The 54803-nt window shown below is 69.9% G+C and carries 51 protein-coding genes and 1 other RNA gene (2 of these 52 cut by a window edge); 40 read left to right on the top strand and 12 right to left on the bottom strand.

Features of this window, described 5'->3' with window-relative positions; translation table 11 throughout:
* The 4 genes in view from IAI58_RS08330 to IAI58_RS08315 are tightly spaced (at most 30 nt apart) and all read left to right on the top strand, a layout consistent with a single transcriptional unit that may run on beyond the window.
* Positions 1–641, top strand: the 3' portion of a protein-coding gene (locus tag IAI58_RS08330) for a class I SAM-dependent methyltransferase (protein WP_207446552.1). 253 nt of this gene lie to the left of the window's left edge; the window shows 641 of its 894 coding nt (coding positions 254–894); its start codon lies beyond the left edge, outside the window; the stop codon is at positions 639–641.
* Positions 642–659: 18 nt separating this feature from the next.
* A complete protein-coding gene (gene otnK / locus IAI58_RS08325) occupies positions 660–1925 on the top strand; it encodes a 3-oxo-tetronate kinase (RefSeq protein WP_207446554.1) in 1266 nt (421 codons plus the stop codon).
* Between the two features lie 30 nt (positions 1926–1955).
* Positions 1956–2336, top strand: coding sequence for a methylglyoxal synthase (locus IAI58_RS08320; RefSeq protein WP_207446556.1), 381 nt, complete (start codon positions 1956–1958; stop codon positions 2334–2336).
* The gene (locus tag IAI58_RS08315) at positions 2336–2827 is read left to right on the top strand and encodes a GNAT family N-acetyltransferase (protein WP_207446558.1); all 492 of its coding nucleotides are present in this window, start codon (positions 2336–2338) and stop codon (positions 2825–2827) included. Before IAI58_RS08320 ends, IAI58_RS08315 begins: the two co-directional genes overlap by 1 nt.
* On the opposite strand, the gene IAI58_RS08310 is transcribed toward IAI58_RS08315, so the two are convergent.
* The 3 genes from IAI58_RS08310 to IAI58_RS08300 form a co-directional block, all read right to left on the bottom strand.
* Entirely contained in the window at positions 2793–3254 is a 462-nt protein-coding gene (locus tag IAI58_RS08310; protein WP_207446560.1) for a GNAT family N-acetyltransferase, read from the bottom strand. The two genes, IAI58_RS08315 and IAI58_RS08310, sit on opposite strands and share 35 nt — an antisense overlap.
* Positions 3251–4240, bottom strand: coding sequence for a 2-hydroxyacid dehydrogenase (locus tag IAI58_RS08305; RefSeq protein WP_207446562.1), 990 nt, complete (start codon positions 4238–4240; stop codon positions 3251–3253). The genes IAI58_RS08310 and IAI58_RS08305 overlap by 4 nt, the downstream gene beginning before the upstream one ends.
* A gap of 133 nt (positions 4241–4373) precedes the next feature.
* Complete coding sequence (locus tag IAI58_RS08300; RefSeq protein ID WP_208776063.1) at positions 4374–4562, bottom strand: hypothetical protein; 189 nt, start codon at positions 4560–4562, stop codon at positions 4374–4376.
* On the opposite strand from IAI58_RS08300, the gene IAI58_RS08295 reads away from it, so the two are divergent.
* Positions 4540–5706 carry a hypothetical protein gene (locus tag IAI58_RS08295; protein WP_208776056.1) on the top strand — a complete coding sequence of 389 codons (1167 nt, stop codon included), beginning with the start codon at positions 4540–4542 and terminating at the stop codon, positions 5704–5706. The genes IAI58_RS08300 and IAI58_RS08295 overlap by 23 nt on opposite strands.
* Before the next feature lie 366 nt (positions 5707–6072).
* Here IAI58_RS08295 and IAI58_RS08290 read toward each other — a convergent pair whose 3' ends face one another.
* Positions 6073–7596, bottom strand: coding sequence for an MmgE/PrpD family protein (locus IAI58_RS08290; RefSeq protein WP_207446568.1), 1524 nt, complete (start codon positions 7594–7596; stop codon positions 6073–6075).
* A 309-nt stretch (positions 7597–7905) separates the two neighbouring features.
* Here IAI58_RS08290 and IAI58_RS08285 point away from each other — a divergent pair, with 309 nt between their 5' ends.
* From IAI58_RS08285 to IAI58_RS08260, 6 genes are all read left to right on the top strand, one after another.
* On the top strand, positions 7906–9141 hold the full coding sequence (locus IAI58_RS08285) for a D-alanyl-D-alanine carboxypeptidase family protein (RefSeq protein WP_207446570.1): 1236 nt from the start codon (positions 7906–7908) through the stop codon (positions 9139–9141).
* A gap of 164 nt (positions 9142–9305) precedes the next feature.
* Positions 9306–10691, top strand: coding sequence for a dihydroorotase (locus IAI58_RS08280; RefSeq protein ID WP_237182936.1), 1386 nt, complete (start codon positions 9306–9308; stop codon positions 10689–10691).
* 7 nt (positions 10692–10698) lie between these two features.
* A complete protein-coding gene (locus IAI58_RS08275) occupies positions 10699–10938 on the top strand; it encodes a hypothetical protein (protein ID WP_207446577.1) in 240 nt (79 codons plus the stop codon).
* A gap of 18 nt (positions 10939–10956) precedes the next feature.
* Positions 10957–11172: a hypothetical protein gene (locus tag IAI58_RS08270; protein WP_207446578.1), complete on the top strand. Its 216-nt coding sequence runs from the start codon at positions 10957–10959 to the stop codon at positions 11170–11172.
* 13 nt (positions 11173–11185) lie between these two features.
* Positions 11186–12187, top strand: a complete 1002-nt coding sequence (locus tag IAI58_RS08265) for an N-carbamoyl-D-amino-acid hydrolase (RefSeq protein ID WP_207446579.1) — start codon at positions 11186–11188, stop codon at positions 12185–12187.
* Positions 12188–12325: 138 nt separating this feature from the next.
* Positions 12326–13528, top strand: coding sequence for a M20 aminoacylase family protein (locus IAI58_RS08260; RefSeq protein ID WP_207446580.1), 1203 nt, complete (start codon positions 12326–12328; stop codon positions 13526–13528).
* A gap of 57 nt (positions 13529–13585) precedes the next feature.
* Here IAI58_RS08260 and IAI58_RS08255 read toward each other — a convergent pair whose 3' ends face one another.
* On the bottom strand, positions 13586–14230 hold the full coding sequence (locus IAI58_RS08255; protein ID WP_207446581.1) for an aspartate/glutamate racemase family protein: 645 nt from the start codon (positions 14228–14230) through the stop codon (positions 13586–13588).
* 128 nt (positions 14231–14358) lie between these two features.
* Here IAI58_RS08255 and IAI58_RS08250 point away from each other — a divergent pair, with 128 nt between their 5' ends.
* From IAI58_RS08250 to ligA, 25 genes are all read left to right on the top strand, one after another.
* On the top strand, positions 14359–14829 hold the full coding sequence (locus IAI58_RS08250) for a DUF983 domain-containing protein (RefSeq protein WP_207446583.1): 471 nt from the start codon (positions 14359–14361) through the stop codon (positions 14827–14829).
* A complete protein-coding gene (locus IAI58_RS08245; protein WP_207446585.1) occupies positions 14822–15319 on the top strand; it encodes a UPF0262 family protein in 498 nt (165 codons plus the stop codon). The genes IAI58_RS08250 and IAI58_RS08245 overlap by 8 nt, the downstream gene beginning before the upstream one ends.
* 118 nt (positions 15320–15437) lie before the next feature.
* Positions 15438–16550: an S-methyl-5-thioribose-1-phosphate isomerase gene (gene mtnA / locus IAI58_RS08240; RefSeq protein ID WP_207446586.1), complete on the top strand. Its 1113-nt coding sequence runs from the start codon at positions 15438–15440 to the stop codon at positions 16548–16550.
* Between the two features lie 119 nt (positions 16551–16669).
* Positions 16670–17518: a transporter substrate-binding domain-containing protein gene (locus IAI58_RS08235; RefSeq protein ID WP_207446587.1), complete on the top strand. Its 849-nt coding sequence runs from the start codon at positions 16670–16672 to the stop codon at positions 17516–17518.
* Between the two features lie 133 nt (positions 17519–17651).
* An RNA gene (gene rnpB, locus IAI58_RS08230) (RNase P RNA component class A) lies at positions 17652–18068 on the top strand.
* A 285-nt stretch (positions 18069–18353) separates the two neighbouring features.
* The gene (mraZ, locus tag IAI58_RS08225; RefSeq protein WP_207446588.1) at positions 18354–18833 is read left to right on the top strand and encodes a division/cell wall cluster transcriptional repressor MraZ; all 480 of its coding nucleotides are present in this window, start codon (positions 18354–18356) and stop codon (positions 18831–18833) included.
* Positions 18830–19777 (top strand): 16S rRNA (cytosine(1402)-N(4))-methyltransferase RsmH, encoded by a 948-nt coding sequence (gene rsmH / locus IAI58_RS08220; RefSeq protein WP_207446589.1) that lies wholly within the window; start codon positions 18830–18832, stop codon positions 19775–19777. The genes mraZ and rsmH overlap by 4 nt, the downstream gene beginning before the upstream one ends.
* The gene (gene ftsL / locus IAI58_RS08215) at positions 19762–20604 is read left to right on the top strand and encodes a cell division protein FtsL (protein WP_207446590.1); all 843 of its coding nucleotides are present in this window, start codon (positions 19762–19764) and stop codon (positions 20602–20604) included. The genes rsmH and ftsL overlap by 16 nt, the downstream gene beginning before the upstream one ends.
* A gap of 38 nt (positions 20605–20642) precedes the next feature.
* Positions 20643–22700 carry a peptidoglycan D,D-transpeptidase FtsI family protein gene (locus tag IAI58_RS08210; RefSeq protein ID WP_208776054.1) on the top strand — a complete coding sequence of 686 codons (2058 nt, stop codon included), beginning with the start codon at positions 20643–20645 and terminating at the stop codon, positions 22698–22700.
* A 4-nt stretch (positions 22701–22704) separates the two neighbouring features.
* Positions 22705–24156 (top strand): UDP-N-acetylmuramoyl-L-alanyl-D-glutamate--2,6-diaminopimelate ligase, encoded by a 1452-nt coding sequence (locus IAI58_RS08205; protein ID WP_207446593.1) that lies wholly within the window; start codon positions 22705–22707, stop codon positions 24154–24156.
* Positions 24153–25523: a UDP-N-acetylmuramoyl-tripeptide--D-alanyl-D-alanine ligase gene (locus IAI58_RS08200; protein WP_207446595.1), complete on the top strand. Its 1371-nt coding sequence runs from the start codon at positions 24153–24155 to the stop codon at positions 25521–25523. Before IAI58_RS08205 ends, IAI58_RS08200 begins: the two co-directional genes overlap by 4 nt.
* Positions 25520–26608, top strand: coding sequence for a phospho-N-acetylmuramoyl-pentapeptide-transferase (mraY, locus tag IAI58_RS08195; RefSeq protein ID WP_207446597.1), 1089 nt, complete (start codon positions 25520–25522; stop codon positions 26606–26608). The genes IAI58_RS08200 and mraY overlap by 4 nt, the downstream gene beginning before the upstream one ends.
* Positions 26608–27981 carry a UDP-N-acetylmuramoyl-L-alanine--D-glutamate ligase gene (murD, locus tag IAI58_RS08190; protein ID WP_207446598.1) on the top strand — a complete coding sequence of 458 codons (1374 nt, stop codon included), beginning with the start codon at positions 26608–26610 and terminating at the stop codon, positions 27979–27981. Before mraY ends, murD begins: the two co-directional genes overlap by 1 nt.
* Positions 27978–29108 (top strand): FtsW/RodA/SpoVE family cell cycle protein, encoded by a 1131-nt coding sequence (locus IAI58_RS08185; RefSeq protein ID WP_456315962.1) that lies wholly within the window; start codon positions 27978–27980, stop codon positions 29106–29108. The genes murD and IAI58_RS08185 overlap by 4 nt, the downstream gene beginning before the upstream one ends.
* The gene (gene murG, locus IAI58_RS08180) at positions 29105–30217 is read left to right on the top strand and encodes an undecaprenyldiphospho-muramoylpentapeptide beta-N-acetylglucosaminyltransferase (RefSeq protein WP_207446600.1); all 1113 of its coding nucleotides are present in this window, start codon (positions 29105–29107) and stop codon (positions 30215–30217) included. Before IAI58_RS08185 ends, murG begins: the two co-directional genes overlap by 4 nt.
* 6 nt (positions 30218–30223) lie before the next feature.
* The gene (gene murC / locus IAI58_RS08175; RefSeq protein ID WP_207446601.1) at positions 30224–31657 is read left to right on the top strand and encodes a UDP-N-acetylmuramate--L-alanine ligase; all 1434 of its coding nucleotides are present in this window, start codon (positions 30224–30226) and stop codon (positions 31655–31657) included.
* 8 nt (positions 31658–31665) lie between these two features.
* Complete coding sequence (gene murB, locus IAI58_RS08170) at positions 31666–32562, top strand: UDP-N-acetylmuramate dehydrogenase (RefSeq protein WP_207446602.1); 897 nt, start codon at positions 31666–31668, stop codon at positions 32560–32562.
* Positions 32559–33473, top strand: a complete 915-nt coding sequence (locus IAI58_RS08165) for a D-alanine--D-alanine ligase (RefSeq protein WP_207446603.1) — start codon at positions 32559–32561, stop codon at positions 33471–33473. Before murB ends, IAI58_RS08165 begins: the two co-directional genes overlap by 4 nt.
* On the top strand, positions 33463–34371 hold the full coding sequence (locus IAI58_RS08160; protein ID WP_237182352.1) for a cell division protein FtsQ/DivIB: 909 nt from the start codon (positions 33463–33465) through the stop codon (positions 34369–34371). Before IAI58_RS08165 ends, IAI58_RS08160 begins: the two co-directional genes overlap by 11 nt.
* Positions 34368–35654 carry a cell division protein FtsA gene (gene ftsA / locus IAI58_RS08155; RefSeq protein ID WP_207446604.1) on the top strand — a complete coding sequence of 429 codons (1287 nt, stop codon included), beginning with the start codon at positions 34368–34370 and terminating at the stop codon, positions 35652–35654. The genes IAI58_RS08160 and ftsA overlap by 4 nt, the downstream gene beginning before the upstream one ends.
* Before the next feature lie 70 nt (positions 35655–35724).
* The gene (gene ftsZ, locus IAI58_RS08150) at positions 35725–37320 is read left to right on the top strand and encodes a cell division protein FtsZ (protein WP_207446606.1); all 1596 of its coding nucleotides are present in this window, start codon (positions 35725–35727) and stop codon (positions 37318–37320) included.
* A 209-nt stretch (positions 37321–37529) separates the two neighbouring features.
* Positions 37530–38483: a UDP-3-O-acyl-N-acetylglucosamine deacetylase gene (gene lpxC / locus IAI58_RS08145; RefSeq protein WP_207446608.1), complete on the top strand. Its 954-nt coding sequence runs from the start codon at positions 37530–37532 to the stop codon at positions 38481–38483.
* Between the two features lie 47 nt (positions 38484–38530).
* A complete protein-coding gene (locus IAI58_RS08140) occupies positions 38531–39376 on the top strand; it encodes an outer membrane protein assembly factor BamD (RefSeq protein WP_207446610.1) in 846 nt (281 codons plus the stop codon).
* A 10-nt stretch (positions 39377–39386) separates the two neighbouring features.
* Positions 39387–41066 (top strand): DNA repair protein RecN, encoded by a 1680-nt coding sequence (gene recN, locus IAI58_RS08135; RefSeq protein WP_207446612.1) that lies wholly within the window; start codon positions 39387–39389, stop codon positions 41064–41066.
* An 18-nt stretch (positions 41067–41084) separates the two neighbouring features.
* Complete coding sequence (ligA, locus tag IAI58_RS08130; protein WP_207446614.1) at positions 41085–43232, top strand: NAD-dependent DNA ligase LigA; 2148 nt, start codon at positions 41085–41087, stop codon at positions 43230–43232.
* Here ligA and IAI58_RS08125 read toward each other — a convergent pair.
* On the bottom strand, positions 43183–44025 hold the full coding sequence (locus tag IAI58_RS08125; RefSeq protein ID WP_207446616.1) for a lipase family protein: 843 nt from the start codon (positions 44023–44025) through the stop codon (positions 43183–43185). The two genes, ligA and IAI58_RS08125, sit on opposite strands and share 50 nt — an antisense overlap.
* Entirely contained in the window at positions 43995–45776 is a 1782-nt protein-coding gene (locus IAI58_RS08120; RefSeq protein ID WP_207446617.1) for an aminopeptidase P family protein, read from the bottom strand. The genes IAI58_RS08125 and IAI58_RS08120 overlap by 31 nt, the downstream gene beginning before the upstream one ends.
* A gap of 192 nt (positions 45777–45968) precedes the next feature.
* Between IAI58_RS08120 and IAI58_RS08115 the strand changes: the two genes are divergently transcribed.
* Positions 45969–46283: a DUF1127 domain-containing protein gene (locus IAI58_RS08115; protein ID WP_207446619.1), complete on the top strand. Its 315-nt coding sequence runs from the start codon at positions 45969–45971 to the stop codon at positions 46281–46283.
* A 169-nt stretch (positions 46284–46452) separates the two neighbouring features.
* On the opposite strand, the gene IAI58_RS08110 is transcribed toward IAI58_RS08115, so the two are convergent.
* From IAI58_RS08110 to metF, 4 genes are all read right to left on the bottom strand, one after another.
* The gene (locus IAI58_RS08110; RefSeq protein ID WP_207446621.1) at positions 46453–47358 is read right to left on the bottom strand and encodes a 50S ribosomal protein L11 methyltransferase; all 906 of its coding nucleotides are present in this window, start codon (positions 47356–47358) and stop codon (positions 46453–46455) included.
* Positions 47358–49562 carry an ATP-dependent helicase gene (locus IAI58_RS08105; protein ID WP_207446623.1) on the bottom strand — a complete coding sequence of 735 codons (2205 nt, stop codon included), beginning with the start codon at positions 49560–49562 and terminating at the stop codon, positions 47358–47360. Before IAI58_RS08105 ends, IAI58_RS08110 begins: the two co-directional genes overlap by 1 nt.
* A complete protein-coding gene (locus IAI58_RS08100) occupies positions 49559–49942 on the bottom strand; it encodes a pentapeptide repeat-containing protein (protein WP_408906197.1) in 384 nt (127 codons plus the stop codon). Before IAI58_RS08100 ends, IAI58_RS08105 begins: the two co-directional genes overlap by 4 nt.
* 185 nt (positions 49943–50127) lie before the next feature.
* A complete protein-coding gene (gene metF, locus IAI58_RS08095; RefSeq protein WP_237182353.1) occupies positions 50128–51111 on the bottom strand; it encodes a methylenetetrahydrofolate reductase in 984 nt (327 codons plus the stop codon).
* A 213-nt stretch (positions 51112–51324) separates the two neighbouring features.
* Here metF and IAI58_RS08090 point away from each other — a divergent pair, with 213 nt between their 5' ends.
* Both IAI58_RS08090 and IAI58_RS08085 read left to right on the top strand, forming a co-directional pair.
* Positions 51325–52152 (top strand): MlaA family lipoprotein, encoded by an 828-nt coding sequence (locus tag IAI58_RS08090; protein WP_207446628.1) that lies wholly within the window; start codon positions 51325–51327, stop codon positions 52150–52152.
* Positions 52153–52194: 42 nt separating this feature from the next.
* Positions 52195–52836 (top strand): MlaC/ttg2D family ABC transporter substrate-binding protein, encoded by a 642-nt coding sequence (locus IAI58_RS08085; protein ID WP_207446630.1) that lies wholly within the window; start codon positions 52195–52197, stop codon positions 52834–52836.
* A gap of 32 nt (positions 52837–52868) precedes the next feature.
* On the opposite strand, the gene IAI58_RS08080 is transcribed toward IAI58_RS08085, so the two are convergent.
* Positions 52869–53813, bottom strand: coding sequence for a hypothetical protein (locus IAI58_RS08080; protein ID WP_207446631.1), 945 nt, complete (start codon positions 53811–53813; stop codon positions 52869–52871).
* 238 nt (positions 53814–54051) lie between these two features.
* On the opposite strand from IAI58_RS08080, the gene IAI58_RS08075 reads away from it, so the two are divergent.
* A protein-coding gene (locus IAI58_RS08075; RefSeq protein ID WP_207446632.1) for an ABC transporter ATP-binding protein crosses the window boundary here: on the top strand, positions 54052–54803 show its 5' portion. The gene runs 226 nt beyond the window's last position; 752 of the gene's 978 nt are visible here — the first part of the coding sequence; the start codon lies at positions 54052–54054; the stop codon falls past the right edge of the window.

Here is a 54803-nt window from a genome sequence, read left to right as displayed (position 1 = left end):
AACGGGTCGGCTGGACCGTCATGCTGCCGAAACCGCGCATCATGCTCGTGCATACGCCCGTCGGCGTCTGGCGGGTGGAAGCGCAGCTGGCCGACCTTGCGGAGGCGCCCGGGAATCTGAAGCTGGACCAGACGGATGGCGTGGTCAGCACCGCGCTCTGCGACCTCGTCTCCCGCCCCTGGGTGGCGCGGATGGCGGCGGCGCTGCGCGTGCCCTTCTATGCCGCGCTGAACGTCGACGGGCGCGAGGGCTTCTTTCCCCCGCATCCGGAGGACCGGCTGGTCGCCCGCGGCTTCCGCCAGGACCAGCAGCGGGACAAGGGCTTCGGCGGCCTCGCCCTGGGGCCGGATGCGCCGGGCGTGATGGCCCGCCTCTTCCGCGCCCAGGGCTTCTCCGTCACCGCCGCGCCCAGCCCCTGGCGCATTTCCGCCTCCATGCCGGCCATGGGGGAAGCCCTGGCCGACGGGCACGCGCAAGCCGCCCTCCGCGCCCTGCCCCGCGTCCTGGCGCCGCGTATCGAGGCCTGGAACCGCGCGCGGCAGTTGCAGGCGGCGCGCGGGGCCCTGGCGGCGCGGGTCGGGCATACCGATCTGCTGGCTTTGCCACCTGCGCTGAAGAAGACCGCGCGGGTCATCAACTAAGGACGCGAGGGAACGATCATGTCCCACCAGGGGCTCATCCTCGGCTGTATCGCCGATGACTTCACGGGCGCGACCGACCTCGCCGCCATGCTGGTGGCCCATGGCATGGCCACGGTGCAGGTGATCGGGGTGCCGCAGGGCCCGCTGCCGCAGGCGGATGCGGTGGTGGTGGCGCTGAAGTCGCGCACCGCTCCGGTGCAGCAGGCGGTGGCCGAGAGCCTGACCGCCTGCGAGGCGCTGCTGGGCGCGGGGGCGCGGCAGATCTTCTTCAAATACTGCTCCACCTTCGACAGCACGGATGAAGGCAATATCGGCCCGGTGGCCGATGCGCTGATGCGGCGGCTGCAATCCGGCTTCGCCATCGCCTGCCCCGCCTTCCCCGCCAATGGGCGCAGCATCTTCCAGGGGCATCTCTTCGTCGGCGACCGGCTTCTGAACGAGAGCGGTATGGAGAACCACCCGCTGACGCCGATGCGCGACGCCAATCTGGTCCGCGTCCTCTCCCGTCAGACGGATGGCGGGGTGGGGCTGGTGCCCTTCGCTGCTGTCGATGCGGGCGAGGCCGCCATCCGGCGCGAGTTCCACCGCCTGCGCGACTCCGGCCGCCGCTACGCCATCACGGATGCGGTGACGGACGAGCACCTGCTGGCGATCGGCGCCGCCTGCGCCGAACATGCGCTGATCACCGGCGGTTCCGGCATCGCCATGGGGCTGCCGGAGAATTTCCGCGCCCAGGGCCTGTTGCCCGAGCGCGACGATGCCGATGAACTGCCGGAGGCGCGCGGCAGCATGGCGGTGATCGCCGGCTCCTGCTCCCGCGCCACGCTGGGGCAGATCGGGCTGGCGCGGGACCATGTGCCGGTGCTGGAGCTGGATGCGCTGGCCACGCCCGATGCCTCCGCCCTGGCGGCGCTGGCGCGCGACTGGGTGCGGGACAGGCTTTCGACAGAGCGGCCGGTGGTGATCGCCGCCTCCGCCCCACCGGACAAGGTGCGGGCCCTGCAGGACAAGCTGGGACGGGAGGCGGCCGGCGCGCTGGTGGAGGAAGCCCTCTCGCGGATCGCCACCGATCTGGTGGCGCAGGGCGTGGGCCAGTTGGTGATCGCGGGTGGCGAGACCTCGGGCGCGGTGGTGCAGCGCCTGGGCATCACCAGCCTGCGGATAGGGCCGCAGATCGACCCTGGCGTGCCCTGGACCTATGCCGAGCCGGCGGGGCTGCATCTGGCCCTGAAATCCGGCAATTTCGGCGCTCGGGACTTCTTCCTGAAAGCCTTTCAACCGTAGCGGCACATTCCGCCGGATGAAGGAGAAGGCATGACCCTGACCATCGCCCTGGTGGCGCATGACCGAATGAAGCCGGCCCTGGCCGAATGGGCCGCGCGCCACAGGCGGGAGCTGGCGCCGCACAACCTGGTCTGCACGGCCACCACCGGCGGCGTGCTGCGCGAGCGCAATCCGGACCTCGCCGTCGCCACGGTCAAGAGCGGCCCGTTGGGCGGCGATCAGCAGATCGGCGGCATGATCGCCGAGGGCCGGGTGCAGGCGCTGATCTTCTTCCCCGACCCGCTGGCGCCGCAGGCGCATGACGTGGACGTCAAGGCCCTGCTCCGCATCGCCCTCGTCTATGACGTGCCTTGCGCCTTCAACCCGGCCACGGCCGATCTGCTGGTCGCTGGCGGGCTGCTGGCGCGCTGATGGCCTGGAACCCGCGTCGCGGTGTCGAACTCCGCGGCGCGGTGCCGGCCGATGCGGCGGATCTGGCGCGGCTGCTCGGGCAGCTCGGCTATCCCACATCGCCGCAGGAGGCCACGGAGCGGCTTGCGACGCTGCTGCGGGACAGCCAGGGCAGCCTGCTCGTCGCCACCGACTACGGCCCCGTGGTGGGCTTCATCGCCCTGCACTGGACCCCCATGCCGCAGGAGCGGCACCCGGTGGCGCGCATCACCGCCCTGGTGGTGGATGAGCAGGAACGCGGCCGGGGCATCGGCCGCATGCTGCTGAAGGCCGGCGCCCAGGCAGCGCGGCAGGCCGGCTGCGACGTCCTGGAACTGACAGCCGGCACGCAGCGGCAGGAGGCGCATGGCTTCTACCGTGCCCAGGGCTTCTCCGACACCGCGACGCGCTTCGTCCGCAACCTCCGCCGCAACCGCCCTACAGAGACGCCGCGGGATCCAGACGAAGAATGAAGCTGCGCCAGCCCGGCTCCTCGGCGATGCGCTGGTAGAGTGCCAGCGCCGCATGGTCCTCGGGCGGGACGAACCAGCGCAGATGCGTCCATCCCCGCGCCCGGCCCAGCGCGGTGATCTCACCGATCATCCGCCGCGCGATACCCTTCCCGCGTGCCTCCCGCCGCACGAACAGGTCGTCGAGCTGGCCGCAGCGGCGGGCGAAGACGACCTCGGGCAGGTCGAAGAACAGCGCGAAACCCATCGGCTCCTCACCCTCGAAGGCGCAGAGGACCTCGGTGCGCGCGTCCTGCTCCAGCATGGCCAGGGCGGCGCCGGGTGCCAGCGCGGCATCGCCGGTCAGGACGCCGCGCATCTCTGCCGCATAGGCATCCAGGAGAGGGCCCAGCGGCGCACGCGCGCCAGGGGGTAGTGAACGGATGATCATGGTAGTTTGGTAAGGTCGATTTCGTTCTCGAGTGAGCCATCACGGAAGAAGCGGCCAAGATTGGCCGTAGCGCCTTCCACCTTGGCCATCATCGCATCCAGCGTGCCGGCGGCGATATGCGGCGTCAGTACGGCATTGTCCAGCTTCAGCAGCGGATTGTCGGGCAGGGGCGGCTCGGGCTCGAAGACATCGATGCCGGCGGCGCGGATGGTGCCGTTGCTCAGGGCCCGGGCCAGCGCGGCCTCGTCCACCACGGCGCCGCGCGCGCAGTTCACCAGCACGGCTTCCGGCTTCATGGTCGCCAGGGTGTTATCGTTAATCAGGTGATGCGTGGCGGGTGTCGCCGGCAGGTGCAGCGTGACGACATCGGATTCCCGCAGCAGCACATCCAGCGGCACGCGCCGGAAGCCCAGCGCCAGTTCCAATCCTTCCGGCAACTGTACTGCCGGGTCAGTATAAAGCCCGCGAACGCCGAAAGGCTGCAGCAGCGCCGCGACGGCCGAGCCGATGCGCCCCATGCCGACGATGCCTACCGTGCGGCCGCGCAGGTTGCGCGAGATCGGGCGGATGGCCGTGCCCAGCCATTCACCGCGGCGCATGGCGGCATCGGCGCGCGGGATGTGCCGCAGGCAGGCGAAGATCAGGGACAGCGCATGCTCACTGACCACCTCGGGCGTCCCGAGGGGATTGATGGCCAGGCGGATGCCGCGTTCCCGCAGGGCAGCGATCGGCGTCTCCCCTTCCCAGCCCACGCCCTGGTGCTGCACCAGCCTTAGGCGCGGCGCCAGGGGAACCCATTCGGGTTTCAGCACGGCGGGGGCGACGATCACGGCGTCGGCGATGGCGAGCTTCTCCAGCCGCTCCGCATCGTCGTTGGATGAGAGAGTCATCAGCTCGCAGCCATCCGGCATGCGGGCGCGCCACAAGGCATAGACCTTGTCCGGTGCGTAGCTGAGGTAAAGGACGCGCCGAAGATTCTCGCTCATGATCATGTCTCCCAACGCCGACAGGCTAGGGGATGCGCCGGGCACTGCAAAGCCACCGCCTGCGCAGCGGGGCGGGCATGAAAAAAGGCGCCGCTGTTTCCAGCGGCGCCCTTCTTCTGTCGGAACTGACGGCTCAGTCGCCGCTCATGTCTTCCGTCGTGCTGGTATCAGTATCCGTCTCCGTCGTGGAAGCACTGTCCAGCGGCAGATCCACCGGCGGCGGGGGCGCCACCTCGGCCTTGTCGCGCGACCGGGCGCCGGACGCCTTCCGGGCTCCGCCCGAGCGCTTGGCGGAACCATTGGTCGCAGTCGGCGCCGCCATTTCCGCCACGGCCTCGATCGGCATCTCGGCGGGGATCGGCGTGACAGCCTTGGTGGCGCGGCGCGTCGTGGCCGACTTGCGGGCCGCGCCAGCCGGGCGCTTCGTCGCCGACGCGGCCTTGGCCGCCGGTGCCTTGCGGGTGGAAGCGGGCTTGCGGGTCGTGCCCGACGCCGCCTTCTTCGGCGTCGCCGTGGCCGTCTTCTTCGCCGTCGTCGCGCGGGTCGAGGCCGACTTGCGCGCCGTGCCGGACGCCGCCTTCTTCGGCGCCGCTGCCGTCTTCTTCGCCGCCGTCGTGCGGGTCGAGGCCGACTTGCGCGCCGTGCCGGACGCCGCCTTCTTCGGCGCCGCCGTGGCCGTCTTCCTCGCCGTCGCCGCCGTCTTCTTGGTCGCCGTCGCGCGGGTCGAGGTCGACTTGCGCGCCGTGCTCGCCGCCGCCTTCTTCGGCGCCGCCGTCTTCTTCGCCGCCGTCGCGCGGGTCGAAGCCGACTTGCGCGCCGTGCTCGCCGCCGCCTTCTTCGGCGCCGCCGTCTTCTTCGCCGCCGTCGTGCGGGTCGAGGTCGACTTGCGCGCCGTGCTCGCCGCCGCCTTCTTCGGCGCCGCCGTCTTCTTCGCCGCCGTCGCGCGGGTCGAAGCCGACTTGCGCGCCGTGCTCGCCGCCGCCTTCTTCGGCGCCGCCGTCTTCTTCGCCGCCGTCGTGCGGGTCGAAGCCGACTTGCGCGCCGTGCTCGCCGCCGCCTTCTTCGGCGCCGCCGTGGCCGTCTTCTTCGCCGTCGTCTTCTTGGCCGCCGTCGCGCGGGTCGAGGCCGGCTTGCGCGCCGCGCCCGAAGCCGCCTTCTTCGGCGTCGCCGTGGCCGTCTTCTTCGCCGCCGGCTTGCGCGTGGCGGTCGATGCCTTCTTGGCCGGGGCGGCAGCCTTCTTGGCGGCGGGCTTGCGGCCTGCCGTGCTGGCCTTGCGCGTACCGGCGGTACGGCGGCTGGTGCTTACCGCCATGGGCTGGGCGCGGCCCGAGCCCGTTTCGTCACTGTCAGTCATTTGCTGGCTCTCCTTGCCGAGTCATTCTGGGCTCATCCGATCTGCTCCGCCTCGTGGCGGAGCTGTGCCTTGTGGTGTCGCCATCCGGTTGCCAGTCCCGCTATGGCCGTAAGTGGCAAAAGAGAGAGATAGCGCCTTGCGGCCTTCCCTCCAGTCCTGCATCCTCACGGAACGCATCCTGCGGTGCGAGCATTATCCTTCCGAATTGCGGCTCCGGCCGCGGCCTGATTCGTGACGCTGGGTTGACAGCTTCAACGCGAATCGCTCGGCCCGCCCGCGCACGCAACACGCTATCTTCACGCCCAATCCGCTTGTCAACGAAATCCGCGTGCACGCGTTGCATTTCCGCGTGCCCGGGTTGCATCCCGGCACGGATTTTTCCGCCGATCGTGTCGTGGAAGCCGCAGCGAAGAGCGGCACATATCTCGCCGCTGGCGCGGAAAGGATTCGTAAACCCTTCCCGCGCCGCCTGCCCTGCTCAGAAGATGCCGGGCTTACCCTCGGCCAGCGCGCCGCGCGGCAGCGCGACGTTGAGGAGGGAAAGCTCCTCGGCCGTCAGGCGTGGCAGGTCCTGCACCACCTCCAGGAAGCGTGCGCTCTCCCGCGGAGCCAGGATGCCGTCGGTCAGGATCTCGAACTTGCGGATGTAGTCCGCGCGCTCGAAGGGCTTGGCGCCCAGAGGATGAGCGTTGGCCACCGCCATCTCGTCCACGATGGTGCTTCCATCCTTCATCAGGACCTCCACCCGCGCGCCGAAGGCCTTCTCTGCCGGGTCGGTGGAATGGTAGCGCCGCGTCCATTCCTCCTCCTCCCGCGTCTCGATCTTGTGCCAGAGGCGCACGGTGTCGGGGCGGCCGGCGCGCTTCGGCGCGTAGCTGTCCACGTGGTGCCAGCCTCCGTCCTGCAAGGCCACGGCAAAGATATACATGATGGAATGGTCCAGCGTCTCCCGGCTGGCCTTGGGGTCCATCTTCTGCGGGTCGTTGGCGCCGGTGCCGATCACGTAGTGGGTGTGGTGGCTGGTGTGGATGATGATCTTCTCGATCGCCTCCAGGTCCCGGATCTGCTCCCGCATCCGGAAGGCCAGGTCGATCAGCGCCTGGCTCTGATACTCGGCCGAGTGTTCCTTGGTGTAGGTATCGAGGATGGCGCGCTTCGCCTCGCCCTTCTCCGGCAGCGGCACGTTGTAATAGACATCTTCGTACACACGCTCGCGGTTGCTGCGGCCACTCAGCACCCAGGCGATGACCGAATCCTCGCCCTCATAGATCGGGCTCGGCGCGCCCTCCCCGCGCATCGCGCGGTCCACGGCCTCGACGGCCAGCTTCCCGGCATGCGCGGGCGCGAAGGCCTTCCAGGAGGAGATCTCGCCCTTGCGGCTCTGGCGGAAGGTGATGGTGGTGTGCAGGGCCTGCTGCACCGCCTGGTAGATCACCTCCTGCTTCAGCCCGAGCAGCGTGCCGATGCCCGCCGCGGCCGAGGGGCCGAGATGCGCGATATGGTCCACCTTGTGCTCATGCAGGCAGATGGCGCGCACCAGGTTCACCTGGATCTCGTAGCCCGTGGCGATACCGCGGATCAGCTCGCGGCCGGAGCGGCCCATGGTCTGCGCCACCGCCAGGATGGGCGGGATGTTGTCGCCGGGATGCGAGTAGTCGGCGGCCAGGAAGGTGTCGTGCATGTCCAGCTCGCGCACCGCCGTGCCATTGGCCCATGCGGCCCATTCCGGGCTGAAGCCCCGGTTGCCGGGCTGGCCGAAGACGGTGGCGCCGCCCTTGCGCGCATGGCCAAGCGCCATAGCGCGCGCCGAGGTGGGCGCGGATCGGTTGACGGCGGCGATGGCGACGGCGGCGTTGTCGATGATGCGGTTGATGATCATCTCGGCGACCGGCTTCTGCACGGCGACGCGGTCGGCGGCAACGCCGGCGATCTTCCAGGCCAGCTGGTCCTCGCGCGGCAGCAGCGCCTTTGACGGGTACACCTTCACGGGATGCAGTTTCATGACGGGGGGTTTCCTCCTCCGGCTCTTGGGTTCCGCCCGTGTTGTGCTCTGGCCTCGCGCACTCGTCCATCGCCGATCAGCGGGCCAGAGCCGTCAGCCGGCCTCCAGATGAAACTTTCTCCAGCAATTTTGGCTGAAGCGCTTCCATCGGGCGCCCTGAATCTGCATTCTGGAGCGGCACGGCATCCCGCCTTCAGGCGTGGGTGGCCGCGCCGGTTTCCGGTTCGCCGTCGCTGCGGCCGGACATCGTGGGGATGCGCGCGGGCACCCGGGGGGGTTAGGGCCGCGCGCGGAAGGGGGAGTCTGCACATGCCGCATCTCGGCCTCGCCGGATGCCGCGTCTTCGCGTTCGCGTTGCTCGCGGTCGTCCTGACCATCACGACCATCACCCCGGCGCGGGCGCAGATCGGCAGTGAACGCTATGCCGCCCTGGTGATCGACGCCGGCACGGGGGAGGAGTTCGTCTCCATCTCGGCCGATGAATATCGTTATCCGGCCTCGCTCACCAAGATGATGACGCTCTACATGGCCTTCGAGGCCCTGCAGAACGGGCGCCTGTCGCCCACCAGCCGCATCCGGGTGTCCAGCCATGCGGCGGCGCAGCCGCCTTCCAAGCTGGGGCTGCGGGCCGGCGGCACCATCACGGCGCGGGATGCGATGATGGCGATGGTGACCAGGTCGGCCAATGACGCCGCCACCGCGCTGGGCGAGCATCTGGGCGGCGGCAGCGAGGCCAACTTCGCCCGCATGATGACGGCCCGGGCACGCACCCTCGGCATGAGCCGCACCACCTTCCGCAATGCCAGCGGCCTTCCCAACCCGCAGCAGCGCACCACGGCGCGGGACATGGCGCGGCTCAGCCAGGCCCTGCTGCGCGACTTTCCGCAGCGCTATGCCTATTTCAGCGTGGGCTCCTTCGAATGGAACGGCCGCACCATCCGCGGCCATAACAGGCTGCTGGACAACTACCCCGGCGCCGACGGCATCAAGACCGGCTTCATCAACGCGAGCGGCTTCAACCTTGCCGCCAGCGCCGTGCGCGGCGGTGTGCGGATGATCGCCGTGGTCTTCGGCGGAGCCAGCAGCTGGGAACGCGACGCGCATGTCATGTCGTTGCTGGATCGCGGCTTCGCCGAGGCAGGGGCCCTTCCCTCCACCGACATGATGATGGCGGGGCGCCGTGGCCCCTCCCTCGTCGGCACCGCAACGGCGGCGCCCGTTCCCTCCGCCTCGGTGCTGGCACGTGGCGGCGCCGGCGGTTCCGTGCGGCCCGTCGTCAGCCGTCCCGTGGTCAGCAGGCCGGCACCGGCCCGCGGCAGCGCCGCGGCAGGCCGGTGGGCGGTGCAGGTGGGTGCCTTCGCGGAGCGTGGCCCGGCCCAGGCCGCCGCCCGCAAGGCCGCCGCGAAAGGCGGCCGGATGGAGGTGGAGCGGGTCAAGGTGAAGGGGAACTGGTTCTGGCGCGCCCGCGTCACCGGTCTCTCCGCCACCGCGGCGCGGAGCACCTGCCGCGGTACGCGCGGCCCCTGCATGGTGATCTCCCCCTGACGAGGCCGGCGCGCGGCGGCGCGGCGGTGCCTTCGGCGCGCGCAGCCCTGCCGCCCATGCGGGCAGGCGCGCGCCTCCCGCCATGCCTTATCCGGCCATAGCGGATCGACAGGCCGCCGATCCGCGATATCCTTCTCCCACGAACAATGGCGTGGGGCTCTCTCGTGACGCAGCAACCTTACGACCGCGTGCTTCGCGGTAATCTCGTCCTGCCGGATCGTATCGTTCCGGATGGCTACATCGCGGTGCGGGGCGAGACCATCGCGGCCATCGGCGAAGGGGAATTGCCGCCCGCCAGGGCCATCCACGACTTCAGCGGACACAGCCTGCTGCCCGGCCTGGTCGATGGACATATGCATACCAGCAGCGCGCTGGGCTGGTCGGGGATCGAGGGCGCGACGCGCTCCGCGGCCGCTGGCGGCGTCACCACCTGCGTCGACATGCCCTATGACGTGCCCCGCGCCGTCACCAATGCCGGCATCCTGCGGGAGAAGGTGGAGGTGGTGAACGCCACCGCGCATGTGGACGTGGCGCTCTACGGCACCATCACCAAGCAGGGCGGCGTCGATGCCATCGCCGGGCTGGCCGAGGCCGGCGCCTGCTCCTTCAAGCTCTCCACCTATGAGTATGACGCGGTGCGCTTCCCGCGCATCGACCATCCCACCATGGTCGCGGCCTTCCGGGAGATCGCGAAGACCGGGTTGATGGTGGCCCTGCACAACGAGGACCAGGAGCTGGTGGAGCGGCTGACCGCCGAAGCCAAGGCCAGCGGCCGGGTCGATCCCATCATGCATGCCCGCACCCGCCCGCCGCTGGCCGAGACCATGGCGGATCTCGAAATTTTCGAGATCGGGATGGAGACGGGCGCGCATGTGCATATCGCGCATTCCTCCGTCGCTCGCGGCTTCGACATCGCCGAGAGCTTCCGCTCCCAGGGCGGCCGCTCCACCGGCGAGGCCTGCCTGCAGTATCTCTGCATGACCGAGGAGGACCTCGTCCGCCTCAAGGGCTTCGGCAAGTGCAACCCGCCCTTCCGCACGGCCGAGGAAGTGGAGCGCATGTGGGCCGCGCTGGTGGCCGGCAAGGTCGCCTATGTCTCCACCGACCACGCCCCCTGGCCGCGTGAGAAGAAGCTGGGCGACGACATCTTCGCCTGCGGCGCCGGTCTGACCGGCATGCAGTCCTTCGCACCGGTCTTCTATTCTTTGCTGGTCGAGCGCGGGCTGCCGCTGACCCTTATGGCGAAGTATGCGGCCGAGCGGACGGCGCGCTTCCATGGCCTCTTCCCCAAGAAGGGCGCGCTGCGCATCGGCTCGGATGCCGATGTCGTGGTGATGCAGGAAGGCGACTTCACCTTCGACGAGGCAAGCATCCAAGACCGCGAGGAGACCCGCTGGTCCCCCTACCACGGCCGCCCCGTCAAGGCGCGTGTGGCCGCCACCTTCCTGCGCGGGCAGCAGATCTGGGATGGCGGCAATGTCCTCGCCGCCCCCGGTGCCGGACGCTTCGTGCCGCGCCAGCACCGCGACAGCTACCTCGGCGCGGACTGAGGCGGGGATGCGCCTGTTCCTGGTCCTGCTCTCGATCGCGGTCGCGCTGGCGCTCTGGGTCTGGGCCACTGGTCCGGGCACCAGCCTGCTGGTGGCGGCCGGGGGGTGGATCTTCTGCGCCATCGTCGGCCGCATCACCTATGTGCTGCTGAAGCCGAGGATCGAGGACCTGAACAGCGCGCCCCCGCCCTCGCGGCAGCCGGCGGACTCCACCGTCATCCGTCCGCGCCGCCAGAACCGCCCTTAAGATATAGAGAGTTGATCCATGTTTGAGATTCGCGAGGAACCGAACGGCGCCTTTTCCGTCTGGGCCGCCGGCCGGGAGCGTATCGCCCTGCTGCGGAGCCAGGACGCCGCCGAGGCCCTGATGGATGCGCTGGAGGATGCCTGGGACGAGGTCTTCATGCGCGCCGTGGCCGAGACGCAGATCGAGCACGGCGAGGATTTCATTGACCCCATGCCGCCCGCCGGCAGCCACTGAGGAGACCGCACCGATGTCCCGCCGCCTGACCCTCGCCGCCGCACAGCTCGGCCCCATCCAGAAGGCGGAGGGACGCGATGTCGTCGTCGGCCGCCTCGTCCGCCTGATGGAGACCGCCCATAAGCGCGGCGCCGAGGTGGTCGTCTTTCCCGAACTGGCGCTGACCACCTTCTTCCCGCGCTGGTATGAGGAGGACATCAACGACGCCGACCACTGGTATGAGAAGTCGCTGCCTTCCAACGAGACGGCGCCGCTCTTCGAGGCCGCGCGGAAGTTCAACATCGGCTTCCACCTCGGCTATGCCGAGCTGGCCTATGAGCCGGACGAGGCCGGCGTGATGCGCAAGCGCCACTTCAATACCGCCGTCTATGTCCATCCCAGCGGCGAGGTCGTGCTGAAATACCGCAAGGTCCACCTGCCCGGGCACAAGGAATTCGACCCGGTCCGCAAGGTGCAGCACCTGGAGAAGCGCTATTTCGAGGTCGGCAACCTCGGCTTCCCGGTGGTGCGGGCGCCGATCGGCCAGGCCGGCCCGGTCAATATCGGCATGATGATCTGCAATGACCGCCGGTGGCCGGAAGCCTGGCGCGTGATGGGACTGCAGCAGGTCGAGCTGGTGATGCTGGGCTACAACACGCCCTCCCTGAACCAGGATGCGCGCGGCTTCGAGGCGCATCACCTGCGCGTGGCGCATAGCCACCTCTCCATCCAGGCGGGCTGCTACCAGAATGCCTGCTTCGGCGCCGGTGTCGCCAAGGCGGGCACCGAGGATGGCAACGAACTCTTCGGCCATTCCATCATCGTCAATCCGCAGGGCGAGATCGTCGCCCAGGCCACCACCTGGGATGACGAACTGATCGTGGCCGATCTCAACCTCGACCAATGCACGCTGGGCCGCACCACCATCTTCAACTTCGCCGCCCATCGCCGACCCGAGGCTTATAGCCGCATCATCGAGCAGGTGGGCAGCATGGCTCCGCCGGAGTGGCAGCCGGCCGCCAAGGCGGCGGAATGACAGCCCGCCCATCCGGCCTCCACGCCGGATGGGCGGCATTCACGCGCCGGAAGGCAGCGACAAATCCTGGCCTGGGCCTTGCCATGTCGCCAAGCCGGGCCGAGCATCGTGGCGCCGATTGATTGACGCGGAGCCATCATGCCATCCGAACAAGATCCCCGTATCGCCGCCATCGCCGCCGAGGCCACCGAGTGGCGGCGCGATATCCACGCTCATCCCGAACTGGCTTTCCAGGAGCACCGCACCAGTGACCTGGTGGCGAGCAAGCTGGAATCCTGGGGCATCGAGGTAACGCGGGGCATCGCCGGCACAGGGCTGGTGGGCACGCTGCGCGGCGGGCGCGCGGCCAGCGGCGCGGGCGGCAACAGCCCGCGCGCCATCGGGCTGCGCGCGGATATGGACGCGCTGCCGATGGAGGAGATCACGGGCCTGCCCTATGCCAGCAAGGTTCCGGGGCGGATGCATGCCTGCGGCCATGACGGCCATACCTCCATGCTGCTGGGCGCCGCGAAGTATCTGGCCGAGACGAAGAATTTCGATGGGACCGTTCACTTCATCTTCCAGCCGGCCGAGGAGGATGGCGGCGGCGGCAAGGTGATGGTGGATGAGGGCCTCTTCACCCGCTTCCCCTGCGATTCGGTCTTCGGCATCCATAACGACTCCCGCACCGAGGCCGGCACCTTCACCATCGCCCGCGGCTCGGTCTGCGCCTCGGCCGATGCGATCGTCATCCGCGTGCTGGGCAAGGGCGGCCATGCGGCACGGCCGCAGATGGCGCTCGATCCGGTGCTGGGCGCCGCGCATATCATCGTGGCGGCGCAGAGCGTCGTCAGCCGCCGGACCGATCCGCTGGATTCCGCCGTCATCTCCCTCTGCACCATCCATGGCGGCACCGCGCGCAACGTGATCCCGGAGGAGGTGACGATCACCGGCACCATCCGCACCCTGCTGCCGGAGACGCGGGACGCGGTGGAGAAGCAGCTGAAGGCCACGATCGAGGCCACTGCCGCCGCGCAGGGGCTGCGGGTCGAGATCACCTACAACCGTGGCTATCCGCCGGTGGTGAACAGCGATTCCGCCGTGGAGGCCGCCCGCCGCGCCGCCGCCGCCATCGGCGGTGAAGGCCGCCTGGTGCGGGAAAGCGCGCCGAGCATGGGGGCCGAGGATTTCTCCTATATGGCCAATACGGTGCCGGGCTGCTTCATCCGCCTGGGCCAGGTGGACCCGACGCGCGAGAATTTCGCCGGCCACCACCCGCGCTACGACTTCAACGACGCCATCCTGCCGACCGGCATCGCCTTCTGGGCCAGCCTGGTGGAGCAGGAGCTGCAACCGGCCTGATCCGCGCCCGCTCCCGGCCCGCCGGACCGGGGGCGGCAACCCTCGGGGCGCCAGCCCTCAGGGCGCCAGCGCCAGCAGCGCCTGGGCCGCCGCCGCCTGGCAGGGTTCGATCACCGGCACTCCCGCCGCATCCTCCACCGCGCGGCGGTGCCCGGCCATGCCGGCGCAGCCGAGGATCACCGCCTCGCTGCCCGCCGCCACCAGGGCTTTGGCCGTCTCGCACAGCGCGCCGCGCGCGGCGGTGGGATCGGTCAGGGTTTCCATCGGCAGATTGAGGGCGATGCTGGCAGCCAGCCGCGCCTCCACCCCCATGGCCTGCAGCACGCGCCGCTGCCGGGCCTTGGAGGCTTCGACGAAGGCAATCACGCCGAAGCGCTCCGCCCGCGCCAGGGCGCCCGCCACCGCCGCGCGGAAGGGACCGATGACGGGGCGGTCCGTAACGGTGCGGATGGCGTCGATGCCGGGGTCGGAGACGCAGGCGATGATATAGGCCTCCGCCGCCTCCCGCCCGACCATCTGGCAGAGCGGCTCGGCCACCCGGAACCAGTCCCGCCAGCTGACGATGGCGGGCGGGCCACCGGGCAGCGACACAACCTCGAAGCGCGGGCGCCCCGGGGCGGCGAAGGTCTGCAGTGACTGCGCGATGCCATCCGTGCAGCTTTGCGAGGAGTTCGGGTTGATGACGAGGATGCGGCTTGCCATCTGCACATGGTCCCTGGCGCGGCCCGCCACCGCAACCCTTGATCCGCGGAGGCGGAATGGCCGATATTGCACCGCAAAATCCGGAGGCTCCCGCCACGGCCCCGGAAAACGCCATCCTGGAACCTCGCATGACCGGCTCGCCCCCGAGCGTCCCTTTGCGCCGCTGGCAGCCCGACCGCTCCGCGGGCACGGCCTCCGGCGCCCAGCCCAGCTTCATGACCATGATCCGGCGGGGCGCGCGCAATCGCTGCCCGGTCTGCGGGGAAGGCCGTATTTTCAACGGTTTCCTGACCCTGTCGCCAGCCTGCGGGCATTGCGGCGCCGGCTTCGCGCATCTGCGGGCCGATGATGCGCCGCCCTATATCGTCATCTTCATCGTCGGCCACATCCTGGTGCCACCCATCTTCTGGGTGGAAAAGGCCTGGATGCCGCCGATGTGGCTGCACATGGCGCTCTGGCTGCCGCTCTTCACCATCATCTCCACCCTGATGCTGCGCCCCGTGAAGGGCGCGGTGCTGGGCTGGATGATGCGCCTGGGCCCCCTGGGCGACGAGGCTGAGATGGTGGTGCCCGGCCGCACGGACTCACGCGATGACTGAGGCGGCGGCGGCCTCCCTCCCCGACAGCCAGCGGCTGACGCGGATCGAGCTGCCGGACAACGCGCCCCTGCCGAGTCCTTACGCCGAGGCCGACCGCAGCCAGGCGGTGGCCGACCTGCTGATGGCCAACTGCTTCGACCCCCTGGACCTGCCGCGCGGCCCCTATGTGCTGCATCTCTGCGTACGGGAAGGGCGGCTGGTCTTCGATATCCGCGACGTCACCGGCACGCCGCTGCATGCCCTGGCCCTGGCTCTCGGCCCCTTCCGCCGGCTGATCAAGGACTACCACATGGTGGTGGAGAGCCATGAGCGGGCGCTGACCGCCGGCGCCAGCGACGCCACCGTCCAGACCATCGATATGGGCCGGCGCGGCCTGCACAACGAAGGCGCGGAACTGCTGATGCGGCGCCTCGCCGGCCGGGTGCGGCTGGATTTCGAGACGGCACGCCGCCTCTTCACCCTCGTCTGCGCCCTGCATCAGCGCATCTGAGCCCCCGCATCCCTCACCTGTCCGCATCGCATGACGCGTCGGGCGGAAAACCCCTATATCCCGCTTCCCCCTTCAGCCCCGCCCGCTCACGCGGCCCTCCGGACGGAGCCCTGCCTTCATGAAGATCGACGGCGTCGCCTATCGCAGCGTCTGGGTGGACCTGGACGACGGCTGGTCCGTGCGGATCTTCGACCAGACCCGCCTCCCCTGGTCTGTCGAGATCCTCCGCCTGACCAACGAGGGCGAGGTGGCGCATGCCATCAGGTCCATGCAGGTGCGTGGCGCGCCGCTGATCGGCGCCGTCGCCGCCTTTGGGCTGGCGCTGGCGCTGCGCCGGGATGCCTCGGACGAGACGCTGGAATCCGTCGCCGCCATGCTGGGCGCGACGCGGCCGACCGCCATCAACCTGCGCTGGGCCCTGGCCCGCATGCTGGCCGAGCTGCGCCCGGTGCCGCCCGCGCGGCGGGCCGAGGCCGCCTATGCCGCCGCCGATGCCATCGCCGAGGATGATGTCGAGACCTGCCGCGCCATCGGCCAGCACGGGTTGCCGCTTCTGCAGGCGATCGCCGCCCGCAAGCCGGGCAAGCCCATCAATGTGCTGACGCATTGCAACACCGGCTGGATCGCCACGGTCGACTACGGCACCGCGCTCTCGGTGATCTATCAGGCCCACGACGCCGGCCTGCCCGTGCATGTCTGGGTGGATGAGACCCGCCCGCGCAACCAGGGCTCGGCCCTTACGGCCTGGGAGCTGGGCAAGCACGGCGTGCCGCATACGGTCATCGCTGACAATGCCGGCGGCCATCTGATGCAGCATGGTGAGGTGGATATCGTGCTGGTGGGCACCGACCGCGTGACGCGCCAGGGCGATGTCGCCAACAAGATCGGCACCTACCTCAAGGCGCTGGCCGCGCATGACAACAAGGTGCCCTTCTGGGTGGCGCTGCCGCATTCCACGCTGGACATGTCCGTGCGCGACGGGCTGCGCGAGATCCCCATCGAGGAGCGCGCGGCGGAGGAAGTGCTGACCGTGACGGGCCGCACCGAAGATGGCCGCGTGGAGACCGTTCGCACGGCCGCCCCCGGCAGCGCGGGGGCGAATCCGGCCTTCGACGTGACGCCCGCGCGCCTCGTCACCGGCCTGATCACGGAGCGCGGCCGCTGCGATGCGTCCGAGGCCGGGCTGCTGAAGCTCTATCCGGAATTCGCGGCCGGAAAAGACGCTGCTTAAAAACTGCTGACGCCGCTCACGCGGCGTTGCACGCTTCTTGCTGGCAGAGGCGGCCACCCGGCCGCCGAAGCCGTGCGTCTCTCTTCGCACGGCATGGCCATCAAGGAGCATCGAAGACCATGCGTATCTCCGCCCTCGCCTGCCTGCTCGCCGCGCCGCTGGCACTTGGCCTCCTGTCTGGCGCGGCCTCGGCCCAGGCCCCGCTGCGCACCGCGGTGGACGGCACCTTCGCCCCCCATGCCTTTCCGAAGCTCGATGGTGGGGTGCAGGGCTTCAACGTCGATCTCTTCACCGAGGTCGCGAAGCGCATGGGCCGCCCCATCACCATCGACAGCGCCAGCTTCTCCGGCCTTGTGCCGGCGCTGAATGCCGGCCGCTACGACTTCCTGGCCGCGCCGGTGACGGTGACGCCGGAGCGCGCGGAGAATCTGCTCTTCACCGAAGGCTATCTCTACACCGCCTTCCAGTTCGGCATCCGCAAGGGATCGGCACCGATCACCAGCATGGATGACCTGAAGGGCAAGGCGATCGCGGTGAACAAGGGCTCGGCCTACGATGCCTGGGCGCAGCAGAATGCCGCCAAATACGGCTTCACCGTGCAGACCTTCGACAGCCAGCCGGATGCGGTGCAGGCGGTGGTCAGCGGTCGTGTCTATGCCACGCTCGGCGGCAATACCGTGGTGCGTTACGCCGCCACGCGCACGCCGAACCTGGTGCCGGACTTCGTCATCAGGGAGACCCGCGCGCATTGGGCCGCCCCCTTCCGCAAGGACAATGTGGCACTGCGGAACGAGGTCGAGGACGTGCTGGAATGCATGAAGAAGGACGGCACCGTCGCGAAGCTGTCCGAGAAGTGGTTCGGCGTGAAGCCGGCGGAGGACGATGCCGAGAACACGCCCTTCCCCGGTCATGGCGTGCCGGGCCTGCCGGGCCACGACTCCACGCCGCATACGCCGCGCTGCGGCTGAACCGCGCGGAGCCGCCTTGGCGGCGGCTCCGCGTGCCGGGCAGGAAGCCTCGCGGACTTTCCCGCGTGGCCGGCCGAATCGACGCCCGGTGCCGATTGACTTCCCGGCGCGCGCGGCGCACTTCCCCCATGCGTCAGACGGCTGGGCGGCCGCTGGCATGGGAGCGATCCCGTGCTGGAGGAAAGTCCGGGCTCCACGGAAATACGGTGCCGGTCAACGACCGGCGGGGGCGACCCCAGGGAAAGTGCCACAGAAAACAAACCACCCGCGCGGCGCGAGTCCCGCGGGAAAGGGTGAAACGGTGCGGTAAGAGCGCACCGCGCCCCTGGCGACAGGGGCGGCAGGGTAAACCCCACCGGGAGCAAGGCCGAATAGGGGGAACCGGCGGGATGGCCCGAAAGGGCACCGACCGCAGGGGCATTTCCGCCCCGTTCCCCGGGTTGGCCGCGCGAGGCTCGGCGTAAGCCGAGTCCCAGAGGAATGGTCGCCCAGCGTGCCGGAGTCGCATCCGGTGCGCGGACAGAACCCGGCTTACAGGCCGTCTGACGCATCACAGAAACAGTTTGCATCAATTGTGAGCAAGTGCTGAAGCACATGCCGCAAGCTGTTGTTTTATGGCGTTTTCACGTTCCGTCCACGTGGGGTTTAGAGCTTGCCGCGCGGTTACAACCCGTGATATCCCATGGCATCCCATGAACGATCCATGAGCTCGGGGGGGCTGAGGGTCGGGACCGGGATGGTCGGGTGAGCCGGTGAAGTCGGGGGACTTCACCGGCCGCTTTCCGGTCTAGCTGTGCCGCAAGGCATGCCGCGATGGGGGATTGGCGGCGACACAATGACCCGGTTCATGGGGACACACACCAATCGGCTGGATCGGAAGGGGCGGACCTCTGTCCCTGCCCCGTTCCGCGCCGAATTGGCGCGTCTCGGGACCGATGAGATCGTGCTCCGCCCTTCCCATCGGGCGCCCTGCCTGGAGGCCTGGCCGATGCCGGCTTTCGAGCAGATGGCCGGCAGCATGGACCAGTTCGACATCTTCTCCGATGCCCAGGACGACATGGCGGCCGCCCTCTTCGCCGATGCCTTCCCCATGCGCCCCGACGGTGAGGGCCGCATTCTTCTGCCGGAGGAACTGATCACGCATGCCGGTCTCGGCGAATCCATCTCCTTCGTCGGGTTGGGCAAGATCTTCCAGATCTGGGAGCCCGCGGCGGCCAAGCGATATACCGAGGAAGCCCGGGCCCGCGCCCGCGAGCGTGGGCTGACCATGCGCGCCTCTCCCCCTCTCTCCACGAATCCGGGCGGCGCAACATGAGCGGTCACATTCCCGTAATGCTGGACGAAGTCCTGCAAACGCTGGCACCGCGCGACGGCGGCATCTATCTGGACGGCACCTTCGGGGGCGGCGGTTATGCCAGCGCCATCCTCTCGGCCGCCGCGTGCACGCTTCACGCCATCGACCGCGACCCCGATGCCATTGCCCGCGGGGCCCAGGTCGCCGCGCGTTTTCCGGGCCGGCTGCATCTGGTGCAGGGCCGCTTCGGCGACATGCTGCAACTGATGCGCGATCAGGGTGTCGGGCAATTCGACGGCGTGGTGCTCGATCTCGGCATCTCCTCCTTCCAGATCGATCAGGCGGAGCGTGGCTTCAGCTTCCGCTTCGACGGCCCGCTCGACATGCGGATGGAGAAGTCCGGTCCCTCCGCCGCCGATCTGGTGAACCGCCTGCCGGAAGCCGAACTGGCCGATATCCTGTGGCAGCTGGGTGAGGAGCGGCATTCCCGCCGCATCGCCCGCACGATCGTGGCCGCCCGCAAGGAGGCGCCGATCGAGACCACCTCGCAGCTGGTGCGCATCATCCATTCCTGCATGCCGCGTGACCCATCCGGCCAGGACAGCGCCACCCGCTCCTTCCAGGCGCTGCGCCTGAAGGTGAATGACGAGCTGGGCGAGGTGGAACGCGGCCTCGCCGCCGCCGCCGAGCTGCTGGCGCCCGGTGGGCGGCTGGTGGTGGTGGCCTTCCACTCGCTGGAAGACCGGCTGGTGAAGCGCTTCATGCAGCAGGCCGCCGGCCGTGCGCCCGGAGTGTCCCGCTACCTGCCGATGGTGGAGTCCCAGCGGAAGGCTGCGCCCTTCCGACTGGTCATCAACAACGCCTTGCGTCCTGGGGAGGCCGAGACATCGGCCAACCCGCGTGCCCGTTCCGCCCGGCTGCGGGCCATCGAGAAGATTGAGGAGGCCACATGTTCCGCCCCCTGACCGTCATTGCCATCACGGCTTTCTGCGTCGTGGGCTGGAACGTCTATCGCGCCGAGGACTCGGCCCGGCAATTGGACCGAGAGTTGCGCGACCTGACCAGGCGCATCGAGCAGGCGCGTGACCGCACCCAGGTGCTGAGGGCCGAGTGGGCCCTGCTGAACGAGCCGGAGCGGCTGCGCCAGGTGGCGCAGAAGTACCTGCCGCTGGAGACGATGCAGCCCGCGCAGTTCGTCCGGCTGCAGGACGTGGACCGCCACCTGCCCACCGCCATCGCCTTCGCCGGTCCGGTGAACCTGTTCGGCTCCGCGCCCGAGACGGCCCTGGCCGCGGCGGAACCGGCCGGCGAGGCTCCGGCCGCCGCAGCCCCGGCCGCCGTGGCCGAGGCAAAGCCATCTTCCGTCACGCCGGCCCCAGCCGAGGCCACCGCCCTGGCGGCGAGCATGCCGGCCACGCCGCGCCCGGTGACCCGCCCCGCCCCCGCACCCCGGGTCGAAACGGTGCGCGCCGAGCCCGCGCGCAGCCCGGCCCCTGTCGTCGTCGCCACCCGCGAGGAGCCGCGCCGCCGCCCGGTTCCCGCCCCCACGCCGCGCGCCGAGACGGTGGCGCTGCGGGAGGCGCCGCGTGAGCCGGTGGTGGCCGAGGCGCGCTCCAGCGGCCTGCTGCGGCAGGCCATCCACCTGCCCATCAACAGCGCCAATGCCGGCACCCTGCCCCAGCCCGGCACCGGCGCGCGGATCGGCGTGCCCACCGGTTCCTCCCTCGGCCTCGCGGCGCGCGGCACTCTGGCGCCGCCGGTTCCGCTGGCCGCGCCCGTGCCGGTGCGCTGATCTCCATGCACGACCTGCCCCCTCCTTCTCCAGATTCGGTGCCTCTCCGTGGCCAGGGGCATCTGCGCCAGCCGGCGGTATTGCCGCAGGAGGGGGCAGCCGCCGGTTCGCGCCGGCCGCATCGCCCAACCAATGTGCATATCAGCCAGCCGGACCTGCTGCGCCGCACGCAACTGGAGAAGAGCCGGGGGCGGCTGGTGGTGGCATCGCTCGGCTTCGGCGCGCTGTTCCTGGCGGTGGCGCTGAAACTGACCCATGCGACGCTGCTGAACCCGGCCGAGCCGGTGCGGCTGCAGGCCGCGCTGCGCGCTGTTGCGCCGCCCTCCGAACACCCGGCCAGCCGCGCGCCCATCACCGACCGCAATGGCGAGGTGCTGGCGATGTCGCTGCCGATCACGGCGCTGACCGCCAATCCGCGCGTCATCGCCAACCCGGCGCAGGTGGCGGACAAGCTCCGCAGCGTGCTGCCGCAGCTGGACCGCGAGAGGCTGATCGAACGGCTCTCCGGCGATCGCGGCTTCGTCTATGTCACCCGCAGCCTGACGCCGCGCGAGCAGCAGGGGATCATCAATCTTGGCATCGCCGGCGTCGATTTCGAATATGCGGAGCGCCGCTACTATCCGCAGGGGCGCGCGGCCGTGCATCTGCTCGGCAATGTCGATGTGGACGGCAAGGGACTCTCTGGCATCGAGCGGAGCTTCGACGACCGGCTGCGGACGGAGCTGAACAAGCCGCTGCGCCTGTCCCTCGACGTGCGCGTGCAGCTGGCGCTGCGCGACGCGGTGCATCGGGCCATCTCGGACTTCAATGGCATCGGCGGTGCCGGGGTGGTGCTGGACATCAACACCGCCGAAGTGCTCGGCATGGTCAGCCTGCCGGATTACGACGCCAACGACATCGGCGAGGCCACCGCCGACCAACGCTTCAACCGCGCCACGGTGGGAGTCTATGAGCCGGGTTCGACCTTCAAGCTGCTGACGGCGGCGGCGGCGCTCGAATACGGCACGGGCAATGCCTATAGCAGCCGCTACGATGCCAGCAGGCCGCTGCGCTACGGCCGCTTCACCATCACCGACTACAAGGGCAAGAACCGCTGGCTGAGCTTCCCGGAGGTCATGGCCTATTCCTCCAACCTCGGCGCCGCGCATATGGCGATGGGCTTCGGGCCGGAGCGGCAGCGGGAGTTCCTGAAGAACATCGGCATGCTCTCCCGCGTCCCCCTGGAGGTGCCGGAGCGCGCGCTGCCGCTGGTGCCTCCGGCCAGTTCCTGGAAGGAGATCAACATGGTCACGATCTCCTACGGCCATGGCATCAGCGTGACGCCGATGCATGTCGTCACCGGCATCTCCGCACTCGCCAACGGGGGCATCCTGCGTGAGCCGACGCTGCTGGCGCAGCCGCCGGGCACCGAGCGGCCGGGCCGGCGCGTCGTCAGCGAGCAGACCAGCGCCACGATGCGCAAGCTGATGCGGCTCGTGGTCACCGACGGCTCCGCGAGGTCGGCCGAGGTGCCCGGCTACTTCCTGGGTGGCAAGACCGGCACGGCGCAGAAAACCGGTCCGCGCGGCGGCTACCTGATGAACCAGCGCATCGCGGCGCTGGTGGGTGCCTTCCCGATGCATGCGCCGCGCTATGCCCTCTATGTGATGATCGACAACCCGCAGGCCAATGCGCGGTCGCATGGCTATGCCACGGCCGGCTGGGTGGCGGCGCCGGCGGCGCATACCGTGGTCAGCCGCATCGCCCCGGTGCTGGGGCTGGTGCCAGAGGACCCGAACAACCCGGCCCTGCTGGCGGCCACCAGCATCCCGCTGCAACCGCGCGGCGCGCCCTCCGCCCCGGGCAGGCCCTCGGCGGCCAATACGCCCGCCAGTGCCGCGGTCTCTCCCGCCAGTAGCACGCGCCCGCCCGCCCCCGCACCGCGTCCGGCACCGCCCGCGCGGCAGCCCGCCGCCCCGGCGCAGGCGCTTCAGCCCCCGGCACCGCGCGCCTTGCCCCTGGCCCCCGTGCCCGGCAGCCTGCCGCCGCCCGTGCCGCTGCGCCTGACCTCCACCACCATTCCGGCCGGCGCGGGTTCAAGCCTTGCGCCTCGATGATCTCATGAGCCATGCGCCTTCCCTCCGCCAGCCGGCCGCCGGTGCCCTGCCCGATATCCTCGGGCTGACCGCCGATAGCCGGGCGGTGCAGCCCGGCTACCTCTTCGCCGCCCTGCCGGGCGTGCGGTCTGACGGCCGCGCCTTCATCGCCGATGCCGTGGCGCGCGGCGCGGGCGCCGTGCTGGCACCCGAGGGCACGGACTGGCCCGCCGGCGTGCCGCCGCGCCCGATGCTGACCTCCACCGATGCCCGCCGCGCCCTGGCGCAGCTGGCCGCCGGCTTCTACGGCACCCAGCCCGGCATCGTGGTCACCGTCACCGGCACCAACGGCAAGACCAGCACGGTCGATTTCCTGCGGCAGATCTGGGAGCTGGCCGGCAAGCGCGCCGCCTCCCTCGGCACGCTGGGCCTGAAGGCGCCGGACTTCCCCGAGACACCCTCCCTCACCACCCCCGACCCGGTGAAGCTGCACGAGACCATGGCGCAGCTCGCGCGGGGGGGTGTGACGCATACGGCGCTGGAGGCCTCCTCCCACGGCCTGGAGCAGCGGCGGCTGGACGGGCTGCGGATCGCCGCCGCCGGCTTCAGCAACCTCACGCGGGACCATCTGGACTATCACGGCGACATGGCGGGCTACGCCGCCGCCAAGCTGCGCCTCTTCGACACGCTGCTGGAGCCCGGCACCACCGCCGTCGCCAGCAGCGAGCTGGAGGAGGGTGTGCTGGCGGGCCTGCGGGAGATCGCCGCGCGACGGGGCCTGCGCCTGCATACGGTGGGTGAGGATGGCGGGGCCATCCGCCTGCTGCGCCAGGAAGCCCGGCCCGAAGGGCAGTTTCTGGAACTGGACGCCTTCGGCCACCGGGCCGGGATCGCCCTGCCGCTGCCCGGCCGCTTCCAGGCCGATAACGTGATGATGGCCGCCGCCCTGGCGATGGCCACCGGCCTGCCGGCCGACCAGGTGCTGGCGCTGCTGCCGCGGCTGACCGGCGTGCGCGGACGGATGGAACTGGCCGCGCGCCTGCCCAATGGCGCGGCCGTCTATGTCGACTACGCCCATACCCCGGATGCGCTGGAGCGGCTGCTCAAGGCGCTGCGCCCGCATGCCGCTGGCCGGCTGCATGTGGTCTTCGGCGCCGGCGGCGACCGTGACCCGGGCAAGCGGCCGCTGATGGGCGAGGTGGCTTCCCGCCTCGCCGACCGCGCCATCGTGACCGATGACAACCCGCGCACCGAGGACCCCGCCGCCATCCGCGCCGCCGTCCGCGCGGGCATGAACCATGGCGAGGAGGTCGGCGACCGCGCCGCCGCCATCGCCCATGCCATCGAGGGACTGGCGCCGGGCGATGTTCTGGCCGTGGCCGGCAAGGGCCATGAGAGCGGCCAGACCATCGGCACCACCACCCTGCCCTTCGACGATGTGGAGATGGTGCGCCGGATCCTGGGTCAGGCGGCGTGAGCGCGCTCTGGACCGCCGCCGAGCTGCGCACCGCCACCGGCGGCACGCTGGAGGGTGAGCCCGCCGTGAGCGGCGTGGCCATCGACAGCCGCGCTGTGCAGCCGGGCGACCTTTTCGTTGCGCTGCGCGATGCGCGGGACGGGCATGACTTCGTCCCCGCCGCCTTCGCCAATGGCGCCGCCGCCGCCATGGTGGACCGCGACGTGGAGGGCGGGCCGCTGCTGCGGGTGGGCGACACGCTCGCCGGCCTCGCCGCGCTGGGTGCCGCCGGGCGGGCGCGGAGTACCGCGCGCATCGCCGCCATCACCGGCAGCGTCGGCAAGACCACCACCAAGGACATGCTGCGGCACGGGCTTGCGGCCTTCGGCGCCACCCATGCCGCCGTGGCCAGCTACAACAACCACTGGGGCCTGCCGCTGACGCTCGCCCGCATGCCGCGCGAGAGCGCCTATGGCGTGCTGGAGATCGGCATGAACCACCGGGGCGAGATCGCGCCCCTGGCCCGGCTGGCGCGGCCGCATGTGGTGGTCATCACCCAGATCGGTGCCGCCCATATCGGCCATCTCGGCTCGCTGGAGGAGATCGCGGCGGAGAAGGCGGATATCCTGGATGGGCTTTCCGCCGGCGGCGTCGCCGTGCTGCCGCGCGACAGCGACTTCTTCCCCATGCTGGCCGGACGCGCCCGTGCCGCAGGCGCCAGCGTCACCGGCTTCGGCGAGGACGCCTCGGCCGAGGCCCGGCTGATCTCCGCCGATTGCGGCCCCCTTTCCTCCACCGCCGATATCATGCTGCATGGGCAACGGCTGACGCTCTCCATCGGCGCGCCGGGGCGGCACCTAGTGGTCAATGCCCTGGCGGCGCTCGCCGCCGGCGCGGCCCTGGGCGCGGATCCCGCTCGCTTCGCCGAGGCCCTGGGCAGCTTCCGCCCTGGCGCCGGCCGCGGCGCCCGCGTCGCCCTGCCCCTGCCGGGCGGCGAGGCGCTGCTGCTGGATGAAAGCTATAACGGCCAGCCCCCCGCCATGCGCGCGGCCCTGGCGGTGCTGGGCACGCAGGAGGCCGCCCGGCGCATCGCCGTGCTGGGCGACATGCGGGAGCTTGGCGATTTCGGCCCTGCGCTGCACGAAGGTCTGCTGCCCGATGTGGTGGCCAATGCCGACCTCGTCTTTTGCTGCGGCCCCCTGATGCGTGGTCTATACGACCACCTGCCAAATGCCCTCCGCGGCGGCCATGCCCCCACCAGCGAGGAACTCGCCCCGCTGGTGCGGGCGGCCGTGCGTCCGGGCGATGTTGTGTTGGTTAAAGGCTCGCTCGGCACCCGCATGGCGGCGGTGGTCGGCGCCCTGAAGTCCGAAGGGGCGCATCTGTGATCTATACTCTGCTCTCGCCGTTCTCCGAGGGCTTCATCCTCTTCAACCTGTTCCGCTACGTCACCTTCCGGTCCGGCGCGGCCTGCATGACGGCGCTGTTCATCAGCCTGTTCTTCGGCAATGCCATCATCGGCTGGCTGCGCAGCTTCCAGAACGGCGGCCAGCCCATCCGCGCCGACGGCCCGGAAGGCCACCTGCTGACCAAGAAGGGCACGCCCACCATGGGCGGCGTGCTGATGCTGGCCGGGCTGGTGCCGGCCACGCTGCTCTGGGCCGACCTGCGCAACGGCTTCGTCTGGGCCGTGCTGCTGGTGACGCTGGGCTATGGCGCGCTGGGCTTCTGGGACGACTGGCTGAAGGTCACGAAGCGCAACACCAAGGGCGTCTCCGGCACCATGAAGCTGGTGGTGCAGGCAGGCATCGGGCTGGTCGCGGCGGTCTGGATCACCTCCATGCTGCCGGGCCATCTGGCCTTCAAGCTCAGCTTCCCCTTCCTGAAGGACGCGATGCTGAACTTCAGCCTGTTCTTCCCGGTGGTGGCGATGCTGGTGATGATGGGCGCCTCCAATGCCGTGAACCTGACGGACGGGCTGGATGGGCTGGCCACCGTGCCGGTGCTGCTGGCCGCCGCCGTCTTCGGGCTGATCGCCTATCTCGTCGGCAACCGCGTCTTCGCCGACTACCTGCAGCTCAACGGCGTGCCCGGCACGGCGGAGCTGGCGGTCTTCCTCTCCGCGCTGATCGGCGCGGGCCTTGGCTTCCTGTGGTTCAACGCCCCGCCGGCCGCCGTCTTCATGGGCGATACCGGCTCGCTCGCTCTGGGTGGCGCGCTGGGTGCCGTGGCAGTCGCCACCAAGCATGAGATCGTGCTGGCCATCGTCGGCGGTCTTTTCGTGGTGGAGACGGTCTCCGTCATCATCCAGGTCTTCTGGTACAAGCGCACCGGCCGCCGCGTCTTCCTGATGGCGCCGCTGCACCACCATTTCGAGAAGAAGGGCTGGGCCGAGCCCACCATCGTCATCCGCTTCTGGATCATCGCGATGGTCCTGGCGCTCGTCGGCCTCTCCACGCTGAAGATCCGCTGATGAGCACCGCCCCCTTCCTTCCCTTCGCCGGACAGCGTTTCGCCGTGGTGGGCCTCGGCCGCGCCGGGCTGCCGTCCGCGCGCCGGCTGGTGGAATGGGGCGCGGAGATCCTGTGCTGGGACGATGGCGAGGCGGCGCGTGAGGCCGCCCGCGCCGCCGGCCTGCCGGTGGGCGATCCGTCCAAAGTGGCGCGCTTCGACTTCGACGCCCTGCTGCTCTCCCCCGGCATCCCGCATCTGCTGCCGCGCGCGCATCCGGCGGCGGCGGCGGCGGCCAGGACCGGCGTGCCGGTGATCTGCGATGCAGAGCTGCTCTTCCGCGCCGTGCGGGCCAGCGGCAGCGCGGCGCGCTTCGTCGGCATCACCGGCACCAACGGCAAGTCCACCACCACGGCGCTGATCCACCACCTGCTGGCCCGCGCCGGGCACGAAGTGGCGGTGGGCGGTAACCTCGGCCCCGCCGCGCTGGGCCTGCCGCTGCTGGGCGACAGCGGCATCTATGTCCTGGAAATGTCCAGCTATATGCTGGAACGGATGCAAAGCCTGCGTTTCGACATCGCAGTGCAGCTGAACCTTTCGCCGGATCATCTGGACCGGCATGGCGGCATGGATGGCTATGCCGCCGCCAAGATGCATGTCTTCGACCGGCAGGACCGCACGAGCCTCGCCGTGGTCGGCATGGATGACGAATGGGGCGCCCATTTCACCGCTGGCCGCGCCGGCAAGGCCACGCGAATCTCCGGCACCACCCGCCAGCCCGGCGGCGTCTGGGCCGAAGGCCGCATCCTGCGCGACGATGACGGGCCGATCGCCGATCTCGGCATCGCCCGCGCCCTGCCCGGCAGCCATAACGCGCAGAACGCCGCCGCCGCCGCCGCCGTGGCGCTGCATTTCGGCCTGACGCGGGAAGACATCGCCGCCGGCATCGGTGGTTTCCCCGGCCTGCCGCACCGGCAGGAAGCGGTGGGCACGATCAGCGGTATCGCCTTCGTCAATGACAGCAAGGCAACCAATGCCGACAGTACGGAACGCGCGCTGGCCAGCTACGACCGCGTGGTGCTGATCGCGGGCGGCGTGCCCAAGGCGGGCGGCATCGCGCCGCTGGCGCCGCTGTTCCCGCGCATCGCCCATGCCGTGCTGATCGGCGAGGCGGCGGAGGATTTCGCCGCCACCCTCTCCGCCCATGGCGTTTCGCATGAGGTCGCCGGCACGCTGGAGGCCGCGGTACCCGCCGCCCTGGCCTCCGCGCGCCGCAGCGGCACGGATGTGGTGCTGCTCTCCCCGGCCTGCGCCAGCTTCGACCAGTTCAGCGGTTTCGACGCACGGGGCGATGCCTTCCGCGCGCAGGTCGCCAGCATGATGGAAACTGTGTGATGGCCTTCTCCCGCGCAGACACTTCCGTTCTCGGCCGCTGGTGGTGGACGGTGGACCGCTGGACCCTGGCGGCGCTGCTGTCGCTGGTGGGCTTCGGCTATGTCATGCTGCTGGCGGCATCTCCGGGCGTGGCGGAGCGCATCGGCGCTTCCTCGCGCGACATGTTCATCCTGAAGCAGGTCTTCTTCCTGGGCGCCGCGGCCATGGTCATGGTTTCGGTTTCGGTGCTGCCGGTGAAGCTGGTGCGGCGCCTGGCACTGCTCGGCTGTATCGGCGCGCTGCTGATGACCATGGCCACCCTTTCCGTCGGCGTGGAGATCAAGGGCGCGCGGCGCTGGCTGCATCTGCCGGGCCTGACCATTCAGCCCTCCGAATTCATGAAGCCCTGCTTCGCCGTCGTCGCCGCCTGGCTGCTGGCCGAGGGCAAGACCTATGGCTGGCGCGCCTATGCCGCGGCGGGCCTGCTCTTCTTCCTGATCATCGGCACGCTGGCGAAGCAGCCGGACATGGGCATGCTGATGGTGGTGGCCGCGGTGTTCTGCGCCCAGCTTTTCGTCGTCGGCATCAATATCGTTCTGGTGGCGGGCTGCGCCCTGGCCGGCGTGCTGGGCGCGGTCGGCGCCTATTTCACCATGCCCCACTTCCGCGACCGCCTGGACCGCTTCCTCGACCCCGCCTCGGGCGACACCTACCAGGTCACGGTGGCCATGGAGGCCTTCGGCCATGGCGGCTTCCTGGGCGTCGGGCCCGGCGAGGGCCGGCTGAAGGCCATGCTGCCGGATGCCCATGCCGACTTCGTCTATGCCGTGGCGGGCGAGGAATTCGGCATGATGATCTGCCTGCTGATCCTGGCCCTCTTCGGCTTCATCGTGCTGCGCGGGCTGCTGCGGCTTCTGGGCGAGCGCGACATGTTCATCATCCTCGGCGCCACCGGGCTGCTGACGCAGTTCGGGCTGCAGGCCTTCGTCAACATGGCCTCCACCCTGCACCTGATCCCGACGAAGGGCATGACGCTGCCCTTCGTCTCCTATGGCGGCTCCTCGGTCATCGCCGTGGCGGTGGGCATGGGCATGCTGCTGGCGCTGACGCGCCGGCGAATCTCCCGCGCCGCGCAGGACGAGGAATGAACCGCCCGATCGTCATCGCCGCCGGGGGCACCGGCGGACATTTCTTCCCCGCCGAGGCGCTGGCGGCGGAATTGCTGCGCCGTGGCCACCGTGTCGCGCTGATGACCGATGCCCGCAGCGCCGACTACCGCAGCGCCGTCTTCGCGGATGTCGAGCGTTTCGTGCTGCAGGGCGCGGGGCTGGCCGGGCGCGGCGTGACGCGCGCCGCCAGGGGCGCGATGGCGCTGCTGGCCGGCACCCTACAGGCGCGCGGGCTGCTGCTGCGACTGCAGCCGCGCGCGGTGGTGGGCTTCGGCGGCTATCCCTCGGTGCCGCCGCTGCTCGCGGCGCGCATGATCTCCGTCAAGACCCGCCCGGCCACCATCCTGCACGAGCAGAATGCCGTCCTCGGCCGCGCCAACCGCCTGCTCTCCCGCAGCGCCGACCTGCTGGCCCTGGCCTTCGCCCAGACCCAGCGCATGCCGGACGGCGCGCGGCGGGAGACGGTGGGCAATCCGGTGCGCCCGGCCATCGCCGCAATGGCAGGCCAGGGCTTCATCCAGCCGCAGGGCTCGGTGCGGCTGCTGGTGCTGGGCGGCAGCCTGGGCGCCCGCGTCTTCTCCGATATCGTGCCCGCGGCGGTGGCCGAGCTGTCGCCCGCGCTGCGCCAGCGCCTTTCCATCGTGCAGCAATGCCGCATGGAAGACCTGCCGCGCGTCCGCGCCGCCTATGACGAGCTGCATGTCCCGGCCGAGCTTTCGCCCTTCTTCGGCGACGTGGCCGGGCTCTATTCCACCGCGCATCTGGTGATCGCGCGCGCCGGCGCCTCCACGGTGGCGGAACTGGCCTGCGCCGGGCGCCCCAGCCTGCTGGTGCCCCTGCCCGGCGCCATCGACGACCATCAGGCCGCCAATGCCCGCGCCCTGGCCGATGCGGGTGCCGCCCGCGTGGTACCGCAGCGCGACTTCACCCCCGCCAGCCTTGCCGCGGCCCTGACGGATCTGCTGGAGACGCCGGATGCGCTGGCCCGTGCCGCCGCCGCCGCCGCCGGCCTCGCCGCGCCGCAGGCGGCCGCTACCCTCGCCGATCTCGTGCTCTCCCGCGCCACGGCGCGCGGCTTTCAGGAATAATTGGTCATGCGTGCGCTGCCGCTGAATATCGGGCCCATCCACTTCGTCGGCATCGGCGGCATCGGCATGTCCGGCATCGCCGAGGTGCTGCACAACCTCGGCTACACCGTCCAGGGCAGCGACATCGCCGAGGGCTACAACATCGACCGGCTGCGCGAGGCCGGCATCAACGTCATGATCGGCCATGACGCCGCCAATCTCGGCGCAGCGCAGGTCATCGTCACCTCCACCGCCGTGAAGCGTGACAACCCCGAGGTGGTGGCCGCCCGCACCCGCCTCATTCCCGTGGTGCGCCGCGCGGAGATGCTGGCGGAGCTGATGCGTCTGAAATGGGGCATCGCCATCGGCGGCACCCATGGCAAGACCACCACCACCTCGCTGGTCGCCACGGTGCTGGAGGCGGCGAAGCTGGACCCGACCGTGATCAACGGCGGCATCATCAATGCCTATGGCACCAATACCCGCCTGGGCGAGGGCGAGTGGATGGTGGTGGAGGCGGATGAGAGCGACGGCTCCTTCCTGCGCCTGCCCGCCGTCGCCGCCGTCGTCACCAACATGGACCCGGAGCACCTGGACCACTGGGGCACCGAGGAGGCGATGAAGCAGGGCTATGCCCAGTTCGTCAGCAACATCCCCTTCTACGGCTTCGCCGTGCTCTGCGCCGACCACCCGAACGTGCAGGCGATGATCCCCAGCATCGACCGCCGGCTGATCACCTATGGCTTCAGCCAGCAGGCCGATGTGCGGGCCGAGCGCCTGATCACCGACCGGATGGGCGCGACCTTCGAGGTGACGGTGCATGACCGCGCCACCGGCCGCACCCGCCAGTTGAAGCCGATGCGCCTGCCCATGCTGGGCCAGCACAACGTGCAGAACGCCCTGGCCGCCATCGCCGTCGGCATCGAGATGGATATCGACGAGGGGACGATCCGCTCCGCGCTCGCCGGCTTCAAGGGCGTGAAGCGCCGCTTCACCCGCGTGGGCGAGGTCAACGGCATCCAGATCGTCGACGACTACGGCCACCACCCCGTGGAGATCGCGGCGGTGCTGAAGGCGGCGCGGCAGGCCGGCGCGCGCGACGTGATCGCGGTGGTGCAGCCGCACCGCTATTCCCGCCTGAAGCAGCTCTTCGAGGATTTCTGCCAGTGCATGAACGACGCCGGCACGGTGATCGTGGCGGATGTCTATGCGGCCGGCGAGCAGAAGATCGAGGGCTTCGACCGCGACGCGCTGGTGGACGGGCTGCGCAGCCACGGCCACCGCAGCGTGGTGCCGCTGCCCGGGCCGGACAGCCTGCCGGAGATGATCAGCGCCATCGCCAAGCCCGGCGACTACGTGGTCTGCCTGGGTGCCGGTAATATCACCAACTGGGCGGCGGAACTGCCGGAGAAGCTGACGGCGCTGCAGCCCCGCGCGCGCGTCGCCGGGGGGAAGCGGTGAGGCCCGGCATGACGGAAAGCGCCACCCTTCCCCCGCTGCGCGGCCGCGTGCAGCAGGATGCGCCGCTGGCCGCCACCACCTGGTTCCGCGTCGGCGGCCCCGCCGGATGGCTGGTGCGTCCCGCCGATGTGGATGATCTGCTGCTGCTGCTGCGCGACAGGCCCCGGGACATGCCGCTGACGGTGATCGGCGCGGCCTCCAACCTGCTGGTGCGGGATGGCGGGCTGCGCGGCATCGTGGTGAAGCTGGCCCGCGGCTTCACCGATATCGTGGTGGAAGCCGATGGCATCATTGCCGGCGCCGCCGCGCTGGACGCTACGGTGGCCGAGCACGCGGCGGAAGCCGGGCTGGATGGACTGGCCTTCCTCTCCGGCATCCCCGGCAGCATCGGCGGCGCGGTGGCGATGAATGCCGGCGCCTATGAGGCCGAGGTGAAGGACGTGCTGGACTGGGCCGAGATCGCGACGCCCGGGGGCCTCCTGCGCCTCTCCGCCGCGGAGCTGGGCTTCGCCTATCGCCGCGCCAGCCTGCCCGAAGGCGGCGTGGTGGTGCGCGCGCGCTTCCATGCGCGCCCCGGCGATCGGGATGCCATCGCCGCGCAGATGCGCGCCATCCGCGCGGCGCGGGAGGAGACGCAGCCCGTGCGCGCCCGCACCGGTGGCTCCACCTTCAAGAACCCGCCGGGCCGCAAGGCCTGGGCGCTGATCGATGCCGCCGGCTGCCGTGGCCTGAGGCGCGGCGGCGCGCAGGTGTCGGAGAAGCATTGCAACTTCCTCCTGAACCTCGGCGACGCCACCGCCGCCGATCTGGAAGGGCTGGGCGAGGAGGTGCGGGAGAAGGTGCGCGCCATGTCCGGCATCACGCTGGAATGGGAGATCAAGCGTATCGGGGAGGCGCTGTCATGACCCACCGCGTCGCGGTCCTGCAAGGCGGCTTCTCCTCCGAGCGCGAGGTGTCCCTGGCCACCGGGGCGCAGGTGGTCTCGGCCCTGCGCGATGCCGGGTTCGAGGTGCTGCCGATCGAGGTGACGCGTGACCTGCCGGCGCTGATCGCGGCCTTGCAGGAAGCGCGGCCGGATGTCGTCTTCAACGCCCTGCATGGCCCCTTCGGCGAGGATGGCTGCATCCAGGGCGTGCTGGACTGGCTGAAGCTGCCCTATACGCATTCCGGCGTGCGCGCCTCCTCCGTCGCCATGGACAAGCATGCGGCCAAGGCGGTCTTCGCCGCCGCCGGACTGCCGCTGGCCGCGCACCGCATCGTCTCGCCGGAGGAGCTGGAAACGGCCGATCCCCTGCCCCGCCCCTATGTGGTGAAGCCGGTGAACGAGGGGTCCTCCGTCGGTGTCGAGATCCTGCGCGAGGGCGATAACCGCCGCGCCGATATCGCCCGCCGCTGGTCCTTCGGCCCGCAGATCATGGCCGAGGAATACATCCCCGGGCGCGAGCTGACGGTCGCCGTGATGGGCGATGAGCCGTTGGCGGTGACGGAGATCGGCACCGGCCATATCTTCTACGACTACGAGGCCAAATACGCTGCCGGCGGCAGCCAGCACACCATCCCCGCGCAGGTGCCGGAGACGGTGGCGCAGGAGGCGATGCGGATCGCGCGCTCGGCGCATGAGGCGCTGGGCTGCCGCGGCGTCTCGCGCTCCGACCTGCGGTACGACGAGGCCTCGGGCCGCGTGGTGTTGCTGGAGGTGAATACCCAGCCCGGCATGACCCGCACGAGCCTGGTGCCCGAGCAGGCCGCTTACCGCGGCATCGGCTTTTCGGATCTTTGCGCCTGGATGGTGCAGGAAGCCCGCCATGGTCCATGACCCCGTCTCCATGCGCGCGCCCCCGCGCAGCCGCCTGGCCTCCGAGGGCGCGCGCCCCCGCCCGCCCGTGCCGCAGCGCCCCAGCAGCCTGCGGCTCTGGCTGCGCCGCCGCCGCCCGCTGCTGCGCCCGGCGCTGATCGGCCTCGGCACGCTGGCCGCTGCCGGCGCCTGTGGCGTGGCCTTCGCCGCGCTGGAGCCGGCCGGCCGCTTCTCCTGGTTGAACGAGGGCGTGGCGGAGATCGGCGCGCAGGCCGGCTTGGTGGTGCAGAAGATCGTCGTGCGCGGCCAGCAGAACACGCCGAAGGAGCTGATCAGCGCCGCTATCGGCGTCCGCAACGGCGACCCGCTGCTGGCCTTCTCGCCCGAGGCCGCGCGGCAGCGGCTGGAGAGCATCGCCTGGATCGAGCGCGCGGAGGTGCAGCGCAACCTCTCCGGCGACATCACGGTGGAGTTGCATGAGCGGCGGCCCTTCGCCATCTGGCAGCGCAACAATGATTTCGCCGTGGTGGACCGCGACGGGCGCGTCGTTTCCGCCGATACGCTGGATGCCTTCGGTCCGCTGCCGCTGCTGGTCGGCGAAGGCGCGCACAAGCACGGCGCCGCCGTCTTTGACGAGTTGAAGCAGGCGCCCGATGTGCGGGCCCGCGTTCAGGCGCTGATCTATGTCAGCCAGCGCCGCTGGAACCTGCGGTTGCACAACGGCACCGATATCCTGCTGCCAGAGGGGCATGAGGCCGCGGCCATCACGCGGCTGGCGGAATTGCAGAAGTCGCAGGCGTTGCTGGACCGCCCGGTGGTCAGCATCGACATGCGCCTGCCTGACCGGCTGGTGGTGCGCCAGCACCCGCGGCCCGAGCAGCCGGCAAGCAACCAGAGCCGTGGACGGGGACGAGGATGAACCGCCTGCCCCGCCTTGCCACCGAGACGGCGCCGCTGCTGAAGCGCAAGCGCGCGCGCAGCGGTCCCTATGGCGTGCTGGATATCGGCAGCTCCAAGGTCGTCTGCCTGATCGGGAAAGTGGAGAATGACGGCCGCCCACGCGTGCTGGGCTATGGATGGCAACGTTCCCGTGGCGTGAAGGGCGGCAATATCGTCGACCTGCAGGAAGCCGAGCATTCCATCCGCGCCGCCGTCGCGCAGGCGGAGGAGATGGCGGATCTCAAGCTCTCGGGCGCCATCGTCAACCTCTCCTGCGGACAGCCTGCCTCACGGCTGATGAACATCCAGTGGCCGATCGGCGGGCGCGCGGTGACGGAAGCCGATCTGCGCGCCGTGCTCAGTGAAGGCCGCCGCCGTTCCATGGAGGAAGGGCGCGAGACGGTGCATGCCACCACGCTCGGCTTCACCATCGATTCCACGCCGGGCGTCGAAGATCCGCGCGGCATGATCTGTGAGACGCTGGGCGCGCGGCTGCATCTGGTCGATGCCTCATCCGCCGCGCTGCGTAATCTTGGTCTCTGCCTCGCCGGCTGCGACCTGGAGGTGGAGGAGCTGGTCAGCGCGCCTTTCGCCGCCGCCCTGGCCGTGCTGGTGGATGACGAGAAGCAGCTGGGCGCCACCGTCATCGACATGGGCGGCGGCACCACGGGCGTCGCCGTCTATGGCGACGGCCACCTGATGCATACCGCGCAGCTGCCGGTGGGTGGGTGGCAGGTCACCAACGACCTCGCGCGCGGGCTCGCCACGCCGGTGAGTCATGCTGAACGGATGAAAACCCTTCATGGCAGCTGCCTGGATGGCGGCAACGACCTGAAGGAAATGCTCTCCGTCCCGCAGGTGGGCGAGGATGAGGATCAGCTGGTGCAGGTTTCCCGCGCCGCGATGGTCAGCATCATAAACCCGCGCCTGGAAGAGACGTTGGAGCTGGTGCGTGACCGGCTGGAAGGCGCGTTGCTGGACAGCGAGGCCGGTGCGCGCGTTGTTTTGACCGGCGGCGCAAGTCAGCTGGTCGGCGTGCAGCAATTGGCCGCGCGCGTGCTCGATAAACCCGTGCGGATCGGCCGACCACAGCCTGTTCAAGGGCTTCCGGAATCCGCGATGGGCCCTGATTTCGCCACAACCCTGGGGCTACTGCACTGGGGTGCCGGCGAAGGACGCCCTCTGCTCGATCTGGACCCCGGTCCGGAACGCGGCAGCGGTCGATTTATTCGTTTCGTCAACTGGCTTCGGGACCGCGTCTGATGCAATCTGCACACACGCCGATTCGCCGCCCGATCAACGCCGCTGGTCACGCCCAAGGAGAGTTGCTGTCATGACGCTGAACCTGACCATCCCGCGCCAGCAGCACACGGATTTCAGTCCAAGAATCACCGTCGTCGGCGTTGGCGGCGCGGGCTGCAACGCCGTCAACAACATGATCGCCATGGGCCTCGACGGCGTCGAGTTCCTGGTGGCGAATACCGACGCGCAGGCGCTGGTGCACAGCCGCGCTGAACGCCGCGTGCAACTGGGCCCGCATCTGACGCAAGGCCTGGGCGCCGGCGCGAAGCCGGAGATCGGCCGCGCCGCGGCAGAGGAGGCGACGGAGGATCTGGCCCGTCACCTCGAAGGCATGCACATGGTGTTCATCACCTGCGGCATGGGCGGCGGCACGGGCACCGGCGCGGCGCCGGTCATCGCGCGCATGGCGCGCGAGCGTGGCATCCTGACTCTGGGCGTCGTGACGAAGCCCTTCGACTTCGAAGGCCCGAAGCGCCGCCGCGCGGCGGAAGCCGGCCTGGATGACCTGCAGTCCTACGTGGACACGCTGATCGTCATCCCGAACCAGAATCTCTTCCGCAAGGCGAATGAGCGCACCACCTTCGCCGAAGCCTTCAAGATGGCCGACGACGTGCTTTACATGGGCGTGCGCGGCGTGACGGACCTGATGGTCAACCCCGGCCTGGTGAACCTCGACTTCGCCGATATCCGCACCGTGATGGCGGAGATGGGCAAGGCGATGATGGGCACCGGCGAGGGCGAGGGCGAGGACCGCGCGGTGAAGGCGGCCGAAGCCGCGATCAGCAACCCGCTGCTGGAGGATACCTCCATGCTCGGCGCCAAGGGCGTGCTGATCAACATCACCGGCGGCTACGACATGACGCTGTTCGAGGTGGATGCCGCGGCCAACCGCATCCGCAGCGAAGTGGACGAGGATGCCAACATCATCTTCGGCTCCTCGGTCGATGAGGACATGAATGGCCGCATCCGTGTCTCGGTGGTCGCCACCGGCATAGACGCCGTGCAGGACCAGCAGGCCGAGCGGCCGAAGCTGGTGGCCATGGGTGGCGGCGCCGGGCCGGCGAACGCCATGTCCAACACGGCCATGCCGCAGCAGGGCCAGCCGCGCGGCGTGATGGGCGCGCCCGTGGCACCCCGCGCCGCCGTGCCGCAGACCGCGGCCTCGATGGCCGGCCCGCTGCGCGTGGGCCCGATGGCGGGCGCGCCGCGCCGCCCGGCCGGCATGGCGCCCAGCACCGCTTCCGCCCAGCCGCCGGCCGCCCCGGCGGGCTTCGCGGAAAGCCAGGCGCATTATGGCTATGAGGCGCCCTCCCCGGAGGACACGCCGGCCAGCATCGCCGGCCAGGCCGATCCGCAGCTGCGCGCCGCCCCGACGGCGAATCGCCCCGTGGCCGCGCCCGCACCCAGCTCCGTGCCGCCGGCGTCGACCAGCAGCGGCTTCAGCCTGTTCCGCAAGGCCACGGGCCTGATGCGCCGCAACCTCGGCGCCGAGGGCGATACGACTCCGCCCGCTCCGGCACCCCGTGCCGCCGCGCCGCAGCCGGCCGCGCAGCCCCCGGCCCAGCCCCAGCCGGAGGACATGAACGGCCTGGATATCCCGACCTTCCTGCGCCGCCAGAGCAACTAAGCCGCGACGCACTGCGACAAAGCTCAAAGGCCCCCATGCCACATGGGGGCCTTTTTGCATTGCACCAACGGCGTCATATCAATGGCTTATCTGGAAATACGCGGTAACAAGGCTTGACTCGCCGCACCGCCGCAGCAGTGCCATTTAAGGCGCTGCCCGCAGCATTCCAGACCGGCTGCCCATGGGCGACGGAGGATCAGAGGCAAGTAATGGACGGCTCCCTGACAGTTCAGACCGGGCGGCGGAAGACGCTGAAGGCGCCGATCGGCTGCGTGGGCATCGGCCTTCACTCCGGCCAGCGCGTCAGCCTGACCCTTCGCCCCGCCCCCTCCGGCCATGGAATCGTCTTCCGCCGCACCGACCTCGGCCTTGACCTTCCCGCACGGTATGACTGGGTGGGCGATACCCGCCTCTGCACCGCGCTGGTGATGCCGGGGCGGCCCGAGGTGCGCGTCGGCACGGTCGAGCATGTGATGGCGGCCCTGTCCGCCTGCGGCATCGACGACGTCTTGATCGAGCTGAATGGGCCGGAAGTGCCGATCATGGACGGCTCGGCCGCGCCATTCCTCTTCCTGATCGACTGCGCCGGCACGGTGGAGAGCCTGGAAGCCCGCAGCCGGATCGAAGTGCTGAAGACCGTCCGGGTCCAGGATGGCGAGGGTCCCGGCGCGGCCTGGGCCGAGCTTTCCCCCAACCCCACCCCGGGCCTGGAGGCCCAGCTGGCCATCGACTTCGCCGGCACCGCCATCGGCCGCCAGACCATGGCGACCCTGGTGACGGAGAATGCCTTCCGCGCCCTGCTGGCCGATGCCCGCACCTTCACCCTGGCCGCGGATATCGAGCGCCTGCGCGCCGCCGGCCTGGCGTTGGGCGGCAGCCTGTCCAATGCGGTGGTGGTAGACGGCACGACCGTGCTGAACCCCGGCGGGCTCCGCCACAGTGACGAATTCGTGCGGCACAAGCTGCTGGACGTGGTGGGTGACCTGGCCATGGCCGGCGCGCCGCTGCGGGGTCGCTTCCGGGGCGAGCGTTCCGGCCACGCGCTGAACAACCGCCTGCTGCGCGCCCTGCTGGCTGATCCTGCCGCCTGGCGCTGGGAGCAGAATGATGCCTTGGCCCTTTCGGTCAGCCAGCCGGCCCTGCGGGAGACGGTGGCTGCCTGACCGCCCCCTGGTCGCCGCACCGCGCGGCGTGGTATAGAGCCACCGCGATGCGCACCCGTCTCCACCACTCCCTTCGCCTCACCCTGCTGCTGGCCGCGCCGCTCTGGCTTGGCGCCTGCTCGCAGTGGAATGGCAAGGACGATTCCCTGGCACCCCGCGCCGATCTCTCGGCCGAGTCGCCCGATGCCCTCTATGCCGCCGGGATGGATGCCCTGCGGCAGGAGCGCTACGCCGATGCCCAGGGCCTTTTCGACACGGTGGAACGGGAGCACCCCTATTCCACCTGGGCCACCAGCGCCACGCTGATGTCGGCCTATTCCGACTACCAGCGGAACCGCTACACCGAGGCCATCGGCGGGCTGAACCGCTTCATCCAGCTGCATCCCGGGCATCGCGATATCGCCTATGCCTATTACCTGCGCTCGCTCTGCTACTACGAGCAGATCGTCGATTCGCAGCGGGACCAGAAGGGCACCGAGCTGGCTCTGGCGCAGTTGCAGGAAGTCGTGAACCGCTTCCCCGACACTTCCTACGCGCGTGACGCCTCGCTGAAGATGGACCTGGCCCGCGACCATCTGGCGGGGCAGGAGATGGAGGTCGGCCGCTTCTACCAGGCGCGCGGATTGCCGCAGGCCGCCATCGGGCGCTTCCGCCGCGTGGTGGATCAGTATCAGACCACCAACCATGTCCCCGAGGCGCTGCACCGCCTGACCGAGATCTACCTCTCCCTCGGGCTGGTGGATGAGGCCCGGAAGACCGCCAGCGTGCTGGGCCACAACTATCCCGGCAACAGCTGGTACCAGGACTCCTATGCCCTGCTGGTGGAGGGCGCCGCGCCGGCGCAGGGCGACCGCCCCGGCTTCGTGAAGCGTAGCCTCAACTGGATCTTCTGAGGCCAGCGGCATGCTGGTCTCGCTCGCCATCCGCGATGTCGTTCTGATCGAACGGCTGGATCTCGCCCTCGGCGCCGGCCTGACGGTGCTGACCGGCGAGACCGGCGCCGGCAAGTCCATCCTGCTGGACAGCCTGGGGCTGGCCCTGGGCCAGCGGGCCGATGCGGGTATGGTGCGCGCCGGCCAGTCCCAGGCCAGCGTCATGGCCAGCTTCCACCTCCCCCCCGGCCACCCGGCCCTCGCCCTGCTGACGGAGCAGGGAATCGTGGCGGAGGACGAGCTGGTGCTGCGCCGTGTGGTGCAGGCCGATGGCCGTTCCCGCGCCTTCGTGAATGACGACCCCGTGGGCGTCGGCCTGCTGCGGCGGCTGGCCACGCTGCTGGTCGAGGTGCAGGGGCAGCATGACCAGGTCGGCCTCGCCGATCCCGCCAGCCATGCCGGGCTGCTGGACGCCTTCGGCGGGCTGGACGCCGCCCGTGCCGAGGTCTCCGAGGCCTTCCGCGCCTGGCGCGGTGCCGAGCGGGAACTGGAAGCGGCGCGCGAGGCCATCGCCAGCGCGCAGCGCGACGAGGAATGGCTGCGCCACGCCGTCGATGAACTGGACAGCCTCGGCCCGGAAGAGGGCGAGGAAGACTCGCTGGCGCAGGAGCGCCAGACCATGCAGCAGGGCGAGCGCCGCGCCGAGGCCGTCGCCTCCGCCCTGGCCGAATTGCAGCCGCGCGACCGCCGCGGCGGCACCAGCCCCGCCGCCGCGCTGCGCAATGCCGCCCGGGCGCTGGAGCGCCTGCCGCCGCCGAATGAGGAAGCCGCCCCCGCTATCGCCGCGCTGGGCCAAGCCCAAGATGCGCTGGCCGAGGCGGAGAACCTGCTGGAGCGCCTCTCCCAGGGTATCGCGCCCGACCCGCGCCGGCTGGAACATGTCGAGGAGCGCCTTTTCGCCCTCCGTGCCGCCGCCCGGAAGCATGCGGTGCCCGTCGTCGAGCTGCCAACGCTGCTGCGGGAGCTGAAGGCCCGCCTTTCCGCCCTGGATGCGGGAGCGGAGCGCGCCACGGCACTGGAAGCCGCCGCCACCGCCGCCAGGGCGCGCTACCTCGAAGTGGCGCAGGCCCTCTCCGCCTCCCGCCGCGCCACCGCCGGCAGGCTGGAAGAGGCCGTGGCGCGCGAGCTGAAGCCGCTGAAGCTGGAGCGGGCGCGGCTGCATATTTCCATCGAGCGGCGGGATGAGCGTGGCTGGGCCAGCGACGGCCTGGACCGCATCATCTTCCTCGTCACCACCAATCCCGGTCAGAAGCCGGGGCAGTTGGAGAAGATCGCCTCCGGCGGCGAGTTGTCGCGGCTGATGCTGGCGCTGAAGGTGGTGCTGGCGCGCGGCTCGCCCGTGCCCACGCTGGTCTTCGACGAGGTGGATAGCGGCGTCGGTGGCGCCACGGCAGCAGCGGTTGGGGAGCGGCTGGCCCGCGTGGCGGAGCGGCTTCAGGTGCTGGTGGTGACGCATAGCCCGCAGGTGGCGGCCCGTGGCGCGCGGCATCTGCGCGTCTCCAAGGGCATCCGCGCCGACCGGGCGGAGACGCGGGTGGAGGTGCTGGATGCCACTACCCGGCGCGAGGAACTGGCCCGCATGCTGGCTGGCGAGACGGTGACGGCGGCGGCGCGCGCGGCGGCCGATAGCCTGCTGGACGGCGCGGTCTAAGCCGCGTTAGCAAGCGGCATGACCCGCCGCGACACCCTGCCCGAGCAACTCACGGAAGAGGAAGCCGCCGCCGAACTGGCGGCCCTGGCGGAGGAGATCGCGCAGGCGGATATCGCCTACCACCAGAATGACGCGCCGGAGATCACCGACGCCGAATACGACGCGCTGCGCCGCCGCAACACGGCGATCGAGGCGCTGTTCCCGCATCTGAAGCGTGCCGACAGCCCGAGTGAGGCCACGCCCGGCGCGGCGCCCGCCGCCGGCTTCGCCAAGTCCCGGCACGGCACACCGATGCTGAGCCTGGACAATGCTTTCGCCGTCGCCGACTTCGAGGAATTCACCCGGAGCATCCGCCGCTTCCTGAAGCTGAGCGAGGAGGAGGTGCTGCGCTTCGTGGCCGAGCCGAAGATCGACGGGCTCTCGGTCAACCTGACCTATGAGAAGGGCGTCTTCGTGCGCGGCGCGACGCGCGGCGACGGCACGGTGGGCGAGGATATCACCCGCAACCTGGAGACGCTGCCGGACCTGCCGCGCCAGCTTCCCGCCCCCTTCCCTGAGCAGATCGAGATCCGTGGCGAGGTCTTCATGACCAAGGCGGATTTCCTGGCCTTCCATGCCGAGCAGACCCGCCTGGCCGAGGAGCGCGAGCAGCGGCGCGAGCGCGGCGAGAAGGTGGGGCCGGAGATCCGCATCCCCGCCAATCCGCGCAACGCCGCCGCCGGCTCCCTGCGGCAGTTGGACCCGGAGGTGACGGCGCGGCGGCCGCTGAAGCTCTTCGCCTATGCCCAGGGCGCCTCCAGCACGCCGGTCGCGGAAACCCATTGGGATTACCTGCAACAACTGGAACGCTGGGGCTTCGACGTGAACCCCCTCTCCCGCCGCCTGCCGGATGAGAATGCGGCGGAAGACTTCCAGGGGGAGCTGGCGGAGAAACGCGCGGGGCTCGACTACGACATCGACGGCGTCGTCTACAAGCTGGACCGGCTGGACTGGCAGACGAGGCTGGGCTTCGTCGGCCGCACGCCGCGCTGGGCCATCGCCTGGAAGTTTCCGGCGGAACGCGCCACCACGGAACTGCTGCGTATCGACATCCAGGTGGGCCGCACCGGCGCGCTGACGCCGCGCGCGGTGATGCAGCCGGTGAATGTGGGCGGCGTGATGGTGCAGCACGCGACCCTGCACAATGAGGACGAGATCGCCCGCAAGGATGTGCGCATCGGCGATACCGTGGTGCTGCAACGTGCGGGCGATGTGATTCCGCAGATCGTCAGCGTCGTGCTGGAGAAACGGCCGGAGGACAGCAAGCCTTTCGAGTTCCCGACCACCTGCCCCGCCTGCGGCAGCCATGCCGTGCGGCCGGAGGGCGAGGTGGTGCGTCGCTGCACCGGCGGGCTGATCTGCCCGGCGCAGACGGTGGAGCGGCTGAAGCACTTTGTCAGCCGCAACGCGCTGGATATCGAGGGGCTGGGCGAGGAAAACATCATCGCCCTGCATGATGCAGGTCTGGTGAAAAGCCCTGCCGATATCTTCAGGCTTCACGAACACGCCGCCACGGTCCGGCAATGGGAAGGCTGGGGCAAGGGTGGCAAAAGCTCCAAGAAGCTGGACAACCTGCTGGCCGCCATCGAGGCCCGCCGCAACCCGCCGCTGGAGCGCTTCATCTTCGCCCTCGGCATCCGGCGCATCGGCGCGCAGAACGCCAAGCTGCTGGCGCGCCACTACCACAGCTTTGCCAACTGGCGCGCCAGGATGCTGGCTGCCACCACCATCGGCTCCGAGGCGCGGGAGGAGCTGGGCTCCATCCAGGGCATCGGCCCGGCCATCGCGACAGAACTGGCGGAATTCTTCGCGGAAGCCCGGAACCGGGCGGCGTTGGATGACCTCGCCAGCCAGGTGACGCCGCAGGATGCCGAAAGCATCGGCGGCAGCGACAGCCCCTTCGCCGGCAAGGTGGTGGTCTTCACCGGCACGCTCGAGCAAAGCTCGCGCGACGAGGCGGAAGCCATCGCCGACCGCCTGGGCGCCAAGGTGACGAAGAGCGTCTCGAAGAAGACCGATTTCGTGGTGGTCGGCGCCGATGCCGGCTCCAAGGCCAAGAAGGCGGCGGAACTGGGCGTCAGGACGCTGACGGAAGCGGAATGGCGGCAGATGGCGTTGCTGGACTGATCAACGCCTCCAGCGCGCGCCGGAGCATGCCGACAGGGTCCCTCCCGGGGCCGGAGCAGACCAGCGCGCGGTGGCTACCTTGCAGCACCCAGTGCCGCGCCCCCGGCAACCGGGTGGAGGAAACCGGCACCAGCCCGTCATTCGGCCCGGCACGCCGCCCCATCCAGCCCGCCAACGGCAGGTAGAGCCGGTCGCGGCCCCGCGCCGTCTCCCGCCGCACCTCGCTGCCAATGCTCAGTACCGGCAGGCTGGCGGTCAGGGTGGCAATGGCCTCGGCATGGCGCTCCATCCAGGCGATACGGGCGCCGGTGGTCAGGTCCACCAGCCCCGCGCCGCTACCCGCTCCCAGGAGCCGTGCCAGTTTCCGCGCCGCGCCATGCGCGGGGCGATGGCGCAGAATGACATCGGCCAGGGGGGAGCCGAGAAAGGGTGGCTGTATCGCCAGGAAGCCAGCACAGCGCGCCGCGGCACCCGGATGCAGCAGCGCCGCCAGCCCTTCCAGCCCTCCTTTGCTATGGGACACCAGCAGGAAGGGTTCCGGCTCGGCCCGCAGGATGCCAGCCAGCAGCGCCGCATTCTCCTCCACCGGGGCGGAAGTCGGCAGGGCCACCACCTCCGCCACCGCGCCGCTGGCGCGCAGCCAGGAAAGCTGGCTGCCCATGTAGTCGAAGCCGATGGGCGCCAGCCGGGCCATCGCCTCGCCAGCCAGCCCATAGGCCAGCAGCAGGCGGCGCCCGGCCAGGGCCGGCATCGGCGCCGCGGTCACAGCGGGGCGCAGGCGCGCGCCAGCCATTCCGCCACCTCCTCTTCCAGCCCTTGGCCGACTTCCGCCAGCACGCGGGCGTGATAGGCATCGATCCAGGCGCGCTCCTCCGCCGTCAGCAGCGCGACATCAATCAGCCGGCGCTCGTATGGCGCCAGCGTCAGCGTCTCGAAATCCAGGAAGGGCTTGGCTTGGCCGGGAAACTCCTGGGCCTGTCGGGTGAGCAGCAGGTTCTCGATGCGGATGCCATAGGCGCCTGGCAGGTAGAAGCCGGGCTCGTTGGAGAGGATCATGCCGGGGCGCAGCGGCACGGGTTTGGCCGCGCGGCTGAAGGCGACCGGCCCCTCATGCACGGAAAGGAAGCTGCCGACGCCATGGCCGGTGCCGTGGTCATAATCCAGCCCCACATCCCACAATGGCCGCCGCGCCACCGCGTCCAGATGCGGACCCGCCGCCCCCTGCGGGAAGCGCAGGGTGGAGAGCGCCACATGCCCTCGCAGCACGCGGGTATAGCGCTCCACCAGATCCGCCGGTGGCCTGCCGGGGCCGGTCCAGAGCGTGCGGGTGACATCGGTGGTGCCGTCGGTGAACTGAGCACCGCTGTCGATCAGGTAGCATTCATCGGCGCGGATGGGCCGGTTGGTCCCGGGCTCGGCGCGGTAATGGATGATGGCGCCATTCTCGCCCGCGCCGGAAATGGCGGGGAAGCTCTCGGCCCGGAACAGCGGCAGCGCGGCGCGGAAGGCCAGCAGCCGCTCGGCGGCCGAGATCTCGGTCAGCCCGCCCTTCGGTGCCTCGGCGCTGAACCAGGCCAGGAAGCGCACCATGGCCAGCGCGTCCCGGCGATGGGCGGTGCGGGCCCCCTCCTGCTCCACCGGGTTCTTGCAGGCGCGCGGCAGGCGGACGGGGTCCTCACCCTGGATCAGGTGAGCGCCGGCCTCCTGGAGCGTGGCGGCGTACCAGACCGGCGTCAGATCCGGGTCCAGCCTCACGCGGCGGCCACCCAGGCCAGCCAGCACCTCGCCCAGCGCGGCCGGCGGATGGATGGTGACGCGGTTACCCAGATAAGCACGGGTTTCGGGCCCGAGCTTGGCGGGCTCCATGAAGAGGTCCACCGAGGCATCGGCATGCAGGATGGCGCTGCCCAGGGCCAGAGGGGTGTAGGAGAGGTCCCCGCCACGGATATTCAGCAGCCAGGCGACGGAATGGGCATCGGCCAGAACGGCCGCGTCCTCGCCGGCCGCCCGCAGGGCCGCGGCGGCGGCGGCGCGCTTCTCCTCGCTGGACTGGCCGGCAAGGTCGAGCGGCTGCGGCACGGCGGGCGCCTGCGGCGGAGCCGGCCGGTCCCGCCAGATATCGTCGATGGGATTGGCCGCCAGTGGCACCAGCACGGCGCCCGAGCCGGTCATCTTGTCGATGAAGGATTGCGGATGCAGGCGCGGGTCATAGCCGATGCGCAGGCCCGCCGCGTGTTCCGCCAGCCATTCCTGCGGCGGCTGCTCGATCAGGTGGCGCCGTTCCCACAGCGCCGGGTCGGTCTGCGCCGCCACCTGGGTGGTATAGCGGCCATCGGTGAAGACGGCGGCGCGGTCCTGAAGCACCACCGCCATGCCAGCAGACCCGGTAAATCCGGTCAGCCATGCAATTCGCTCAGAGCTGGGCGGCACGTATTCCCCCAGGAACTCGTCGCTCCTTGGCACCAGCACGCCATCCACGCCCAGTCCAGGGAGGCTTTGGCGGAGCAACGCAAGATGAAGGCTGTAAACCGGCGCCTGTGGCATTTTTATGAGCTTCCCGTTAAGAACATGTTTCCATAGCTATCAATGCGTTTTACGCATATCTATGCTACCTGCGGAACGCTACTCAATCCGTTCCAGAAGGGTATCTAAGGGCCCAAGCAAAGGGGGCGGGCGGCGCGGCGGGAAAGCCGGGCTCGTGGACCTCCCCACAGCATTATGGACGCCCAAGCTACCATGCACAGCAATCACTCTGCCGCCGTCGAAGCCATCCGTCATGAAGCCATCAAGGAGCGTGACGCCAAGATCGGCCAATGGTTCCGGAAGGCCTTTCGCGCCATCCTCGAGTATCCGCGGCGCCGCCGCGTGATGGATGAACTGTCCATGCTGAGCGACCGCGAGCTGGCCGATATCGGCCTGTCGCGTGGCGATATCCACCGCGTCTTCGAGATGCCGGAGGAGCTGCGGCCGAGCGCGGAGATCTACACCCTGCCGGCCGCGCGCAAGGCCGAGAACGAGGTGTACATCCGCACCCATCGCATCGCCGCCTGATTTTTCGGCGGTCGTTACGCAACCCCGCCGTGTCGGCACGGTTGTAGAGGATAGAGACCAGTTACCGGGGCGGCGCTCCTCACTACTCCCCCTCCCCCCAACGCCGCTTCGGTTTGATCGCCCTGCTGCCCCTTACCCCCGGGCGGCGGGGCGATCTCCTTTTTGGGGGTCAGCCTCGCTTCCGCAGCACCAGCGCCGACCAGGCCCCCTGGTCGATGCGCCGTTCCAGCACCAGCCCGGCGCGGCGATGCGCGGCCAGCACCATGCGGACCTGCGTGCCCAGCAGGCCGGCCAGGATGGCGGTGCCGCGTGGTGCCAGATGGTCCGCCAGATCCTTGGCCATGGAACACAGCGGCCGGGCCAGGATATTTGCGAAAACGAGGTCGTAGCGGCCGCCATGCACGGCCGGGTGGCGCCAGCCATCGGCCAGCTTGGCCCGCACCAGGTGCAGCAGCCCGTTCATCTTCGCGTTCTCGGCGGTGATGCGGACGCTCCAGGGCTCGATATCCGTGGCCAGCACCGGGCGCTTCAACTGCTTCGCCGCCGCCATGGCCAGGATGCCGGAGCCGGTGCCGATATCCAGGATGCGGCGCGGGCGGCGATAAGCCATCCCCTCGAAGCCGATCAGGCAGCCGCGCGTCGAACCATGCTCGCCCGAACCGAAGGCGAGACCAGCGTCCAGTTTCAGCACGATGCGGCCATAGATGGTGCGGTCCGGCACATGCGTCGGGCGCACCAGGAACCGGCCGCCGATCTCCTGTTCCGGGAAAGCCTCGACCGTGCGGGCCAGCCAGCCTTCCGCCTCCACGGGCGCGCGCTGCAACTCGGGCGCCTCGATGCCGGAAATGGCGGCGGCCAGCATCAGGGCCGGCAGCAGTTCCTCATCCCCCACGCCGACCTCGCGCACCGCCTCCACCCGCCAGGTGTCGGTGGGGTCGTCCTTGAAGTAGCCGACCGTCAGGCAGACGGTCTGCATGGCCGATTCGAAGGCCGGCACGGCATGCTCGGGCAGGCCGTCCAGGGTCAGGGTTTCCAGCATCTGCGGATGGCGGCGGTTGGTCAGGCCCTGGTTCATCAAGCTTTTTCCACGAAGGTATCGATCACCCGCTTGCGGCCCGCATGCTCGAACTCGACGTCCAGCTTGTTGTCCTCGGCGGCGACGACACGCCCATAGCCGAATTTCTGGTGGAATACCCGCTGCCCGACCGGAATGGCCGATGCGCGGGCCGGGCGCTCCGCCACCTCCCAACCCCCGGCCTCGATCACCCGTGGCTTGCGGGAAACCAGCGGGAACTGGCCGGAAAAGGCGGAAGGCATCGAGGCCATGCGGTTCCGGTGCGCGCCCGCGCCGCCTTCCCGCTCCACATGCGCGTCCGGCAACTCATCCAGGAAGCGGCTGGGGACGGCGCTGCTCCAGCTTCCATACATCTGCCGGTTGGCGGCATGGCTGATGATGCAGTGCTTGCGCGCGCGGGTGATGCCGACATAGGCAAGGCGCCGCTCCTCCTCCAGCGACTTCTCGCCCCCCTCATCCAGCGACCGCTGGTTGGGGAAGAGCCCCTCCTCCCAGCCCGGCAGGAAGACGGTGTCGAATTCCAGGCCCTTGGCGGCATGCAGGGTCATCAGGCTGACGCGGTCGGCCTCGGCATTCTCGTCATTCTCCATGACGAGGGCGACATGCTCCAGGAAGCCCGCCAGAGTCTCGAACTCGCCGAGGGCGCGGATCAGCTCCTTCAGGTTCTCCAGCCGGCCGGCGGCCTCGGGCGACTTGTCCTGCTTCCACATCTCCGTGTAGCCGGATTCGTCCAGCAGCGTGGCCGCGACCACGACATGCCCCTCGCGAGGCAGCGCCTCCCGCCAGCGCGCGAAGCCTTCCAGCAGGTCGTGCAGCGCCGCCTTGGGCTTGGCGCGGATGGCGCCGGTCTCGATCATCCGCCAGGCAGCGCTGACCAGCGGCTTGCCTTCCTGCCGCGCCAGGGCATGCATGGCGCGGATGGTAGTATCGCCCAGCCCGCGCTTGGGCGTGTTGACGATGCGCTCGAAGGCCAGGTCGTCGGCGGGCTGGTTCAGCACCCGCAGATAGGCCATGGCATCGCGGATCTCGGCGCGCTCATAGAATTTCTGGCCGCCAACGACGCGATAGGGCACGCCGAGGGTGATCAGCCGCTCCTCGAAGGCACGGGTCTGAAAGCCGGCGCGGACCAGGATCGCCATTTCCGAAAGCTTGTGGCCGCGCCGCTGCGCCTGCTCGATCCGCTCGCCCACCATCCGCGCCTCCTCCTCGGAGTCCCAGAGGGAGACGATGCGGACCTTCTCGCCATCGGCGTCGTTGCGGCCGGGGCGGAGCGTCTTGCCCAGCCGGCCGCTGTTCTGCGCGATCAGCCCGGCGGCGGCACCCAGGATGGGGCGGGTGGAGCGGTAGTTGGATTCCAGCCGAACGATTTTGGCGCCGGGGAAATCCTTTTCGAAGCGCAGGATGTTCTCGATCTCGGCGCCGCGCCAGGAATAGATCGACTGGTCGTCGTCGCCGACGCAGCAGATGTTGCGGTCCGCCGGGTTCTCCCGCAGCGCCAGCAGCCGCAGCCAGAGATACTGGACGGTATTGGTGTCCTGATACTCGTCCACCAGGATGTAGCGGAACATCCGGTGGTAGCTGGCCAGCACATCCGGGTGGGTCCGCAGGATCTCCGTGACATGCAGCAGCAGGTCGCCGAAGTCGCAGGCATTCACCGCCCTTAGCCGCTGCTGATACTGGGCATAGAGGCCCTGCGCCCGGCCATTGGCGAAGTCCACGTCATCCGCGGGGCCGATGCGGTCGGGCGTCAGGCCCTTGTCCTTCCAGCGCTGGATGGCGCCCATCAGCGCCTGCGGGGTCCAGCGCTTGGCGTCGATATTCTCGGCGGCCATGATCTGCTTCAGCAGCCGCATCTGGTCGTCGGTGTCGAGGATGGTGAAGTTGCTGGTCAGCCCCACCAGCTCGGCATTCCGGCGCAGCATGCGGGCGCAAAGCGCGTGGAAGGTGCCGAGCCAGAGCCCCTCGGCCGGCCGGCCCAGGATGGCGGAGACACGCTCCCGCATCTCCTTCGCCGCCTTGTTGGTGAAGGTTACGGCCAGCACCTGGCTGGGCCAGGCGCGCCGCGTCATCAGGATATGGGCGAAGCGGGTGGTCAGCACCCGCGTCTTGCCGGTGCCCGCGCCGGCCAGCACCAGCAGCGGGCCGTCGATGGTCTCGACCGCCGCGCGCTGCTCGGGGTTCAGGCGGGTCAGGTAGTCGCTCATTGGCAGGCCCCCACGGAATCGGCGGCGCAGCGCCTCTGGCCATCCACCCAGAGCGCGCCGTCCAGCAAGGCGCCCGAGAGGTCGGCGCCGGCCAGTTCGGCACCCTGGAAATCGGCCCCGCGCAGGTCGGCCCGGAAGAACCGGGCCTGCCGCAGATCCGCACCCCGGAGTGTGGCGTCCCGCAGCGCGGCCCGGGTAAAATCGGCGCCGCGCAGCACGGCGCCCGAGAGGTCGGCACCCGTCATCTCGGCCGAGGTGAAGCGGGCATCCGGCCCTTCGGCCCCTGCCAGCTTGGCCCCCTGCATCCGGGCGCGGCCGAAACTGGCATCCCGCAGCACGGCGCCTGAGAGGTCGGCATCCCGAAGGTCCCGACCGTCCATCAGGCAGCGGCGCCAGTCCACCTTCGGCCCCGCGGAATCTGTGCAGGCGGCTGCCGCGGGATTCGCGGCCAGCAGCACAAGCAGGGGCAGAAGCAGGGTGAGGAGAGGCGCGAGCGGGACAGACACAGGGCGAGGTATAGAACGTCTCACGAACAAGACCAAGCCGTGGCTGCCCCTCCGGGCTTTCACCCCTGCTTCGGCCGCGCCCCCAGGATATGGGCGATGGCGTAGCTGAGGTCGGCCCGGTTCAGGGTGTAGAAGTGGAACTCGTCCACGCCATTCGCCTGCAGCAGCCGCACCTGCTCGGCCGCCATGGCGGCGGCCACCATGCGGCGGGTTTCCGCGTCCTCTTCCAGCCCCTCGAAGAGCTTGCCCATCCAGTCCGGCACGCTGGCGCCGCACATGGCGGAGAATTTCTTCACCTGGTTGAAATTCGAGACCGGCAGGATGCCCGGCACGATCGGCACGGTGATGCCGGCGGCAAGCGCCCGGTCCAGGAAGCGCAGATAGACATCGGTATCGAAGAAATACTGCGTGATGGCGCGGGTGGCGCCCGCGTCGATCTTGCGCTTCAGGTTGTCCAGGTCAGCCTGGGCGGAGCTGGCGGTCGGATGCGTCTCCGGATAGGCGGCGACCGAGATCTCGAAGTCACCGATGCGCTTCAGCCCGGCCACCAGATCAGCCGCATAGGCATAGCCCTGGGGATGCGGGACATAGCCTTCCTCCCCGGAAGGGGCATCGCCGCGCAGGGCGACGATGTGGCGCACCCCGGCATCCCAGTAGCGGCGGGCGACGTCATCCACCTCCCCCGCGCTGGCGCCCACGCAGGTCAGGTGGGCGGCGGGGGTCAGCGAGGTTTCCCGCGCCAGCCGGGCGACCGTGGCGTGGGTGCGCTCTTGCGTCGTGCCGCCCGCGCCATAAGTAACGGAGACGAAGCGGGGTGCCAGAGGCTCCAGCCGCCGCACGCAGGCCCAGAGCTGCTGCTCCAGAGCCTCGGTGCGCGGCGGGAAGAATTCGAAGGAGAGCGCCGGGGGAGGCTGGTTGACGCTTTGCGGCAGGCCGGCGATGCGCGGGCCGGTCAGCCAGCGCCGCAGCGTGTCGGTGGACGCCCGGTTCCCGGCGCTCTGGGTGGTATCCTGCCCGGAGGGGGCGTCGGCGAGATCGTTCATGACAGGGCATCCTAGCCGAGGGCCGGGCCAAGTAGAACGGGCCCTTTGGCAGTATCATGAAGGTTACCACCGCGAACTAGGCATTTTACCCGCTCTCCGCTAGATGTGCGGCACAACGCGGGCCCAGATAGCCCCCCTGCGTAGTGAGACTTTTCTGTCTCTCGCCCGTTAAGCTCGCGCCCCCGATGCGATACTACAGGACCCGCCAAACCGATGCCCCCACTCCGCCGCCCCTCCCTGCTGCTGCTTGGCTTGCTGGCCCTCTCCGCCTGCGCCACCCGCCCGCCGGCCAGCGATCCGGAAGCGCTGGCGGAATATGAGCAGACGAATGATCCGCTGGAGCCGCTGAACCGCGGCCTCTACGCGGTGAACACGGGCATCGACACCGTGGTGCTGCGGCCGGCGGCCAAGGTCTACCGGGCCGTGCTGCCACAGCCCGTCCGGACGGGCGTCCGCAACGTGCTGGCCAATCTCCGCAGCCCTGTCATTGCCGCCAATGACCTGCTGCAGGGCGAGCCGGACCGGCTGCTGGTCACGGTGGGCCGCTTCATGATCAACACCACCTTCGGTATCGGTGGCATCTTCGACGTGGCCGCCTCCGCCGGCATGCCCGGCCACAGGGAGGATTTCGGCCAGACGCTCGCCGCCTGGGGCGTGGGCGAAGGTCCCTTCCTCTTCGTTCCCCTGCTGGGGCCGAGCAATCCGCGCGACCTCGTGGGCTTCGGCGCGGATGTGGCCGCGGATCCGATCAGGTGGGCCGGCGTCGACAGCGACACCCTTGACAGCGTCCGCTGGACCCGCCTGGGCCTGACCGTGCTCGACACGCGGGAAGGGCTGCTGGAGACCATCGACAACGTCAACAGCACCAGCCTGGACCCCTACGCGACGCTCCGCAGCGCCTATCGCCAGAACCGCAACCAGCAGATCCGCAACGCCGGCGAACTGCCCGCCACCGCCGGCCCGCTGGCGCAGCCACAGCAGGGCAGCTTTGCACCTCAAGCTGAGCCAGACACCGGAACCACTCTCCCGCAGCCGCGTTAAAGCCCTCAAAACAGGCCGACCGAGAACGAGATATCTGTAGTGATGAACCGCCGCTCCCTGCTGGCCAGCATGCTGGCCACACCCTTCGCCTTGAGTGCCTTCGGGCAGCTGGCCATCCGGCCGGCCCATGCCGAGATGGACATCAACCGCGCCGCCCAGTTCATCCAGACGGCTGGCCGGGACTTGGTGGCCGCCATCAATTCGCCGCAGCCCGTCGCCGTCCGGCGGCAGCAGGTCGCCGCCGTCCTGCGCCGTGACGTGGATGTGCAGGGCGTGGGCCGCTTCATCCTGGGCCGCTGGTGGCGCACCGCCAGCCCGGCCGAGCAGCAGCAGTACATGACGCTGTTCGAGGAGACGCTGATCCGCAACCTCTCCGCCCGCTTCGGTGAATATGAGGGCGTGCGCTTCACCCTGGGCCGCAGCCAGCAGCGCACCGAGGACGACGTGCTGGTGAACACCATCATCGAGCGCCCGGGCAGCGCGCCTTTCAGCCTGGATTGGCGGGTGGGCGAGATCGGCGGGCAGCCGCGCGTGGTGGATGTGATCGCCGAGGGCACATCCCTGCGCCTGACGCAGCGGAGCGAATATTCGGCCGTGATCAGCCGCAACGGCGGTCAAGTCTCGGCACTGCTGACTGCCATGCGCCAGCAGATCGCCGCCCTGGCGGCGCGCGAGAGCCGCTAAGTCCCCGCCGCCCTACTGTGCCGGGCCGCCGTTCAGGCCCGGCGCAGAATGGCGTGCATCATCTGCCCGTCGATGCTGGGAAAGACCTGCCGCGAGGCGCAGCGCCCCGGCTCGATCTCCGCCAGCAGCCCCTCCATCCTCCGCGCCGTGATACATTCCGGCTTCCGGTTCAGATAGATCTCCATCCAGGCGGCTTCCGGCGCCGGGCGCCCCGGCGCGCAGAGCAGCAGCCGCCCGCCCGGCTTCAGGACCTGGAAGGCGGACCAGACCAGGTTCTGCACGGCGGCGGGTTCCCAGTCGAGCGGCAGGTCCGGCAGGCAGATCAGGTCGAAGCAGCCCTCGCGATAGGGGCGCCGCGCGAAGCCGCGAAGCGAGCAGCGGAGCGTCCGGAGCGCCAGTTCCCGCGGCTGGTCGCGGTAGAGCACCCTCCGGCTGGCGGTATGATTCTCCAGCACCGTCCAGCGGGCGATGCGGTGCAGGTTGGTGACGGCGGCGGCCTCGCGCAGGTGGCCGGCGCCCAGGGTCAGGATTTCAGCGCCACGGATCTCGGTGGCCACGGCATCAGCCATACGCGTCAGAAGGGCGGTGCGGTTGCGGAGGGCCTGCATCCAGGGCAGCGCCCGGGTCACGGCAAAGAGGTCGAGCCCGGCGCGGGAGGTTCCCTCCAGCAGTGGCTCCACCGCTTCATGGCCCAGCAGCAGGTCCAGCCAGGCGGCCGCCGGCTTGTCCGCATGATGGACCAGCGGGTCCTCCCGCATCAGCCGGTGCATCGGATGGCTGCGGAGCAGGTCCCGCACCTCCACCCAGTCCTGCGCCTCGCGCCGCAAACCGGCGCAGAGCCGGATCAGCTCCCCCAGCGCCATTGGCGCCCAGCCTGGCTCCCATGCCAGATCGACCAGCCGGTCCAGCTCACTGACCAGCTCCGCCCCCACCCGATCTTTAAGGCCATAAGATGCGATCGTCGTGTTGTCATACATCTCTCGGCCCTCCCGTTCTGAAAGCCCAATAACGCGTTCGGGAGCGAGCGCATCACCAAAATTGGTCAGAACTTCGCAAAAATACGACTCGCTCAACCCTGCCATGCAGAAAGGCGGGGTTTCAGCATGACTGCACAACCGGAAGGCACGCAACCGGCTTAAGCTGAACAAAACCGACGAACCCGAGCTGGTGCAGGGCTTGCATAGCCGTTCCCGAAACAGAACGACGGGGCTGGCCTTGCGAGCGGATGTCGAACTGATCAGCGTCACCAAGCGCTATGCCAGGGGCGCGGTGGCGGTGGATGCCATTTCCCTGGCCATCCCCAGCGGCAGCTACTGCTGCCTGCTCGGCCCCTCCGGCTGCGGCAAGACCACCACCCTGCGGATGATCGCGGGCCATGAGGCGGTCACGGAAGGCGATGTCCTGTTGGGCGGCCGCAACGTGACGGACCTGCCGCCCGCCGCTCGCGGGACGGCCATGATGTTCCAGAGCTACGCGCTCTTCCCGCACCTCACGGCGCTGGAGAATGTGGCCTTCGGCCTGCGGATGCGCGGCATGGGCAAGGCCGAGCGGCTGAGGCAGGCGCAGGAATTCCTGGACCTCGTGCAGCTTTCATCCATGGCCGCGCGCCTGCCCAGCCAGCTCTCCGGCGGGCAGCAGCAGCGGGTGGCCCTCGCGCGGGCGCTGATCACCCACCCCCGCGTGCTGCTGCTCGACGAGCCGCTCTCCGCGCTCGACCCCTTCCTGCGGACGCAGATGCGGGAGGAGCTGAAGCGGCTGCAGCGGGAGTTGGGCATTACCTTCATCCATGTGACCCACGGGCAGGATGAGGCCATGGCCCTGTCCGACATTGCCGTGGTGATGGAAGGCGGCCGCATCGCCCAGGCGGCCCCGCCGCGGGAAGTCTTCGAGAAGCCGGCCAGTGCCTTCGTCGCCCGCTTCATCGGCGGCCACAACGTGCTGAATCTGCCGGAAGGGCACTTCGCCAT

This window comes from Roseomonas marmotae, from assembly GCF_017654485.1.
GTDB classification, from domain to species: Bacteria; Pseudomonadota; Alphaproteobacteria; order Acetobacterales; family Acetobacteraceae; genus Pseudoroseomonas; species Pseudoroseomonas marmotae.
This window is presented reverse-complemented; position numbering and strand designations above follow the sequence as displayed.

What these genes read in the sequence shown, in the direction of transcription:
- otnK (WP_207446554.1), top strand. Translation starts at nt 660, where the DNA reads ATGTCCCACCAGGGGCTCATCCTCGGCTGTATCGCCGATGACTTCACG.
- IAI58_RS08320 (WP_207446556.1), top strand. Translation starts at nt 1,956, where the DNA reads ATGACCCTGACCATCGCCCTGGTGGCGCATGACCGAATGAAGCCGGCC.
- IAI58_RS08315 (WP_207446558.1), top strand. Translation starts at nt 2,336, where the DNA reads ATGGCCTGGAACCCGCGTCGCGGTGTCGAACTCCGCGGCGCGGTGCCG.
- IAI58_RS08310 (WP_207446560.1), bottom strand. Translation starts at nt 3,254, where the DNA reads ATGATCATCCGTTCACTACCCCCTGGCGCGCGTGCGCCGCTGGGCCCT.
- IAI58_RS08305 (WP_207446562.1), bottom strand. Translation starts at nt 4,240, where the DNA reads ATGAGCGAGAATCTTCGGCGCGTCCTTTACCTCAGCTACGCACCGGAC.
- IAI58_RS08300 (WP_208776063.1), bottom strand. Translation starts at nt 4,562, where the DNA reads ATGGCGGCGCCGACTGCGACCAATGGTTCCGCCAAGCGCTCGGGCGGA.
- IAI58_RS08290 (WP_207446568.1), bottom strand. Translation starts at nt 7,596, where the DNA reads ATGAAACTGCATCCCGTGAAGGTGTACCCGTCAAAGGCGCTGCTGCCG.
- IAI58_RS08285 (WP_207446570.1), top strand. Translation starts at nt 7,906, where the DNA reads ATGCCGCATCTCGGCCTCGCCGGATGCCGCGTCTTCGCGTTCGCGTTG.
- IAI58_RS08275 (WP_207446577.1), top strand. Translation starts at nt 10,699, where the DNA reads ATGCGCCTGTTCCTGGTCCTGCTCTCGATCGCGGTCGCGCTGGCGCTC.
- IAI58_RS08270 (WP_207446578.1), top strand. Translation starts at nt 10,957, where the DNA reads ATGTTTGAGATTCGCGAGGAACCGAACGGCGCCTTTTCCGTCTGGGCC.
- IAI58_RS08265 (WP_207446579.1), top strand. Translation starts at nt 11,186, where the DNA reads ATGTCCCGCCGCCTGACCCTCGCCGCCGCACAGCTCGGCCCCATCCAG.
- IAI58_RS08260 (WP_207446580.1), top strand. Translation starts at nt 12,326, where the DNA reads ATGCCATCCGAACAAGATCCCCGTATCGCCGCCATCGCCGCCGAGGCC.
- IAI58_RS08255 (WP_207446581.1), bottom strand. Translation starts at nt 14,230, where the DNA reads ATGGCAAGCCGCATCCTCGTCATCAACCCGAACTCCTCGCAAAGCTGC.
- IAI58_RS08250 (WP_207446583.1), top strand. Translation starts at nt 14,359, where the DNA reads ATGACCGGCTCGCCCCCGAGCGTCCCTTTGCGCCGCTGGCAGCCCGAC.
- IAI58_RS08245 (WP_207446585.1), top strand. Translation starts at nt 14,822, where the DNA reads ATGACTGAGGCGGCGGCGGCCTCCCTCCCCGACAGCCAGCGGCTGACG.
- mtnA (WP_207446586.1), top strand. Translation starts at nt 15,438, where the DNA reads ATGAAGATCGACGGCGTCGCCTATCGCAGCGTCTGGGTGGACCTGGAC.
- IAI58_RS08235 (WP_207446587.1), top strand. Translation starts at nt 16,670, where the DNA reads ATGCGTATCTCCGCCCTCGCCTGCCTGCTCGCCGCGCCGCTGGCACTT.
- mraZ (WP_207446588.1), top strand. Translation starts at nt 18,354, where the DNA reads ATGACCCGGTTCATGGGGACACACACCAATCGGCTGGATCGGAAGGGG.
- rsmH (WP_207446589.1), top strand. Translation starts at nt 18,830, where the DNA reads ATGAGCGGTCACATTCCCGTAATGCTGGACGAAGTCCTGCAAACGCTG.
- ftsL (WP_207446590.1), top strand. Translation starts at nt 19,762, where the DNA reads ATGTTCCGCCCCCTGACCGTCATTGCCATCACGGCTTTCTGCGTCGTG.
- IAI58_RS08205 (WP_207446593.1), top strand. Translation starts at nt 22,705, where the DNA reads ATGAGCCATGCGCCTTCCCTCCGCCAGCCGGCCGCCGGTGCCCTGCCC.
- murD (WP_207446598.1), top strand. Translation starts at nt 26,608, where the DNA reads ATGAGCACCGCCCCCTTCCTTCCCTTCGCCGGACAGCGTTTCGCCGTG.
- murG (WP_207446600.1), top strand. Translation starts at nt 29,105, where the DNA reads ATGAACCGCCCGATCGTCATCGCCGCCGGGGGCACCGGCGGACATTTC.
- murC (WP_207446601.1), top strand. Translation starts at nt 30,224, where the DNA reads ATGCGTGCGCTGCCGCTGAATATCGGGCCCATCCACTTCGTCGGCATC.
- murB (WP_207446602.1), top strand. Translation starts at nt 31,666, where the DNA reads ATGACGGAAAGCGCCACCCTTCCCCCGCTGCGCGGCCGCGTGCAGCAG.
- IAI58_RS08165 (WP_207446603.1), top strand. Translation starts at nt 32,559, where the DNA reads ATGACCCACCGCGTCGCGGTCCTGCAAGGCGGCTTCTCCTCCGAGCGC.
- IAI58_RS08160 (WP_237182352.1), top strand. Translation starts at nt 33,463, where the DNA reads ATGGTCCATGACCCCGTCTCCATGCGCGCGCCCCCGCGCAGCCGCCTG.
- ftsA (WP_207446604.1), top strand. Translation starts at nt 34,368, where the DNA reads ATGAACCGCCTGCCCCGCCTTGCCACCGAGACGGCGCCGCTGCTGAAG.
- ftsZ (WP_207446606.1), top strand. Translation starts at nt 35,725, where the DNA reads ATGACGCTGAACCTGACCATCCCGCGCCAGCAGCACACGGATTTCAGT.
- lpxC (WP_207446608.1), top strand. Translation starts at nt 37,530, where the DNA reads ATGGACGGCTCCCTGACAGTTCAGACCGGGCGGCGGAAGACGCTGAAG.
- IAI58_RS08140 (WP_207446610.1), top strand. Translation starts at nt 38,531, where the DNA reads ATGCGCACCCGTCTCCACCACTCCCTTCGCCTCACCCTGCTGCTGGCC.
- recN (WP_207446612.1), top strand. Translation starts at nt 39,387, where the DNA reads ATGCTGGTCTCGCTCGCCATCCGCGATGTCGTTCTGATCGAACGGCTG.
- ligA (WP_207446614.1), top strand. Translation starts at nt 41,085, where the DNA reads ATGACCCGCCGCGACACCCTGCCCGAGCAACTCACGGAAGAGGAAGCC.
- IAI58_RS08125 (WP_207446616.1), bottom strand. Translation starts at nt 44,025, where the DNA reads ATGGCTGGCGCGCGCCTGCGCCCCGCTGTGACCGCGGCGCCGATGCCG.
- IAI58_RS08120 (WP_207446617.1), bottom strand. Translation starts at nt 45,776, where the DNA reads ATGCCACAGGCGCCGGTTTACAGCCTTCATCTTGCGTTGCTCCGCCAA.
- IAI58_RS08115 (WP_207446619.1), top strand. Translation starts at nt 45,969, where the DNA reads ATGCACAGCAATCACTCTGCCGCCGTCGAAGCCATCCGTCATGAAGCC.
- IAI58_RS08110 (WP_207446621.1), bottom strand. Translation starts at nt 47,358, where the DNA reads ATGAACCAGGGCCTGACCAACCGCCGCCATCCGCAGATGCTGGAAACC.
- IAI58_RS08105 (WP_207446623.1), bottom strand. Translation starts at nt 49,562, where the DNA reads ATGAGCGACTACCTGACCCGCCTGAACCCCGAGCAGCGCGCGGCGGTC.
- IAI58_RS08100 (WP_408906197.1), bottom strand. Translation starts at nt 49,942, where the DNA reads ATGGACGGTCGGGACCTTCGGGATGCCGACCTCTCAGGCGCCGTGCTG.
- metF (WP_237182353.1), bottom strand. Translation starts at nt 51,111, where the DNA reads ATGAACGATCTCGCCGACGCCCCCTCCGGGCAGGATACCACCCAGAGC.
- IAI58_RS08090 (WP_207446628.1), top strand. Translation starts at nt 51,325, where the DNA reads ATGCCCCCACTCCGCCGCCCCTCCCTGCTGCTGCTTGGCTTGCTGGCC.
- IAI58_RS08085 (WP_207446630.1), top strand. Translation starts at nt 52,195, where the DNA reads ATGAACCGCCGCTCCCTGCTGGCCAGCATGCTGGCCACACCCTTCGCC.
- IAI58_RS08080 (WP_207446631.1), bottom strand. Translation starts at nt 53,813, where the DNA reads ATGTATGACAACACGACGATCGCATCTTATGGCCTTAAAGATCGGGTG.